Genomic DNA, 41,849 nt, shown 5'->3' on the forward strand with positions numbered 1-41,849 from the left:
ATCCGTTCGGCGCGCTGCGCTGATCCACGGCCAGGCACCAACGTCCCGAACACCCCGACAAACACGACCGGAACAACCGGAGAATCCGCATGGCCAAGAAGGAAAGCGTGCAGAAGCGTCTGCAGAAGGTGCGTCCGCCCCGGGTGCAGCTCACCTATGACGTCGAGAAGGGCGACGCCATCGAGCAGAAGGAATTGCCCTTCGTCGTCGGCGTGGTAGCGGACCTGTCCGGCCAGTCGGAAGTCGCGTTGCCCAAGCTGCGCGACCGCAAGTTCGTCAATATCGATCGGGACAACTTCGACGACGTGATGTCGGCGGTCGAGCCGCGCGCGGCTTTTCAGGTCCCCAACAAGCTGTCCGAGGATGGCGGCAAGTTCGGCGTCGACCTGAAATTCCGCTCGCTCGACGATTTCAGCCCGGAAGCCGTGGTCGACCAGATCGAGCCGCTGCGCAAGCTGCTCGAGGCCCGCTCGAAGCTGGCCGACCTGCGCAACAAGCTCGCCGGCAACGACAAGCTCGAAGATCTGCTTAGCGAAGTGCTGACCAATACCGAGAAGCTGCAGCAGCTCGGCCATGGCGGCAAGGAACCGAAGGGTGGTCAGGATGCCTGAGACGCAAGCCGCAGTCGCCGCGCAGGCGGCGCCCGTTGCCAATGCCAGCCTGCTCGACGAGATCGTCGAGCAAAGCCGTGTTGCCAAGTCCGACGCCGAACACGCGCGTGCCAAGGACATCATCGGCGAGCTGGTCAAGGAAGTGCTGGACGGCACCGTGGTGGTGTCGGACAACCTGTCGGCGACGCTCGATGCCCGCGTGGCCGAGCTGGACCGCCTGATCTCGGCGCAGTTGAGCGCCGTGATGCACGCACCGGAATTCCAGAAGCTGGAAAGCACCTGGCGCGGCATGTCGTACCTGGTCAAGGAAACGCAGACCGGCACGATGATCAAGATCAAGGCGCTGAATGCGACCAAGCGCGACCTGGTGCGCGACTTCAAGACCGCGATCGATTTCGACCAGAGCGCGCTGTTCAAGAAGGTCTACGAGGAAGAGTTCGGCACCTTCGGCGGCGCACCGTTCGGCGCGCTGATCGGCGACTATGAAATCACGCGCCAGCCCGAAGACATCTACTTCATCGAACAGATGTCGCACGTCGCCTCGGCCGCGCACGCACCGTTCATCGCCTCGGCCTCGCCGGAGCTGTTCGGGCTGGAGTCGTTCGCCGACCTGGGCAAGCCGCGTGATCTGGCCAAGGTGTTCGACACCGTCGAATACGCCAAGTGGAAGTCGTTCCGCGAGTCCGAGGATTCGCGCTACGTCGGCCTGACGATGCCGCGCTTCCTGGGCCGCCTGCCGTACAACCCGAAGGACGGCACCACGGTCGAGGGCTTCAACTTCGTCGAGGACGTCGACGGTACCGATCACAGCAAGTACCTGTGGTGCAACGCCGCCTGGGCCTTCGGCGCGCGCCTGACCGCGGCGTTCGAGGACTTCGGCTGGTGCGCGGCGATCCGCGGCGTCGAGGGCGGCGGCCTGGTGGAAGACCTGCCGACCCACACCTTCAAGACCGACGACGGCGAGATCGCGCTCAAGTGCCCGACCGAGATCGCGATCACCGATCGCCGCGAGAAGGAGCTCAGCGACCTGGGCTTCATCCCGCTGGTCCATTGCAAGAATTCCGACTACGCGGCCTTCTTCGCCGCGCAATCGGTGCAGAAGCCGAAGAAGTACAACACCGACAGCGCCAATGCCAACGCGGTGCTGTCCGCCCAGCTGCAGTACATCTTCTCGGTCTCGCGCGTCGCTCATTACCTGAAGGCGATGATGCGCGACAAGATCGGCAGCTTTGCTTCGGCCCAGAACGTTGAAAGCTTCCTGAACCGCTGGATCTCGCAATACGTTCTGCTGGACGACAACGCCAGCCAGGAGCAGAAGGCGCAGTTCCCGCTGCGCGAGGCGTCGATCCAGGTTTCCGAAATCCCGGGCAAGCCCGGCGCTTACCGTTCGGTAGCCTTCCTGCGTCCGCATTTCCAACTCGACGAGCTGTCGATTTCGCTGCGCCTGGTCGCCGACCTGCCGCAGGCCGCCAACTCGTAACCGGTTGCCGTCGGTGCCCGGCATTGTGCCGGCGTCCGACGGCCGAGGCAGCAGTACTTTCTAAGGCGAAACAAAGCCACTATCTCATCGAGGGTCTCATGAAGGATATCTACGTCAAGTTCGGTAATCCCGCCATCAAGGGTGAATCCCAGGACAAGGACCACAAGGACTGGATCGAAGTCCTCAGCTGGGAGCACAACATCAAGCAGCCGCGTTCGGCGACCGCTTCGACCGCTGGCGGTCACACCGCCGAGCGCTGCGAGCACGGCGAAATGATCTTTACCAAGGACATGGACGTGGTGAGCCCGCTGCTGTATCAGCACGCGTCGGGCGGCACGACCTTCGACGAGGTCACGATCGACTTCATGCGCGCGGACGGCGAAGGCAAGCGCGTCAAGTACCTGGAAATCAAGCTGAAGAACGCGATCCTGGGCGCGGTGGATGCGAAGGTCGCCGCCGAAGGCCTGCCGACCGACAAGTTCTCGCTGAAGTACGCCGCGGTGCAGTGGAAGTACACCCAGCAGAAGATCGGCGGCAACCAGGGCGGCAACTCGCAGGGTGCCTGGAGCCTGACCAAGAACGACAAGACCTACTCGGTCTGATGCCGTTCCTTGGGGGCGATGCTGGCCGATGATCGGTTGAAGCGGATGCCGGCATCCTGGCGATTCGGCGCGGCAACGCGCGGCTTGCCGGGGTGCCGGCGCTTGCCATGAAAGGTTTCGAACCGAGTCTGCTCGACAAGCTGTTCGACGACGAGCCCCACGCGCCGCTGCCCACCGCGATGCGGCAGCTGACGCTCGAGGAGCTGAAGTCGACGGTGGCGCGCGACATCGAGGCGTTGCTCAATACGCGCATCGTGATCGACGAAGCGCAGTTGAGCGGCCTGCCGGAGTGCAAGCGTTCGCTGCTGACGTACGGGCTCAATGATTTCGCCGGGCTCAGTCTGGCCAGCTACTACGACCGCAACTACATCTGCCAGTCGCTGACCAAGGCCATCGAGCGCCACGAGCCGCGGCTGCGCAATGTCACCGTGTCGCTGGATGTCAGCGAGCGCAACACCAATGCGTTGTGCTTCGGCATCACCGCCATGCTGCTGGTGGGGCCGGCGCGGGAGCCGGTGAGCTTCGATGCGTTGCTGCAGCCGTCGACGCTGCAGTACTCGGTGACGCGGGGACGAACCTGACAACGCGGGCGCATGGCCCCTGACCCATGAACGGGTCATTGTCCCAAGCCATGCCCGAGCCAATCCGACCCGCCACCGCCACGCACCGACCGCCGAGCAGCCATGGAAGAGCTACTGCCTTACTACGAGCGTGAACTGGCCTATCTGCGCCGGTATTCGCGCGACTTCGCCGAGCGATATCCGAAGATCGCGGGGCGGCTCGCCATGTCGGCCGACGGTTGCGACGATCCGCACGTCGAGCGGATGGTCGAGTCCTTCGCCTTCCTGACGGCGCGCATCAGCAAGAAGCTCGACGACGACTACCCGGAACTGACCGAAGCGCTGCTGGAGGTCATGTATCCGCATTACCTGCGGCCGTTTCCGTCCTGTTCCATCGCGCACTTCGATGTCCGTGGCGCGGCCGCGCAGTTGTCCGCGCCGATGACGGTGCCGCGCGGCACGATGCTGAGCACGCGGCCGGTCAACCGGGTCGAATGCCGCTTTCGTACCGCCTACGACGTGACGTTTGCCCCGGTCCGCATCGCCGAGGCCAGCTATCGGGGCGCGGCGGTGGCGCCGGCCGCCACCGTGCTGCCCAAGGGCGCGACCGGTGCATTGACGGTCTCGCTCGAATACCAGGGCGACCGGGGCGGTTTCGACACGCTGGCGCTCGATACGCTGCGGGTCTATCTGGACGGCGAGCCGTCCTTCGTCGCCGCGCTCGGCGACGCGCTGTTCCTGCATACCGCGGCAGCGTATCTGGAGGGCCCGAGGCCCGGCGTCTGGCAGCGGCTGTCCGCCGTGCCGCTGCGCGAGGTCGGTTTTGCCGCCGACGAGGCGCTGATCGACACGCCGGCGCGCTCGCATCCCGCCTACCGGCTGCTGTCCGAACACTTCGCCTTCGCCGAGAAATTCAACTTCCTCGACATCGACCTGGCGGCACTGCGGCGCGCGCTGGGGCCGGCCGGCGGCAACACCCGGCGCCTGCAGCTGCATCTGGTGATGACCGACATCCGCAGCGACTCGCACACCGCGCGCCTGCTGGAGAGCCTGCAGGCCGAGCATCTGCGGCTGCATTGCACACCGGTGGTCAACCTGTTCGCACAGAAGGCCGACCCGATCCGCATCGAGCATACGGCCAGCGCCTATCCGGTGGTGGCCGACGGCCGCCGCGCGCACGGCTACGACATCTACTCGATCGACCGCGTTCATCTGGTGCGCGAGACCGCCAATGGCAACGACTTGATCGAATTCCGGCCGTTCTATTCGCTGCATCACGCCGACGATCCGAACCGCGCTGGCCATTTCTGGCTGGCGCGGCGCGACGAGCTGGTGGCGCGCCGCAGTCCCGGCTACGAAACCGAGATATCGATCGTCGACCTGGATTTCGATCCGGCGCAGCCGCAGACCGATACGCTGAGCATCGACGTCACCTGCACCAATCGCGATCTGCCGGCCAGCCTGTCGTTCGGCCATGCCGACGGCGATCTGACGATGGAAGGCACGTCGATCGCGCGGCAGATCACGTTCCTGCGCAAGCCGACGCCGTCGCTGCGGCTGCCGGGCGGCCGCGCGGCGCAATGGCGCCTGATCTCGCTGCTGGCGCTGAACCATCTGTCGCTGGTGCAGGACGGCCTGCCGGCGCTCAAGGAGATGCTGCGCCTGCATGACCTGGCCCGCAGCGGCATCTCGGCGCGGCAGATCGAAGGCATCGTCGGACTGGACTATCAGCCCACCACCCAGTGGCTGGCCGGCAAGCCGTTCGCGACGTTCGTGCGCGGCCTGCAAGTCCGCCTGACGCTGGACGAGGAAGCCTTTGTCGGCACCGGCCTGCACCGCTTCATCCGCGTGATGGACCATTTCTTCGGTCTGTACGTCCATCTGAACAGCTTCGTGCAGCTCGTCGCCGTCTCGCGCCGCACCGGCAAGGAATTGATCCAATGCGCTCCCCGAAGCGGCGAATCGATCCTGGTGTGATACGGCGGCTGCTGCGGCAGCCGTATCGCTTCCAGTTCTTCCAGGCGGTGCGGCTGCTGCAGATTCAGTTCGCCCGTCAGGGCCGGGCGCAGGGCGATGCCAATGGCGGCGTGCATGGCGCGGCCAACGGCGTGGCGAATCGCACGGTGAACGGGGCAGTGAACGGGGCAGTGAACGGGGCAGTGAACGGCAATGCCATCGCGCGCGTCGCCGACACTCCCGAGCACCAGCTCGCCACGCGCGTGCGCTTTCCCAACGCGCTGTCGCTGTCATTCCCGGCCAGCGAAATCGTGCAGATCGAGGCGGGTAGCCTCGCCAAGGAGGCGCTCGACAGCGATGCCGGCTTCGCCGAGGCGCTGGCACAACGCCCGCTCGACGACGTGGCCGTGACGCCGGCCTTCTTCGGCATGCTGGGCGGGCAGGGCGCGCTGCCGCTGCACTACACCGAAGTGGTGGCCGAGCGCGAGACAATGCGCCGCGACGGCGCTGCGCGCGCCTTCTTCGATATCTTCTCGAACCGCGCCGCCGCGCTGTTCTATCTGGCGTGGAAGAAATACCGGCTGCCGTTCCAGCACGAGGTCGACCGCACTCGCCACTACCTGTCGCTGCTGCTGTCGCTGGCCGGCGTCGCCGATGCGGGCGTCCGCCGCGGCCTGCACGAGACGCCGGGGGCCATCCACGACGAAGCGGTCGCCGGCTATGCGACGGCAGTGCGGCATCGGCCGATGTCGGCGTCGTATCTGCAGCAGGTGCTGGCCGACTATTTCCGCGTGCCGTTCCGCGTCGAGCAGTTCGTCGGCGGCTGGTATCGGGTGCCGCCGTCGCAGTGGTCGCGGCTGGGCGGCGTCAATAACGTGCTCGGCGCCACCGCGCTGGCGGGCCAGCGGGTCTGGCAGCGCGATCTGCGGGTGCGCGTCTGGATCGGGCCGCTGGCGCGCGAGCAGTACCGCGCCTTCCTGCCCGGCGCCGAGGGCGCGCTGGCGCTTCGCAAGATGCTGACCGTGCTGGGCGGCGCCACGCTCGAATACGAAGTCAAACCGATCCTGCGCCGGCAGGACGTGACCGGGTGCCGGCTCGGCGCCGCAGGCAGCGGCCATGTCGGCTGGGACACCTTCCTCGTTTCGCGACCCGCCACGCAGGATCGCAGCGACGCGCATTACACGCTGTCGCCCATTCATTGATAGACCGGAGCCGAGCCATCATGGCCACCCCCTTGAAGACGCTGATCGCCAAGCTCAATGCCACCAGCCGGCAGGCCGCCGAACGGGCCGCCTCGCTGTGCATGGCGCGCGGCCACTATGAGGTCGACCTGGAGCATCTGTTCCTGGCGTTGCTGGAGAATCCCCGCAGCGACGTGTCGGTCGCGGCCAAGGCGAGCGGTATCGATCCGGCCGCGCTGCAAAGCGATCTGGACAGGGAGCTGGGGCGCTTCCAGACCGGCAATGGGCGCACGCCGGCGTTCTCGCCGTGGCTGCCGAAGCTGTTCGAGCATGCCTGGCTGATCGCCTCGCTCGATTCGCAGACCACGCGCATCCGCTCCGGCCATCTGCTGCTGGCGCTGCTGACCGAGCCGAGCCTGGCGCCGCTGGCCGAGCGCGGCTCCAAACGTTTCGGCCAGTTCCCGGTCGAGCGCCTCAAGCATGAACTGGCCGTCTTGACCAAGGGCTCGGAAGAGGCCGAGCAGGCCGTGGCGTTCGCGGACGCCGGCGCCGCGGCGGCCGACGAGCCCTCGGGGCAGGGCGCGCTGTCGAAGACCCCGGCGCTCGACCAGTACACCGTCGACCTGACTGCGGCGGCACGCGACGGCCGCATCGATCCGGTGATCGGCCGCGACGCCGAGATCCGCCAGATGATCGACATCCTGATGCGCCGCCGGCAGAACAACCCGATCCTGACCGGCGAGGCCGGCGTCGGCAAGACCGCGGTGGTCGAAGGGCTGGCCTTGCGCATCGCCGCCGACGACGTGCCGCCGCCGCTGCGCGGCGTCGCACTGCGTACGCTAGACATGGGCTTGCTGCAGGCCGGCGCCAGCGTCAAGGGCGAATTCGAGAACCGGCTGCGCAACGTGATCGACGAGGTCAAGCGCAGCCCGCAGCCGATCATCCTGTTCATCGACGAGGCGCACACCATCATCGGCGCGGGCGGCCAGGCGGGCCAGAACGACGCCGCCAATCTGCTGAAGCCCGCGCTGGCGCGCGGCGAGCTGCGTACGATCGCGGCCACGACCTGGGCCGAATACAAGAAGTACTTCGAGAAGGATGCCGCGCTGGCGCGGCGCTTCCAGGTCGTCAAGGTCGAGGAACCGGACGAGGCGCTGGCCTCGGCGATGCTGCGCGGCATGGTCGGCCTGATGGAGCGGCACTTCGACGTGCGCGTGCTCGACGAGGCGATCACCGAGGCGGTGCGGCTGTCGCACCGCTATATCAGCGGCCGGCAGTTGCCGGACAAGGCCGTCAGCGTGCTCGACACCGCCTGCGCCAAGGTGGCGCTGGCGCAGAGCGCGACGCCGGCCGAAATCGAGCAGGACCAGAAGGCGCTGGAGCGCCTGACCGTCGAGATCGGCGCGCTGCAACGCGAGCTGTCGACCGGCGGACAGCATCAGGCACGGTTGGCCGAGTTGCAGAAGCAGGAGCAGACGCTGCGCGAGCGCATTGCCGCGGGTAACGAACGGCTCGCACGCGAACGCGAGCTGGTCGAACGGATTGTCGCGCTGCTGCGCTCGAGGGATGCAGGTACGGCGGAGGCCGCTAATGCTGCTGATGCTGCTGATGCCGCTGCGACGGGCCATGACGCCGCCGTCGACGAAGCCGAGCCGGTCGCTGCCAACAGCGATATCGCGCCCGCCGCCGGGCGCCGTCGCAAGGCCGCCGCGCCGGCGGCCCCGGCCGACGAACTGTCGCGCCTGAAGGCTGAACTGCGCGAACTGCAGGGCGAAACGCCGCTGGTGCCGATCCAGGTCGACGGCCAGGTCGTTTCCGAGATCGTCTCGGCCTGGACCGGCATTCCGCTGGGCCGCATGGTCAAGGACGAGCTGCACACGGTGATGAACCTGAAGCCGCTGCTCGAGGAGCGCGTGGTCGGCCAGCCGCACGCGCTCGAAGCGGTGGCGCAGCGCGTGCGTACCGCGGCGGCCAATCTGGAGGACCCGCACAAGCCGCGCGGCGTGTTCCTGTTCGTCGGCCCGTCCGGCGTTGGCAAGACCGAGACCGCTCTGGCGCTGGCCGACATCCTGTACGGGGGCGAGCGCAAGCTGATCACCATCAATATGAGCGAGTACCAGGAGGCCCACAGCGTGTCGGGACTCAAGGGCTCGCCGCCGGGCTATGTTGGCTATGGCGAGGGCGGGGTGCTGACCGAGGCGGTGCGGCGCAACCCGTACAGCGTGGTGCTGCTCGACGAAATCGAGAAGGCGCATCCGGACGTGCTGGAGATGTTCTTCCAGGTCTTCGACAAGGGCTGGATGGAGGACGCCGAGGGCCGGACCATCGACTTCCGCAACACCATCATCATCCTGACCTCCAACGCGGGCTCGGCCTCGATCATGCAGGCCTGCCTCAACAAGTCGGCCGAAGAACTGCCGGACGCCGACGCGCTGACCGAGGCGCTACGCCCGACGCTGTACAAGACCTTCAAGCCGGCGTTTATCGGGCGGACCAAGGTCGTGCCGTACTACCCGATCAGCGACGACACGCTGGTCGAGATCATCGAGCTGAAGCTGCGCCGCATCGGCGAGCGCGTGCAGCAGAACCACCGCGCCGTCTTCGAATGGGATGCCGCCGTGACCGAGGCGGTGCTGCAGCGCTGCACCGAGGTCGATACCGGCGCGCGCGCGGTCGACCATATCCTGAACGGCACGCTGCTGCCCGAGATCGCGCAGTCCGTGCTGGCGAAGATGGCGCAGGGCGAGGCGATCCAGAAGATCAAGGTCGGCGTCAACAAGAACGGCGGCTTCCGCTACAAGGTCAATTGAGTCAATTGAGTCAATTGAGTCGATTGACACCGTAACTCACAGTCGAGGCACCGATGGGCGTACTGACCGATATGGCGCATGAACTGGCGGCGCAACTGCGCGCGGCCTTCCGCCAGCACGACCGGCTGCTGCGGCTAGCGACGCCGCTGGGCGACGACGTGCTGCTGGCCGAGCGTCTGCTCGCGCGCGAACAGCTCGATGGCGGCGGTTTTCGTATCGAGCTGTCGGCGTTGTCGGACGACGCGAAGCTCGATCCGGCCGCCTTGCTGGGCCAGCCGGTGCGCATCGATCTGCTGACGCAGCTCAGCCGCGACAAGCCGCGCGCGTTGCACGGCCATGTGACGGTGTTCGAGCGCGTCGGCGCCAATGGCGGCCTGGCGCGCTACCGGCTCGTGATCGAGCCGTGGCTGGCCTTCCTGCGGCATCGGCGCGACAGCTTCCTGTTCCAGGACATGTCGGTGATCGAGGTCGTCGACAGCGTGCTGGGCGACTACCGCGGGCAGGGCAAGCTGGTGCCGGAATGGCGCTGGGCGGTGGCCGACGCCGCGATCTATCCGAAGCGCAGCGTGGTGACGCAGTACGACGAGTCCGACTTCGACTTCGTGACGCGGTTGCTGGCCGAGGAAGGGCTGTTCTACTACTTCGAGCACGAGGCTACCGATGGCGATGCGCTCGGCCTGCATCGGATGGTGATCGCCGATCGCAACGACGTATTCAAGGACAACACTCAGGCCAGCATCCGCTTCGGCCGTGCCGATGCGACCGCTTCGGAGGACGTGATCACCGAATGGCAGGGCGAGCGCCAGTGGCAGACCAATGCGGTCGAACTGGCGACCTGGGACTATCGCACCGCGTCACTGCGCAGCGCCACGCTGACCACCCACCACGACAACGGCGAGCAGGCCACCGCGCTGACCGACATCGACTATGTCGGCCAGTACGCGTTCGAGGACGCCGAGCAGGCGCAGCGCATCACGCGCATCGCGATGGAATCGCTCGAGGTTCGCAACAAGGCCTTCCATGGCGGCGGGACGGTCCGCACGCTGGCGCCGGCCACCACGTTCTCGCTACTCGATCACTACGAGCACGATGGCGACGAGGACGACGGCCGCCGCTTCGTGCTGCTGTCGGTCACGCACGAGGCTCGCAACAATTTCAACGAGGGATTCGGCCAGGCCTTGCTGGCGATGACGGGCCTGGCCCCGGCCGGGGACAACGAAACGCTGCCGCTGTACCGCAACCGCTTCACCGCCGTGCGCGCGAGCGTGCCATACCGACCGGCGCTGCGCGGCGAGGACGGCCGACTGCTGCATCCGCGTCCCACCGTGCGCGGCAGCCAGACCGCACTGGTCGTCGGCGACGGCGGTCCTGTCCATACCGATCGGGACCATCGCATCAAGGTGCAATTCCATTGGCAGCGCGGCGGGCGTTCATCGAGCCGTCAGTCCCACCCGGCCGGCGACGACAACGCGCGCGCCGAGTCCGCACTGGGCTGCTGGCTGCGCGTTGCCACGCCGGTGGCCGGCGACAACTGGGGCGGCGTCGCGCTGCCGCGCGTTGGCCAGGAAGTCGTGGTCGAGTTCGTCAACGGCGATATCGACCGGCCGGTGGTCGTCGGCGCGGCCTACAACGGCGCCGGCGAGCCCGACGCGCAGATCAACAAGCAACAGGCCGGCGCCGCGAACGCGACCGGCAACGCGCCGGCGTGGTTCGCCGGCGACGGCAAGAACGACAAGGCGCACGCACACAACGCCGTGCTGTCCGGCATCAAGACACAGGCGCTGTCCGCCAGCCAGACCGGCAACGGCGGCTACAACCAGCTGGTGTTCGACGACACCGAGGGCCAGAGCCGCACGCTGCTGTCGACCACGCAGGCCGCGACGTCGCTGACGTTGGGCCATCACCTGTTCCAGCGCGACAACGCCCGCGAGGCGGACCTGGGCCACGGCGCGGCGCTGGCCACCGACGCTTCCGGCAGCGTCCGCGCCGGCTCCGGGCTGCTGATCGCCGCCGAAGATGGCAGCGTCACGCAACCGCTGCTGCAGAGCGAACAGGCCGCGACGCAGGTCGAAGACAGCCTGGAGCTCGCCCGCACGCTGGCGCAGCAGGCCGCCAAGCAGAAGGCCGCGCTGCCCGGCGAGCCTGCTGCCGATGCACTGCCGGCGCTCGAATCGCTGAAGCAAAGCGCCGAAGTGCTGCGCACCGAAGCGAAGGCCGAAGATGGTAGCTCAGCGATCGCCTACGGCAAGCCGCATCTCGTGGTGTCTGGCCCGAAGGGCGTGGCGCTGTCGACGCCGGCCGATGCGGTGCTCGTCGCGGGCACCAATGCCACGCTGGTGGCCGGGGAACATTTCAATCTGGCGGCAGGCGGCAATCTCGCCGTCGCGGTGGCCGATGGTCTTAGCCTGTTTACCGATGGGCAGGGGGGCTCGGGCTCCGGCTCAAGCTCTGGTTCCACCGGCCAAGGTACGCAGACCGGGCAAAAGGGCGGCGACGCGAAAGGCATGGCCTTGCACGCCGCCGCCGGCAAGGTCGAAGTCGCCAGCCTGACCGGCGCCAGCCGCTACGCCGCCGAGCGCACGGTGACGATCGCCTCGACGCAGGCCAACGTTACGGTCGAGAGCAAGCAGCACGTGCTGCTGAACGCCGCCGGCGCGCAGATCCGCGTGCTGGGCGGCAAGATTGAACTGCACGCGCCCGGGAAGGTGGAGTTCAAGGGGGCGGGGCATCGGTTTGTGGGGCCGGGCGGTGCCGAGGCGAACAATTCGCTGGCCAAGGGCGACCTGGGGCTGTGCGAATTCAAGACGCGCGGCGCCGAAGCCGCGGGCGACGCGCTGGTGCCGTTGGGCTGATGGCGATGTTCGATCTGCATCATCGCTTCCTGGACGATTTCACGCACGTCGTGCTGAGCCCGCTGCAGCTGGGGCGGCAGGCCGTGGCCGCGTATCCGGTGACGCCGCTCGTGCCTCGGGGCGTCGACGTTCAGCCGCATCTGATGCCGGCACTGCTTGCGTTGGCCGAGCTCGATCGCCAGCAGAAGATCGGCCTGATCGAAGCCGCGTCGCGCTGGCAGCAGGACTATCTGCGCCCATATTTCAGCGCCTGCCTGGTCAGCGAGCACGCGACCGAACGGATTGCCCACCATCTCGGTACGGCGCAGCTGCTAAGCGCGCCCGCCAGCGGCCGCTTTCTGCTGCGCTTCAGCGATCCGCGCGTGATGACGCAATTGCTGGGCATCCTCGACGAGGCGCAACTCGACGCTCTGATGGGGCCTGTCGCGCAATGGCATTGGGTCGACTCCATCGGGCAGCAGCGCCAGCGCATCTCCAGCGGCGATCCCCATCTGCCGCTGCGGGTCCGGACCGGCCAGATCGGGCCCCTGCGGCGTGTGGGGCTGGTCAACGGTTGCCTGCAAACGCTGGTCAGAGGCGGTTGGCCCTGCGCCGACGCGGTCGCGCTGGGCCGGCAGCTGGACGAAGCGCTGGTCGAAGCCACGCAACGGCACAACCTGCGCGATGACGCGGACCGCCGGCTATACGCCGTCCAATGCGTGGCGATGCAAGGCCGCCCGGACGCCCATCCCGCGCTGAAGGCGGCGCTGCAAAAGGCCGAGGCCGGCGAACTGAGCTACGTCGGCGCCTGTGCCGAACTGACCGACGACCCGCTGGGCGTTCCGCCTGCAACCGGAACGGACCACAATCGACTACTGGAAAAAGCGACATGAACGCAGCCGCCATCGAGGAAGCGTCCAAATGCCCCTTCTGCGACAAGGAAGGGCTGCCCATCCTGCCCGTACGATACGCGATCGGCCGCACCGGAAAGAACAGGAGCGGACGGCAATTGGCCCCGGTACCGCCGGCGCTCGATCCGCAGTTCGGCGACAAGGTGACGGCCATCTCGTTGCCGGAGGACGTGGCCCGTTACACCCTGCGCCTGCTGCGCGGCGGCTACCTCTACGTCTTCAACGAGAAGCGCGGCCTGTGGTCCGCTTACGTCGTGACCGAGGCCGGCTACCTGTATGAGTTCGATTTCAATGACCCGGCACCCCCGCTGCCGGAAGACATCGAATTCAGCTGCAGCAACAAGCAGGATGCGGTGATCGCGCGCTGCATCACGGTCAAGGACGCCCATGTCGCCGGTCCGGTCTGGATCGGCTTCTCCGATGTGATGTGGACCGAGGAGGTCAAGAAGCGGCACAAGCGCCAGGCCTGGCGCGAGAAGCATATGCGCCGGATCGATATCGACAAGTGGCGCGGTGGCGGTGCGGCCTTGCCTCATATGGCCCCGCTGACCGACGCCAGCAAGCTGGTGGCCGAGTTCCGTGCCGAGGGCGCGACGGTCGAGGACACGCCCGCGCAACCGATGCCGGAAAGCCATCCGGACGCGCATACGCTGCCGACCATCGTGATCAAGGCATACCCGGCTTTCAGCTTCTCGCCGCACGACTTCAATGCCTGCAAGGAGCAAGAGGCCGATCTTCTGAAGTGGGCCGAGACCGCCGCCGCCCCGTATCGGCCGGCCTTGGCGGCACTGTGGGACCCGGTCGGCATCGCGTCGGAACTCGATCCGCTGATGCGGGAGTGCTACGAGGACTTCCTGTACGAAGATCCCGACCGCGCCCGCAAGCTGGCCGTGTCGCAGGCGATCATGTCGATCCGCGAGTCGATCGGCAACCATGCCGAACTCGAAGTCATGCGTACGGCCGAGGAGAGCGCCCAGAACGTCGAGATCTACGGCACCGCGGATCCGCATGCGATGCCGATTCCGGGCGGCGCGGGCGCGGAGACCCTGGCGGCCGGCAAGATGCTGGCCGAATGGCTGCTCGGCGAACCCGAGAAGGCCCGCAATCGCAGTATTGCGGAGGCCTATCGCAATGTGCCCAAGGCCCGCCTTCACCAGGCGCGCAGCAGCTCGTGGACCAAGTACGAGACGCGCATGGTGACCGGCGCGAAGCGCTATGACGAGAAGGCCCGCGACGATTTCCAGAAGGCATTCGACCGCGCGCTCGACGGGTTCAACAAGAAGACGATCGATCCGCTGGCCAAGGCGCATCGTGCGTGGCTCGAGAGCGAGGCGATGGCCAACGTGTTCGCCTGCAACTACGACGAGACCAATATGCGCAGCGGCGAGGCCTATACCGGCGCCGTGATGCTGTGTATCGGCAATACGCAGGACAAGCCGATCTGCTTCGATCTGTACAAGAAGTGGCTCGACGGAAGTCCCGACGACCAGAAGAACCTGTTGCTGCGCGCGCTGGGCTTCAATCAGCAGGACGTGCTTGCGGCTGCCGCGAAGGCGTCATCGAGCGGCGTGGATCCGTGGAACCTGTCCTGGCCTTCGCTGATCAAGGTCTACGACTTCGCCTTCCAGCGCGTGTCGAACCCGGCCACGGCGTCGTGCCTGATTGCCAATTTCATTCTCGGCATCAACGGTCCTTTGGCATGGGCGCTGAGCAAGGCGACCACCGATGGGCCGATCAAGGGCATCGCCGTTCTGTTCGGCATGTTGTCCAGGAAGGCCATGGTGCCGCTGCAGGTCGAGGGCGACTACCGGACGTTCCGCCGCGAACTGATCCGCAAGATCCGCAATTTGAGTGCGGAGGCGGGGCAGGATGTGCCGTCGCGCCGAGCCCTGTACGACCCGGTCGAGCTGGAGCTGCGGCGCCTCGAGGTGCATGGACTGCCGATGGAGGGAACGACCAACAAGTCCTTCCTGGTGCTGGTCGATCCCGTTCATCTGAAAGGCATGCCCTCCGGCCTGACCAAGGCACAGCGTACCGCGTGGTTGGCCCGCTCGTTGCGGCTACCAAACAACTATGCGCTGATGCGCCTGCCCGGTGCATGGAAAGGCGTCATCAATACCGATGTGCGCGTCGGCGCGGCGTCGTCCGTTCTCGATATCGTGCTGCTGATCAAGCTGTGGAGCGACAGCGACGACTCGATGAATCACAAGGTCGGCGATACATGGGGGCGCATTCTCGGCGGGGTGGTTGGCGTCGCGGGCGGCATCATCGAACTGGTGTCGAAGGTCGCCAAGGCCCGCGTCACATTCGGCCTGCAGTTCGGGCGCGCACTGGACGCGTCGCTGGCCAAGATGCTGGAGAGTGTGGGGCGCCGCGCGACCGCGGTCGGCGGTGTCATCATCGCGGTGCTCGATCTGAACCAGGCACGGCTCGAATTCTCGGAGGGCAACGTGATCGTCGGCGGGCTCTACGTGCTGTCGGCGGCGGTGGGGCTGCTGATGGTCTGGGCCGTGTACGTCGGCATGACTGGCTGGGGCATCGTGATTGCCATCGTGATGTTCGTAATCGCGGGGCTGATCGCCTGGCTTGCCGACGACAAGATCCAGGATTGGCTCGAGCGCTGCTATTGGGGCAGCCTCAGCGACGAGCGCTATGGGGACGTCGAAGAGGAGATGGAACAGCTGAAGCTGGCCACGAAGGACTGATATGGATTTCACGGGACTGGTGCGCAAGTACCGCGTCAACCGGCCAATCGACGACGACGAGCGCGCTCACCGCCTGCGTCAGGGGCAGCGTCTGCAGGTCGAGCCGCACGATCAGCTCTGCGTGATCAAGATCAATTCCAGCTATCTGGATTCGGTCGACCGCTACTACGACTCCCGGGGCGCGCTGACGCTGATGGCGCTGGTCGTGATCATGGTCTGCGTCGGCGGTTTCGTCGCCATGAGCCTGGCCGCGCAGCGGCCGCTGGCGCTGGGGCTGTACACGCCGGGTACCGTCGCCGTCTTCCTCGGCTTCGTGGCATTCGTGATGGCGCCCATCGTGGCGCTGTCGGTATGGATGGCACGCCGGGAGCTCGGGCGCTACACGCACTATCCGATCCGGCTGGATCGGCGCAACCGGATGCTGCATGTGTTCCGGCTGGATGGCAGCATCCTGAGCGTGCGCTGGGACGATGTGTTCTTCACGCTCGGGCGCTGTTCCGGATCGGTTCAGCCGGTGCGCGATATTCGCGGCCTGGTGCTGGATCGCGACGGCGTCACGGTACGCGAGCAGTTCGCGTTTTCGCTGTGGGAAGTCGACCCACAGCGCTTGAAGGCGCATTGGGAATTCCTGCGGCGGTATATGGAAGAGGGGCCGAAGGACCTGATCGACCGGATCCGGTACTGCGTGCCGATCGACGGGCGGCGCGAGCGCTTCCGCGTCGGCCTGGAACGTGTCTTCGCCAATGACGCCGGTTCCGCGCCGATCTATTGGCTGATGTGGCCATTCAACCTTCTGCTGGCGTGCACGCGCGCGCTGGTGATGAGAACTTGCCGGGTGCCGGTCTGGCCGAAGGACATCGAAGACGCCGCGCCGGTTTCGAAGGACGATCCCTATGTCAAGGATGCAAGCAGCAACCCGCCAAATCTACGCTGAGCGCCGAATGACGTGCGATGCCGCATCGTTCCTGCGAGCCGGATGGACTGGCTCGCTGACGGCCGCCGTGGCGCTGATGGTCGTTGCAGGCGCGGCCGTCGCCGCCGATGCCGGCAATGCAGACGGCGCCGCTGCGCTGGAACGCGCCGCAAAACGCGTCTCCGAAGCCGTCGCCACCGGCGAAGTGATCGCCGCCGCAAAAGGCACGCTGAAGCAGCAAGGCGACAAGGTCCCGCCTCAACGCGCCGCCTGCCTGTCGGCGATGGAACCGCGCACCGTCGCCAACCGGATCGGCTATCCGCTCGCAGAGGATTTCTCCAGGGACGAGTTCCTTGCTCTGACGCGCTTCCTCGATACCCCGGAAGGCAAGCGCATCCAGCAGGCGCGAGCCGAACGGCTGGCGTCGGGCAATCTCGTTTTCCGGCTGACGCCCGAGGAATCTGCCGTTGTCGGCAAGGCCTTGCCGGCGCCGCTGGCGGCCAAGTGGTCGTCCGGCGCGGCCACGCAGCCAAACACGTTGCAGGCGATGCGCAAGGTGTTCGAGGAACAGCAGGCGATCTGCCGCAATGAAGAAACCTCACCGCGTCCCACGGCGCCCGCGCCGGTCAGCTATCGGGAAGGGCTGCCGCCCAATGTCGGCTGCTCGCAGCCGCGCCTGAGCCTGGTCAGCGAGCTGCCCGACAAGCCGGTATCGGTGACGGTGCGCGTCTGGATCGGCGAGGATGGTTCGGTGGCCCGCACTGCGGTGGAGAAACCGTCGGGCTTTCAGCCGGTCGACAACGCGGCGCGCCGAGCGATGAACGGCATGCGTTGTTCAGCTCGGGGTAGCGGTGCCTTGGTGCCGTTCACGACGACACAGTCGTTTGTCGTTCGCGCCGGCGGCTAACGTCGGGTAGGGCTGGGTAGCGCGGATTGCGGGTAGTGCAGAGGCGGGGTATGCGCGTGTCGCACTGCCAATGACGACGCCAACCTACAACGTCGTCCTCTTCCCCTCCCGATCCACTTCATACACCTTGTGCTCGCCAAGCCGGCGCTTCAACCACAACCCGGCCTTGCCGAGCACATGCGCCTTCGCCCAGATCAGATCCACACCGACCAGCCAGTCGGTGTACGGATAAGCGGTCAGTGGCAGTTCCACCAGTTCGCCTGACGCCAATTCGGACAGGATCAGTTGCCGCGGCAGCGTGGTCCATCCTAGGCCCGTGCGCGCCAGTTCCAGCAGCGCCGCGTAGCTCTCCGCCTGCCAGCATCGCGTCGCATCGAGGTATTCGCTGCTGGGCAGCTTGTGGTTGTGGCCGCTGAACACCAGCCGCCGGTGCGCGCGCAGGTCGGCGAAATCGACGCGCTTCAATTGCGACAGCGGGTGGTCGCGGTGGGCGACATGCGACAGGATCAGCTTGCCCATCTGGGCAAAGCCGAGATCGCGCGGGTAGGCCGGCTGCGAGAACGCGATGCCCAGGTCCGCTTCGCCGCGCGCCAGCAGTTCGGCCACATCGCCATGCAGCGGATGCCGGATCTGCAGGTCGACATGCGGAAACCGTTCGGCAAAGTCGCGTAGCGGCGGCATCAGGGTGGAGTAAGGGACTTCGATCGCCAGCGTCAGCGCCGGCTCGACGCGTTCGCCCAGCTCGTTGGCATGCGCCTCCAGTTGCAGGCAGCGCTCCAGCACCAGTTCGGCCTCGTTGCGCAGCTTTTCTCCGGCCGGCGTCAGCGTCGACGCCTTGCCGCCGCGTTCGAAGAGCACCAGGCCGAGGTCGGCCTCCAGATTGGCGATGGCGGTGCTGACCGCGGACTGCGTCTTGCGCAACTGCCGGGCCGCGGCCGAGAACGAGCCGGTGCTGGCCACCAGGGTGAACATTTCCAGCTGATCGAGCGAATAGCGCATCGCTGCCTGACTCCTGCCCGTCAAAAAACTGCCTATCAAAAAAATCGATGGCTGCCGATTTGGCCCGCCGCCCAAACCCGCCGGATTATGGCGCACCGATCCGGCCGGCGCAAAAGCGCGGGACCACAGACCAGACGGAGGAGACCACGATGCATTCGCAGCAGCAGGCGGGACCAGAACCGATGCCGCAGGAGCCGGCCGCTCATTCGGCCGGTGACTCGGCCTATCAATCGGCCTATCAATCGGCCAACCACCCGGACGTCCGCCCGGCCGTCCACCCCGTCGACCAACGATTGCCGGTGCGGCAGCTGGCCAGCTTCGGCCTGCAGCACGTGCTGGTGATGTACGCGGGCGCCGTCGCGGTGCCGCTGATTCTTGGCAGCGCGCTGGGCTTGACCCAGCAGCAGATGGTCACGCTGATCAATGCCAATCTGTTGACCTCGGGCATCGCGACGCTGATCCAGACACTGGGCTTCTGGCGCTTTGGCGCACGTCTGCCGCTGATCCAGGGTTGTTCGTTTATCGCGATCGCGCCGATGATCCTGATCGGCCAGCAATACGGGCTCAGCCATGTGTTCGGTGCCGTCATTGCCGCCGGCGCGCTGACCATCGCGATTGCTCCACTGTTCAGCCGGCTGCTGCGCTGGTTTCCGCCGGTGGTGATCGGCAGTCTGATCGTGATCATCGGCGTCACGCTGATGCCCGCGGCGGCGATCTGGCTGGGCGGCGGCAATCCCGCGGCACCGGACTTTGGCGCGACGCCGAACCTGCTGCTCGGCCTGGCGACGATCGCCATCACGCTGTTCGTCTATGCGCGCTTCTCCGGCTTTATCGGCAATCTATCGGTGCTGATCGGCCTGCTGGCGGGCACCGCGATCGCGATGGCCTGCGGCATGACCAGCTTCGACGCGGTCGGGCGTGCCGCCTGGTTCGAGATCAGCCCGCCGTTCGCGTTCGGCGCGCCGTCGTTCGCCCCGATGCCGACGCTGGTGATGCTGCTGGCGATGCTGGTGATCATGGCCGAGACCACCGGCAATGTGCTGGCGATCGGCACCATCGTCGGCCGGCCGTCGACGCAGCGCACGCTGGGCGACGCGTTCCGCGCCGATGGGTTGTCGACGATGCTGGGCGGCGTCTTCAACAGCTTTCCCTATAACGCGTTCACGCAGAACACCGGGCTGATCGCGCTTTCGAACGTCAAGAGCCGCTATGTCGTCGCCTCGGCGGGCGCGATCATGGTGCTGATGGGCCTGTTCCCGAAGCTTGCCGCGCTGATTGCGTCGGTACCGCGGCCGGTGCTGGGCGGCTGCGCGATCGTGATGTTCGGCATGACGACGGTCGCCGGTATCCAGGAGCTGTCGCGCGTGAAGTTCGACGGCACGCGCAACGCGATCATCGTCGCGGTGTCGGTCAGCGTGGGCGTATTGCCGATGTCGCTGCCGGCGCTGTTCGAGCGCGTCGAAGGGCCGCTGAAGCTGGTGCTCGACAGCGGCATTTTCCTCGGCGCGATCACGGCCGTGCTGCTGAACCTGTTGCTCAATCGTGGGACATCGCAGGCCGCGGTGACCGACAGCGAGCATGCCGTCGCCTCGGGCCAGTCCTGATCTCAAGGGGCCATGCCGGCCGCAATCTATTTGGATCGAATCGAATCGCGCCATCACGCGCATCTTTGCCAGGAGAATCGTCCGATGCCAGCCATCGACACCCAGACCCGTACCACCACCTCCACGCTGTCCGAACTGGACCTGCGGCTGCTGCGCGAGTCGATCGCGCTGGCCGAGCAATCGAAGCAGAACGGCCGCCATCCCTTTGCCGCGATCGTGGCGGACGAGCACGGCAATATCGTCGCGTCGGCCGGCAACAACTCGATGCCGCCGCAGGGTGATCCGACCCAGCATGCGGAGCTGGCCGCGGCGGCGCTGGCCGCCAAGCGCCTGAGTCCGGAACAGTTGGCACGCTGCACGCTGTACACCAGCGCCGAACCCTGCTGCATGTGCGCCGGCGCGATCTACTGGTGCAATATCGGCCGCGTGGTCTATGCGCTGTCGGAGCACACCTTGCTGGGGCTGACCGGCGACCATCCGGAGAATCCGACTTTCTCGCTGCCTTGCCGCGAAGTCTTCGCGCGGGGACAGCGCCAGATCGAGGTGCACGGTCCGATGCTGGAAGACGAGGCGGCCCAGTCCCATACTGGGTTCTGGAAGTAAGGCGGGGCAGGGGCCTCGCGCTTGCGACGCGTTTCGTCGCCGATGTCAGCGGGAGGCACCATGCCGGAACAACTGACCAAGCATCCCGACGTCACCCTGCAGGTGCTCAAGAGCGCCGGCGCACGGTGCGGCACGGGAGAAACCCAACAGATCCTGAAGGCTTGCCCGGCCGAGCGCTTCTGCCAGTTGCCGGGCGGCGAGATCTGCGTGTTCGGGCTGCCCGATGCGGCCCGCATGACGCAGATCACGAAAGCCGATTGGCAGGCGCTGACCGCGACGATGGCCGGCGTGACGCCAACCGCCGCCCCCGGGTCGCCGACGGCGCCCGCTACGGCGCCACCGACGGCCGCGTCATGGCTGTGGATCGTGGTCGCCCTGGTGGTCGGCCTGATCCTGGGCGCGGTGCTGGCCCGCCGGCGCCGGCCGCCGCCCTGAGCAGTGGCGGCCGGCGGAGCGACGTCGCACGGACCCATCAAGCGCCGGGCTTGTTCCGAAACACCAGCGCCAGCCCGAGCAGGATCGTAACCATGCCGGCCAATGCCAGCGGCGCGAGCCGGTTGCCGAGGATCAGATAGTCGAGCACCGCGGTGCCGGCGGGCACCAGGTAGAACAGGCTGGTCACGTTGACCAGATTGCCGCCCTGGATCATCCGGTACAGCAGCAGCGTTGCGCCGATCGAGATCACCAGCGCCATCCAGCCGAGCGGCAGCAGCAGCGCGGGCGTCCACGAGACGTGGATCGGCTCGAACGGCAGCAGCGCCAGGCACATCAGCAGCGCGATGCCGTATTGCAGCGGCATCACGTCGATCGGCGCCTGCCGGATGCCTTTCTGCACGATGGTGCCGGCCGTCATCGTGGCCAGCGCGGTCAGCGCATAGAGCATGCCGGCCACCGGGGTGCCGGCAATGCCGATGCCCTGGTAGACGACCATCACGAGCCCCGCCAGCGCCAGCACCAGCCCGACCAGCCGCAACGCCGAGAAGCGGCGCTCGGTCAGCAGCAGCGTCAGGATCGGCTGGGCGCCGAGCAGCGTGGCCAGCATGCCGGGCGTGACGCCGCGGTCCAGGGCCAGCAGGTAGCAGATCGAATAGCAGCCGGTCAGCAGCAGCCCGACCATTGCGACCCGCGCCCGCTGTCCGGGCTCGGGCAGCCAGCGGCGGCGCCATGCGGCGATCGCCAGCAGCACGCCGAACGCCAGCACGAAGCGCAGCGTCAGGAAGGCAAAGGCGGAGGCATAGGCCAGGCCCCATTTGGCGACGATCGCGCCGCTGCTCCACAGCAGCACGAACAGCGCCGTGGAGCCGTGGGCGGCCCAGGTATCCGGCAACGACGGAAACAGCCGGGAAGAGAAGGTCGAGAAGGACGAGAGCGACAGCAAGGACAACGTCGATCGCGCCGCATGCGCGAATCTTTGGAAGTTCATCGGTTTCACCTGTCATTGGTGTGACGGGCTTCGGTCGACCGTGAGCGAACGCCGGCTGCGAATGCGAGCCGGCATCGGCGCGATGCGCGGCATCGAGCAGGCGGCAATGGCGTTCGCGCGCGCCGGGCGCGCACGGTCAGACGGAAGAGTGGGGGTCGGCTGGGGTCAGCCGAGGACGGCCGCGGGCGGCGGGGCGACCGCTGCGACGACGGCGCGCGGCGGCGGTGCAACACCGGCCACGACAGCGCGCGGCGGTGCTACGCCTGCCACGACGACGGCGACGTCAGCCGGGGGCGAGCAGACAGCGGCCGGCGGCGACCAGACAGGAGAAACGCGGGGAGGCGCCGACGCGCGCGCGCCACCGGTCGGCAGGACCGGATCGGCAATCGAAGAAGCGCGGCGTACAGGCGTCATGGAACCCAAGCGGAACCGAAAGGGGTGGAAAACCGTCACACGACCGTCATGGGACGGCCGGTGCGTCGGCGGGGGCGATCTATCGGAATCAGACCGAAATCGAATGCTCTCCGCGGCACGACTCGCGCAAGCGTACACGCTCTATGATGTGCTGACAACCCCGTCCGCGGTGGCCCGGGCCGGGGCGCCGGTCCGGTACAATGCGCGCCCCGCGGGCGCATGCCCGCCCGTATGTCTGACATCTGGCATTGGAGGACCTCATGGAATCGCGAATCACCGAGCTGGAGGTCAAGCTGGCCTTCCAGGAAGACCTGCTGGAAACGCTGAACCTGACCGTCGCGAAGCAGCAGCGGCAGATCGAATTGCTGCAGGAGCAAATGCAGGCGCTGTACCAGCAATTGCCCGCCGCCACGGGCACCGCGGCCGACGGGTCGGTGCACGAAATACCGCCGCACTATTGAGCCATTGCCGCCCTGGACCGCCGATGGTGGAACGCCGGGACGCCGCCCGGGTCTGACCGAGGTGACCACTCCAGCATCGCGCATGTCTTCGATCCCTTCGCATGGCCGCCGCCGGGGCCTCCGGCGGCCCCTGGCGGCCACGGCAACCGCCGCGGCGCTTGGCCTCGGTGCCGGCCTCGCCGTGCTCTCGGGCGCCGCCATCGCCGGCTACAACATCTGGACCGGCGAATACACCTTCACCAGACAGGAACTGCAGCGCGCCGTCGAAGGCCGCTTTCCGGCGACGCTGCGCTATGCGCAAGTGCTCGACGTCCGGCTGACCCGGCCGCGGCTGACGCTCGATGCGGCGGGCAACCGCATCACCACGCAGGTCGATGCGCAGTTGACCAACAGCCTGCTGCCGGCGCCGCCGATCAACGGCACGCTGGCGCTGAACAGCGGCCTGCGCTACGACCCGGTCAAGCGCGCGGTGCTGCTCGACAACCCGACCGTCGAGCAGGTGCAGGTCGACGGCGTGCCGGGCCAATACAGCGCGCAGCTCAATGCGGTGGGCAACCTCGTGGCGCAGGAACTGCTGAAGGACTATCCGCTGCACACGTTCAAGCCCGAGGAACTGCAGGTCAACGGCAAGCAGGTCGAACCCGGCGCGATCACCGTGACCGAGGATGGTATCGCGGTGAAGATCGACACGAAGTAGGGCGGGCCAAGGTCTCGCCGCCCCAAAGAAAAACCGGCGCCTAAAGCGCCGGTTTTTCTTTGTCGTCCCCGCGCAGGCGGGGACCCAGTGGCCTGCCAAAGACGCTGGATTCCCGCGTGCGCGGGAATGACGGGATGGCTTACTGGATCTTGGCCTTGTCCCGCAGCGACTTCATCATCGACTGGAACTGCTCGCGCTGCCAGTTCTGGTCGCTCATCAGCATCTGCTGCAGCTGGGGCTTGGCTTCCTCGAAGGTCGGGATCTTGGTCTCGCGCTCGTCCTCGAGCAGGATCACGTGCCAGCCGAACTGGGTCTTGACCGGGGTCTCGGTCATCTGGCCCTTCTTCAGGCCGGCCATCGCGGCCGAGAACTCCGGCACATAGCTGTTGCCGCTGGCCCAGTCGAGATCGCCACCGTTGGCGGCCGAGCCCGGGTCCTTCGACGAGGCCTTGGCCACGTCGGCGAACTTGGCGCCGCCCTTGATCTTGGCGATGATCGCGACCGCTTCCGATTCCTTCTCGACCAGGATATGGCGGGCGCGGTATTCCTTGCCGTTGCCGAACTGGGCCTTGATCTTGTCGTATTGTTTGCGCAGCTCGGCATCGCTGGTGCCGTGGGTGCGCACATAGTCTTCGAACACCGCGCCGGCGAGCACGTTCAGGCGCGCCTGTTCCAGCTGCTCCTGCACGTCCGGGTTCTGCGTGACGCCGCGCTTGGTGGCTTCCTGCACCAGCAGTTCGCGGTCGATCAGCATATTGCGCGCGCGATCCCGCAGCTCCGGGGAATCCGGCTGGCCGGTGCCGGCGATCAGCTTGTCGAGCTTGGCCGACGGAATGCCCTTGCCATTGACGACGGCGGCATTCTGGGCGAGTGCGGGCAAGCTGCCAGCGGCAAGCACAGCCGCCAGGCTGAACGAGAGGACAGTGGTCTTCATGGAATCAGTGTTGGGAAGTCTGGGGAAGGCTGGACGATTATGCAGATACTTGCGCAGAGGCTTGTGCAGACACCGCGCGGATGATGGTCACTGCGCGGAATACTCTTGCTCGGTGAATGCGGACACTGCCAGGGCATGGATCCGCATGGGGAAGAGACTGCGCAGCGCATCATACACCATGCGATGCCGGGCAACCCGGCTCGCGCCGGCGAAGCGCTCGCTGACGATGGTGACATGATAGTGTCCGCCGCCCGAGGCCGCGCCCGGATGACCCGCGTGCAGCGCGCTGTCGTCGCGCACCGTCAGTTGCGACGGGGCCAGTTCGGCGCGCAGCAGCGCATCGATCTGCGCGGCGGTATCGCCGGCGGGGCTTTCGGGGCTTCCGGAGTTTTCGGGGGGCAACGAAGAAGAGACGTGGTTCATGGTTGCGATGCCCACGCTCAATGGCGGGCGCTTTCCTGCGCTTTTTCGGGCGCGTTTTCGTTCATATGGCGCGACAGCCAGAGGCTTTGGGCGACGATGAAGACCAGCATCAGGCCCATGCTGCCGAACAGCTTGAAGTTGACCCAGATGTCGGTCGAGAACTGGTAGGCCACCCACAGGTTCAGCACGCCCATCACGGCGAAGAAGCCGGCCCAGGCGGTATTGAGGCGGCCCCAGACCGGGTCGGGAAGCTTGACGGACTTTTCCATCATGGCGCGGATCAGGTTCTTGCGCCAGATCGCGGCGGAGGCGAGCAGCGCGACCGCGAACAGCCAGTACAGCACGGTCGGCTTCCACTTGATGAAGGTCTCGTTGTGCAGCAGCAGCGTGGCGCCGCCGAACACCACGATGATCAGCAGGCTGATCCACTGCATCGGTTCGACCTTGCGGTGGCGCAGCCAGACCCAGCCGATCTGCACGATGGTGGCCGCGATGGCGACCGCGGTGGCGGCAAAGATGCCCGCCAGCTTGAAGGTGACGAAAAACAGGATGACCGGGAACAGGTCGAACAGAAATTTCATGCGGGTCCGTCGGGGAAGGCGATGCCGGCGGGCGGCATCGCGGAATCGTTATCGTGGGGTCTGGCCGCGGCGGGTCAGCGTGCGTTGGTCGGCGTGCGTTGGTCAGCGCTGCGGCTCAGCCAGGCGTGCCGGACTTGCCGGCGTGGCCGGCATCCTCGCCGGAGCCCGGTTCTGGTTCGCGGTCGTCGAATTTTAGCGCAGCCGAATTGATGCAATAGCGCAGGCCGGTCGGCGCCGGGCCATCCTCGAACACATGGCCCAGATGGCTGCCGCATTCCTTGCAGCGCACCTCGATGCGGACCATGCCGTGGCTGTGGTCGACGTGTTCGTCGATCACCTCACCGTTGATGGGCCGGAAATAGCTGGGCCAGCCGCAGCCGGCATCGAACTTGGTGGTGGACTCGAACAGCGGCGTGCCGCAGCCCACGCAGCGGTAGATGCCGGGCTCCCAGTGGTCCCAGTAGCGGCCGGTGAAGGCGCGTTCGGTGGCGGCCTCGCGCGCGACCCGGTATTCGATGTCGGACAGTTGCGCGCGCCATTCGGCTTCGGTCTTGTTGACGGGCATGATGCGGATCCTTGTGGGGGCGATCGGTGTTGGGTTCGATGGATCGGTTCGAGATGGGGACCGATATCAGGACGAACAGCTTACCTCGATACCGGACGCCCAGTCCGGCGGCAGCGCGGCATACGACTCGGCCTCGGGCTGCTCGTCGAATGGCCGCGACAGCACCGCCAGCAGCCGCTGCACCTCGCTGAAGTCCTTCTCCTTGGCGCGCTGGATCGCCACCTCGGCCAGATGGTTGCGCAGCACGTACTTCGGGTTGACGGCCAGCATCGATGCCGCGCGGCCCGCGTCGTCCGAGTTCTCGGCACGCAGGCGGGCGCGGTAGCGTTCGGCCCACGCGTCCCAGCCGGCCCGGTCCATGAACAGGTCGCGCACCGGCGCGTCGCGGCTGCCGTCCGCCGAGGAGATGCGGGCGAGGTTGCGCCAGAACAAGGTGTAGTCGACCCGCTGGGTATGCAGCAGGCGGAACAGGTCGGTCAGCAGCGCCTCGTCGGCCGCGTGGTCGATATCGGCGCTGGCCAGGCCCAGCTTGGCGCGGTACAGCTGGAAGAAGCGCTGCGCATAGCGGTCACGGAAGGGATCGAGGCCGGCGTGCGCGGCCTCGATCGCGGCCTCCTTGGCCGCTTCGGTCGGCGCCTGGCCGTCCTCCCGCTCGATCCACAGCGGCAGCAGCGCCTGCGCCAGGCAATGCAGGTTCCAGAAGCCGACCTGCGGCTGCTGGCTGTAGGCGTAGCGGCCCTGGGTGTCCGAGTGGTTGCAGATATGGTTGGCGTCGAAGGCGTCAAGAAAGCCGAAGGGACCGTAGTCGATGGTCAGGCCGAGGATCGACATGTTGTCGGTGTTCATCACGCCATGACAGAAGCCCACGGCCTGCCACTGGGCCATCAGGTCGGCGGTGCGCAGCGACACCTCGCGCAGCAGCGCCTGGTAGGGGCTGATGGTCTCGCCGCCGGCGCTGTCGCGGCATTCCGGCATGAAGCGGTCGATGACGAAGTCGGCCAGCTGGCGCAGCGCCGCCACGTCGTCGTGCGCGGCGAAATGCTCGAAATGGCCGAAGCGGATGAAGGTGGGCGCCAGGCGCGTGACCACCGCGGCGGTCTCGATGGTCTCGCGGCGTACCGGCGCGTCGGAGCCGACGATGCACAGCGCGCGCGTGGTCGGGATGCCCAACGCGGCCATGGCCTCCGAGCACAGGTATTCGCGGATCGACGAGCGCAGCACAGCGCGGCCGTCGCCCATCCGCGAATACGGCGTCTTGCCCGAGCCCTTCAGCTGGATTTCCCACGGGCCGTTGGCGGTCTGCGCCTCGGCGATGCGAATCGCGCGGCCGTCGCCGAGCTGACCGGCCCAGACGCCGAACTGATGGCCCGAGTAGACGGTGGCCAGCGGATCGGCCCAGTCCGGCACGCGGTTGCCGATGAAGATCTCGGCGAAGTCCGGCGGGAGCGCGTTGCCGGCACTGGCGCCGTCGCTCCATTGCCAGCCCAGCAGTTCAGCCGCGGCGGGCGCCACGGCCACCACATACGGCGCGGGCAGCGGCGTGGGGCGCAGGCGCGTGAAGAAACGCTCGCCGAGCGCGGCAAACCCCGGCGCCACGGAGAAGGGCGGTTGCATGGTGGTTGCAGGCGACGACGGGGCCGGTGCGGGGGAGACAGCTGGGGTCGGATCAGAGGACATGAGGTCGGGGCCTTGGCATCACGCGCCGGGCGCGAATGGTCGCGGAGGGTGGCTGGGGACCGGCGCGGTGCAACAGCCTGCAATCGGAGGCCTGCCTGGAAGTGCGCTTGCAGGCTAGGGAAAACGACATGTTGAGGTGCAACATGGCTGGCAGTATTGTACTTGCACGCCGCATTTTCCCTGGTCTGACCGCGGCGCCGCGGCCGGTGTTCCCGCTTGTTCACGCTTGCTCCTGCTTGTACCCATCGCGCGGCGCGGCCATCACCGGCAGTCTTCCCGTCATGCCGCCCGCTTGCACGCCCGCAGTGCACCGGCGTAGTGCATCGATGGAAAGTGCGAGCGTGTCTGCCGACGCCTTCCGCTGGAAGGTTTTTGTCGGCCTAAAAAAAGAACGATTGTTCGCTTCTCGGCGTTGCCAGGGCGGACATCGCCACCGATAAAGGAGACCATTCCCATGGCATTGATGGGACAAATGATGGGCGCGCCGTTGCTCATTTCCTCCATCATCACCCACGCCGCACGCCATTACGGCAGCACCGAAATCGTTTCGCGGCGCACCGAAGGGGACCTCCACCGCTATACCTACCGCGATTGCGAGCTGCGCGCCCGCAAGCTGGCGCAGGCGCTGGGCAAGCTGGGCGTGCAGCCCGGCGAGCGGGTCGGCACGCTGGCGTGGAACGGCTACCGCCACCTCGAGATCTACTACGCGGTATCGGGCATGGGTTCGGTCTGCCACACGATCAACCCGCGGCTGTTCCCCGAGCAGCTGGCCTATATCGTCAATCACGCCGAAGACCGCTATGTATTCTTCGACCTGACCTTCCTGCCGCTGGTCGAGGGCCTGGCGCCGCATTGCCCGCAGGTCAAGGGCTGGGTGCTGATGAGCGACCGCGCGCACCTGCCGGCCGAATCGAAGTTGCCGCTGCTGTGCTACGAGGACCTGATCGAGGGCCAGGACGGCGACTACAGCTGGCCGAGCTTCGACGAGAACACCGCGTCGAGCCTTTGCTACACGTCCGGCACCACCGGCAATCCGAAGGGCGCCCTTTATTCGCATCGCTCGACGGTGCTGCATTCGTATGCGTCGGCGTTGCCGGACGCGCTGGGCTGCTCGGCCAAGGACGTGATCCTGCCGGTCGTGCCGATGTTCCACGTCAATGCCTGGGGCCTGCCGTACTCGGTGCCGCTGGTCGGCGCCAAGCTGGTATTCCCCGGCGCGAAGCTCGACGGCGCCTCGCTGTACGAGCTGTTCGAGCAGGAGCAGGTCACCTTCTCGGCGGGCGTGCCGACGGTCTGGCTCGGCCTGCTGCAGCATGTGCAGGCCAACAAGCTGCGCTTCTCCAGCTTCAAGCGCACGGTGATCGGGGGCTCGGCCGCGCCGCCGGCGATGATCAAGGCGCTGAACGCGCTCGATGTCGAGGTGATCCATGCCTGGGGCATGACCGAGATGTCGCCGCTGGGCACCACCTGCAAGCTGCTGAACAAGCATCTGTCGCTGCCGCCGGAGCAGCAGCAGGCCATCCTGGAGAAGCAGGGCCGCGTCATCTACGGCGTCGACATGAAGATCGTCGACGGCGAGGGGCGCGAGCTGCCGTGGGACGGCAAGGCCTTCGGCGACCTGATGGTGCGCGGCCCCTGGATCATCGACCGCTATTACCGCAGCGACAGCTCGCCGCTGGCCGACGGCTGGTTCCCGACCGGCGATGTCGCCACCATCGATGCCGACGGCTATATGCAGATCACCGACCGCAGCAAGGACGTGATCAAGTCCGGCGGCGAATGGATTTCGTCGATCGACGTGGAGAACGTCGCCGCGGCGCATCCGGCGGTACATATGGCCGCCTGCATTTCGGTCCACCATCCCAAGTGGGACGAACGGCCGCTGCTGGTGGTGATGAAGAAGCCTGGCTCCGAGCTGACCCGCGAGGAGCTGCTGAGCTTCTTCGAGGGCAAGGTCGCCAAATGGTGGATCCCCGACGATGTGGCCTTTGTCGACGAGATCCCGCTGACGGCCACCGGCAAGATGCAGAAGCTGAAGCTGCGCGAGCAGTTCAAGGACTATCGGCTGCCGACGGCCTGAACCAGGGCCGTCGCAGGGCACGTGCAGCAGCGGCGGCGTCTTCCCGGCGCCGCGGTAGAAGCAAACGGGACCATCGGGCAAGCCGCGAGACAGCATAAAAGCGGCAGCCCCGAGCGCCCGCTCATCACGATAGCCAACGAGAGAAAGAGAGAAGGAGACAAACCATGATCAGATTGCGTCCGCTCGTCGCCGGCGTGGCATTGATGGCTGCGCTCGGTTCGGGAGCCGCCGCGGCCGATACGGTGAAGATCGCGTTCATCGATCCGCTGTCTGGCCTGATGGCGCCGGTCGGCCAGAACCAGCTCAAGAGCTGGCAGTACGTCGCCGAGCTGGCCAATCAGAAGAACTGGGCCGGCGGGCACAAGTTCGAGGTCGTGGGATTCGACAACAAGCTGTCGCCGCAGGAAAGCCTGACGATCCTGAAGCAGGCCGTCGATCAGGGCATCCGCTACGTGGTGCAGGGCAACGGCTCGTCGGTCGGCCTGGCGCTGCAGGACGCGGTGGCCAAGCACAACGAGCGCAACCCGGGCAAGGAGATCATCTATCTGAACTATGCCGCGGTCGATCCGGACATGACCAACTCGAAATGCAACTACTGGCATTTCCGTCTGGACGCCAACTCCGACATGAAGATGGAGGCGCTGACCACCTATCTGGCGCAGGACCAGAACGTCAAGAAGGTCTATCTGATCAACCAGAACTACTCGTTCGGCCACCAGGTCGCGCGCGCCGCCAAGGAATACCTGAAGCGCAAACGCCCGGACATCCAGGTCGTCGGCGAGGACCTGCACCCGCTGGCGCAGGTCAAGGACTTCTCGCCCTACGTGGCCAAGATCAAGGCCGCCGGCGCCGATACCGTGATCACCGGCAACTGGGGCAGCGACCTCGCGCTGCTGATCAAGGCGGCCAAGGACGCCGGGCTGACCGCCAATTTCTACACCTATTACGCGGCCACCACCGGGGTGCCGACCGCGATGGGCGCGGCGGGAGCCGAGCGCGTGCGCTATGTCGGCTACTACAACCCGAACAACAAGGGCTTCCGCGGCTCGGAAGTGATCGAGGGCTACGAGAAGAAGTACAACGACGACTTCTACGTGATGGCCTCGTATACCGGCATCGCGATGCTCAGCCAGGCCTTCAAGAACGCCAAGTCGACCGATCCGGTCAAGGTGGCCAAGGCGCTCGAGGGCATGAAGGTCGAGAGCATGAACGGCACCGTCGAGATGCGCGCGACCGACCACCAGGCCCAGCAGCCGCTGACCATCGCCACCTGGACCAAGGTCGACGGCAAGGAAGTCAAGTACGACCAGGAAAACACCGGCTACGGCTGGAAGACCAACGCGGTGCTGGACGCGCATGTCGCCGCCCAGCCCACCTCCTGCCAGATGAAGCGTCCAGGCTGATCCCGGACGCGCCACACGCGGCGCGCCCGCGCGGCCTCTGACCGCCAGCGCCGGTGGTATGCTGCCGGCCCCTGGGGGCGCAGACACGGCCGCCGCGCCCGCCCTCGCTTCGCCTTCGCCGGACGGCGGCACTTGCCGCCGGCCCGGCGCCAGATGGAAGGACTGGCTGTGGAATTCTTCATCATCTCGCTGTTGAACGGCATCAGCTATGGGCTGCTGCTGTTCATGCTGTCGTCGGGCCTGACGCTGATCTTCAGCATGATGGGCGTGCTGAACTTCGCGCATGCGAGCTTCTACATGCTCGGCGCCTATTTCGCATACTCGATCTCGACCAAGATCGGCTTCTGGCCGGCGCTGATCGCCGCGCCGCTGCTGGTGGCGTTCGCGGGCGCGCTGGTCGAGCGCTTCGGCCTGCGGGCGGTGCACAAGTACGGCCACGTCGCCGAGTTGCTGTTCACCTTCGGCCTGGCCTACCTGATCGAGGAGGGCGTCAAGCTGGTCTGGGGCCTGGCGGCGGTGCCGTACCGGATTCCGGCCGAGCTCGACGGGCCGCTGTTTACCGTGTTCACCTCGGCCTTCCCCAAGTACCGCGCCTTCATGATGCTGGTGTCGCTGGCGATGCTGGTGGCGATCTACCTGGTGCTGACGCGAACCCGCATCGGGCTGGTGATCCAGGCCGCGCTGACGCATCCGGAGATGGCCGAGGCGCTGGGGCACAACGTGCCGCGCGTGTTCATGATGGTGTTCGGCGGCGGCGCCGCGCTGGCGGGCCTGGCCGGCGTGATCGGCGGCAATGCCTTTGTCACCGAGCCGTCGATGGCCGCCGCGGTCGGCTCGATCGTGTTCGTGGTGGCGGTGGTCGGCGGCATGGGCTCGCTGGTCGGGGCGTTCATCGCGTCGATCCTGATCGGGCTGCTGCAGACCTTCGCGGTCACCATCGACGCGTCGCTCGCCGGCATGTTCAATTCGCTGGGGCTGAACGTGACCAGCGAAACGCCGTTCTATTCGCTGTGGCGGCTGACGGTGGCGCAGGTCGCGCCGGTGCTGCCGTATCTGCTGCTGGTCGTGATGCTGATCTTCCGCCCGCGCGGCCTGATGGGAACCCGGGAGAGCTGACGCGATGGAATCGACGATGCAACGCACGCAAGACACCACGGTCACCGGCCGCACGATGCGCTACCGGCCGCTGAACCTCGGCCGCTGGGTGCTGTGGGGCACCACCGCGCTGCTGATGCTGGTGCTGCCGCTGATCTTCACCGGCGGGTTTGCGATCACGCTGATGTCGCAGATGGGCATCATGATCGTGTTCGCGCTGTCCTACAACATGCTGCTCGGCCAGACCGGCATGCTGTCGTTCGGGCACGCCGTCTATTCGGGCCTGGGCGCCTTCATCGCGGTCCATGTGCTGAACATGGCCGGCGCCGGCACCGTGTGGATGCCGGTGTCGCTGCTGCCGCTGGTCGGAGGACTCGCCGGTGCCTTCTTCGGCGTCATCTTTGGTTACGTGACGACCAAGAAGTCCGGCACCACCTTCGCGATGATCACGCTGGGCATCGGCGAGATGGTGTTTGCCAGCTCGCTGATGTTCCCGGAATTCTTCGGCGGGGAGGGCGGCATCTCGACCAACCGCGTGGTCGGCGAGCCGTTCCTCGGCATCACCTTCGGCCCCGGCCGGCAGGTCTACTACCTGATCGCGATCTGGTGCCTGCTGTCGATGGCGGCGATGTATGCGTGGACGCAGACGCCGCTCGGCCGCATCGCCAACGCGGTGCGGGACAACCCCGAGCGGGCCGAGTTCATCGGTTACAACACGCAGCGCGTGCGCTATCTGGTGCTGATCCTGTCGGCGTTCTTCGCCGGCATCTCGGGCGCGCTGGCGGCGATCAACTTCGAGATCGTGTCGGCGGAGAACGTCAGCGCGGTGCGCTCCGGCGGCGTGCTGCTGGCCGCCTTCATCGGCGGCGCCGGCTTCTTCTTCGGGCCGATCGTCGGCGCGGTGGTGTTCGTGCTGTTCGCGGTCGCGCTGTCGGACCTGACCAAGGCATGGCTGCTGTACCTGGGCCTGTTCTTCGTGCTGATGGTGATGTTCGTGCCGGGCGGGCTGGCCAGCCTGCTGATGATGCAGCTGCCGCTGGTGGCGCGCGGCAAGTTCCGTCAGATGCTGCCGTCCTACGGGCTGTGCGCGCTGGCCGGGGTGGTGCTGCTGGCGGCGATCATCCTGACGGTCGAGCTGGTCTACAAGGTGCAGGTCGATAGCGCCAATGGCACCGCGATGTCGCTGTTCGGCATCGCGTTCGATGCCGGCACGCTGGCGCCGTGGGGCGTGGCGGCGGCGCTGTGGCTGGTCGGACTGGCCGCATGGCGCTTCACGGTGGGGCAGGCGCGGCTGCGGTGGGACAAGGTGCAGGCGGAAATCGCGGGAGGAGCGGCATGAGGCGGGATACCACGGCGGCGCTGGAGCTGACCGATGTGCGCAAGCGCTTCGGCCAGACCGAGATCATCCGCGGCGTGACGCTGAACATTGCGCGCGGCGAGCGCCATGCGCTGATCGGCCCCAACGGCGCGGGCAAGTCGACCACCTTCAACCTGATCTCCGGCCGGTTCGCGCCGACCTCGGGATCGGTGCGGCTCAATGGCGAGGAGATCGGCGGGCTGCAGCCGTTCGTGATCAATCGCAAGGGGCTGTCGCGCAGCTTCCAGATCACCAATATCTTCCATCGGCTGACGGTGTTCGAGAACCTGCGCTGCGCGGTGCTGTGGGCGCTCGGCTACAAGTATTCGTTCTGGCACCGGCTGTCCGAATTGCGCGACGCGCGCGAACGGGCCGAGGAGGTGCTGGAGCTGATCGGCCTGCAGCACCGGCGCCATACGCAGTCGGGCCTGCTGACCTATGCCGAGCAGCGCGCGCTGGAGATCGGCATCACGATCGCGGGCGGCGCCGACGTGATCCTGCTGGACGAGCCGACCGCCGGCATGAGCCGCTCGGAATCCGACCATGCGGTCGAGCTGATCCGCAAGGTCACCGTGGGCAAGACGCTGGTGATGGTCGAGCACGACATGAGCGTGGTGTTCGGGCTGGCCGACCGCATCTCGGTGCTGGTCTACGGCGAGGTGATCGCGACCGGTACGCCCGAGGCCATCCGTAACGATCGCCGCGTCAAGGAAGCCTATCTGGGCACGACGCTCGACGAGGGCGAAGGCGAGGGCGCGGTGGGCGCAAGCGCAAGCGAGGGGGCGCACTGATGGGCAAGCGCATGCTGGAGGTGCAGGGGCTGCACGCCTACTACGGCAAGAGCCATATCCTGCATGGCGTCGATCTGCATATCGACGAGGGCGAGATCGTCGCGCTGCTGGGACGCAACGGGGTGGGGCGCTCGACCATGGCGAAGGCGATCCTCGGCATGGTCAAGGCCGAGGGCTCGGTACGCTTTCGCGGCGACGAGATCCTGGGGCGGCGTACCTTCGAGATCGCGCACCTCGGCGTCGGTTACGTGCCCGAGAATCGCGACATCTTTCCGACGCTGACGGTGCGCCAGAACCTGCTGCTGGGCGAGAAGCCGAACCCGCGCCAGAGCCGGCCGCGCTGGAGCACCGACGACATGTTCGCGCTGTTCCCGCGCCTGAAGGAGCGCGAGAACACGCCGGCCGGCGTGCTGTCCGGCGGCGAGCAGCAGATGCTGACGCTGTGCCGCACGCTGATGGGCGACCCCGACCTGGTGCTGATCGACGAGCCGACCGAGGGGCTCGCGCCGATGATCGTCGCCCAGGTCGCCGACTACCTGAAGGTGTTGAAGGAGCGCGGCGTGTCGGTGCTGCTGATCGAGCAGAAGCTGGCGATCGCGCTGGACATCTCGCAGCGCGTCTACGTGATGGGCCACGGGCACATCGTTTTCGAAGGGACGCCGGCCGAGCTGAAGGGCAATGCGCAGGTGCGCAAGGAGTGGTTGGAGGTTTGAGGGCCGGAACAGGCTGTTGAAGAGGCCGCTAAAGAGACTGCCAAAGAGGCTGTTAAGCAGGGTGTTATCGACCGCTTCCGTTTCGACCATGCATCCCATGAAGGCGTGCCATGCAGCCCCCGCATGGCGCGCTTTTTTTGTGCCTGCGGCGGCGAATTTCTCCTCCAAAATAGAAATTGAACGACCGTTCTATTTTGTGTATGCTTGTTTCGCTCGCCTCCCCGGACGGCCGGCTCGCGCCTACTATTCCCGAGGCGCACCGCGATGCCGATGGCGCAGCCGAAGTAAAACAATATTCGAGAATTCGAATCCCGAGACAATCAAGACACCAAAGGAACCAGCATGACAGCGCAGTATCAGGTTCAGGACGGCATCGCCGTCATCACGCTCGACAATCCCCCTGTCAACGGCCTGGGTCACAGCACCCGGCTTGGCATCGTCGAAGGCATGACCCGTGCGCTGGACGATGCCGCGGTCAAGGCGGTCGTCATCACCGGCGCCGGCAAGGCGTTCTCGGGCGGCGCCGACATCCGCGAGTTCAATACGCCGAAGGCGACGCAGGAGCCGACGCTGCATTCGGTGATCAAGGTGATCGAGAATTCGACCAAGCCGGTCGTCGCCGCGGTGCATTCGGTGGCGATGGGCGGCGGTCTGGAGCTGGCGCTGGGTTGCAACTACCGCGTCGCATCCAAGGGCGCGCAGATCGCACTGCCCGAAGTCAAGCTGGGCATCCTGCCGGGCGCCGGCGGCACGCAGCGCCTGCCGCGCGTGATCGGCCTGGAGGCCGCGCTCAACATGATCGTCACCGGCAACCCGGTGCTGTCGGAGAAGTTCGCCGGCACCAAGCTGTTCGACGAGATCGTCGATGGCGACGTGCTGCCCGCGGCGATCGCCTTCGCCCGCAATGTCGGCGCCGCGTCGGGCCCGCACCCCAAGGTGCGCGACCTGAAGGTGCGCCATGAAAACGCCGAGGGCTTCCTCGCCTTCGCCAAGAACACCGTCGCCGCCGTGGCGAAGAACTTCCCGGCGCCGGGCAAGTGCGTCGAGGCGGTGGCCGCTTCGCTGAAGCCCTTCGACGAGGGCCTGCGCCTGGAGCGCGAAGGCTTCATGTTCCTGGTCAATACGCCGGAATCGCGCGCGCTGCGCCATGCCTTCTTCGGCGAGCGCGCCGCCAGCAAGATCCCCGACGTGCCGTCGGACACGCCCACCCGCAAGATCGAGAAAGTTGCCGTGATCGGCGCCGGCACCATGGGCGGCGGCATCTCGATGAACTTCCTGAACGCGGGCATCCCCGTCACCGTTCTGGAGACCAAGCAGGAAGCGCTGGACCGCGGCGTGGCGACGATCCGCCGCAACTACGAGAACAGCGCGAAGAAGGGCAAGCTGACGCAGGAGAAGGTCGAGCAGCGCATGGGCCTGCTGTCGACCACGCTGTCCTATGACGACATCAAGGACGCCGACCTGATCATCGAGGCGGTGTTCGAGGAAATGGGCGTCAAGGAAACCGTGTTCAAGAAGCTGGACGAGGTTGCCAAGCCCGGCGCGATCCTGGCCTCGAACACCTCGACGCTCGACGTCAACAAGATCGCCTCGTTCACCAGGCGTCCGCAGGACGTGGTCGGCATGCACTTCTTCAGCCCGGCCAACGTGATGAAGCTGCTGGAAGTGGTGCGCGGCGACAAGACCGGCAAGGACGTGCTGGCCACGGTCATGCAGGTCGCCAAGAAGATCAAGAAGACCGCGGTGGTGTCGGGCGTCTGCGACGGCTTCATCGGCAACCGGATGATCGAGCAGTACAGCCGCCAGGCCGGCTACCTGCTCGACGAGGGCGCGCTGCCCGAGCAGGTCGACAAGGCGATCGAGAAGTTCGGCTTCGCGATGGGCCCGTTCCGCATGGGCGACCTGGCCGGCAACGACATCGGCTGGGCGATCCGCAAGCGCCGCGCGGTCGAGAAGCCGGACATCCAGTATTCGAAGACCGCCGATCTGCTGTGCGAGATGGGACGCTTCGGCCAGAAGACCGGCGCGGGCTGGTACGACTACAAGCCGGGCGACCGCAAGCCGTACCCGAACCAGCAGGTCAACGAGATGATCGTCCAGCATTCCAAGGATCTCGGCATCACGCGCCGCAAGATCTCGGACGAGGAGATCGTCGAGCGTCTGGTGTACGCGCTGGTCAATGAAGGCGCGAAGATTCTCGAGGAAGGCATTGCCTCGAAGGCCTCGGACATCGACATGGTCTACCTGACCGGCTACGGCTTCCCGCTGCATCGCGGCGGCCCGATGCTGTATGCGGACCAGGTCGGCCTGTACAACGTGCTGCTGTCGATGCAGCGCTATGCCAAGGGCTACCACGGCGAAGCGTGGGAGCCGGCGCCGCTGCTCAAGAAGCTGGCGGCCGAGGGCAAGGGCTTCAACGGCTGAGCGGCGAACGGCACGGCACCGACGCAATGGACGCGACCATGCAACGACGCTTCGGCAACAGCGATTGCCTGCTGGTGATCGATGTGCAGAACGACTTCATGCCCGGCGGCGCGCTCGCCGTGCCCGAAGGCGACCAGGTCGTGCCGGTGATCAACCGGCTGGCCGAGGCGTTCACGCATGTGGTGCTGACGCAGGACTGGCACCCGGCCGACCACGTGTCGTTCGCGGCCAACCATGCCGGCGCGGCGCCGTTCCAGACCACCACGCTGCCGTATGGCCAGCAGGTGCTCTGGCCCGCGCACTGCGTGCAGGGGCAACCGGGGGCCGAGCTGCATCCGCAACTGGCGGTGCCGCACGCGCGGCTGGTGATCCGCAAGGGTCATCAGCGCGAGGTCGACAGCTATTCCGCCTTTGTCGAGGCGGATCGCACGACCCCGACCGGGCTGGCCGGCTATCTGCGCGAGCATGGCGTGCGCCGCGTGATTTGCGTCGGCCTGGCGACCGACTACTGCGTGGCCTGGAGCGCGCTGGACGCGCGCGCGGCGGGCTTCGATGCGGTGGTGGTCGAGGACGCCTGCCGCGCGATCGACCTGAACGGATCGCTGGACGCCGCCTGGGCGAGCCTCGCCGAGGCGGGCGTCGGCAGGGTGCGTGCCGCCGAGCTGCTGAGCTGAGATGGCTCGTGCGACAGCGCATGGGCACCGAGACATCGAGACATCGATACACCAGACACCGAGAATACTGAGGAGCAACAAATGAACGAGGCAGTGATCGTATCGACCGCACGGACCGGTCTGGCCAAGAGCTGGAAGGGCGGCTTCAACATGACGCACGGCGCCACCCTCGGCGGCCATGTGGTCCAGCACGCGATCGCGCGGGCCAACATCGAGCCGGACGAGGTCGAGGACGTGCTGATGGGCTGTGCCAATCCCGAAGGCGCGACCGGTGCCAACATCGCACGCCAGATCGCGCTGCGCGCCGGCTGCCCGGTGACGGTGCCGGGCGCCACGGTGAACCGCTTCTGCTCGTCGGGCCTGCAGACCATCGCGATGGCCGCGCAGCGCGTGATCGCGGACGAGGGCGATATCTTCGTCGCCGGCGGCGTCGAGAGCATCTCCTGCGTGCAGCAAGAGATGAACCGCCACATGATCCAGGAAGGCTGGCTGGTCAAGAACAAGCCCGAGATCTACTGGAGCATGCTGCAGACCGCGGAAAACGTCGCCAAGCGCTACAACATCCCGCGCGAGCGCCAGGACGAGTACGGCGTGCAGAGCCAGATGCGCGCGGCGGCGGCCCAGGAGGCCGGCAAGTTCAACGACGAGATCGTGCCGCTGACGGTGCTGGCCGGCGTGGCAGACAAGGCCACCGGGCAGCTGGTGACGCGCGAGGTCACGGTCTCGGCCGACGAGGGCATCCGTCCGGATACCACCTACGAAGGCGTGTCGAAGATCCGCACGGCGATGCCGGGCGGCGTGATCGCGGCCGGCAATGCGTCGCAGTTCTCGGACGGCGCCTCGGCGGCGGTGGTGATGAGCGCCAAGCTGGCGGAGCAGCGCGGCCTGAAGCCGCTGGGCGCCTTCCGCGGCTTCGCGGTGGCCGGCTGCGAGCCCGATGAAATGGGCATCGGCCCGGTGTTCGCCGTGCCCAAGCTGCTGAAGAAGGCCGGCCTGAAGGTCGAGGACATCGGCCTGTGGGAGCTGAACGAGGCGTTCGCCGTGCAGGTGCTGTACTGCGCCGACACGCTGGGCATCCCGATGGACCGCCTGAACGTCAACGGCGGGGCGATCGCGGTGGGCCACCCGTACGGCGTGTCCGGCGCCCGCCTGGTCGGCCATGCGCTGATCGAAGGCAAGCGCCGCGGCGTCAAGTACGTGGTCGTCACCATGTGCATCGGCGGCGGCCAGGGCGCGGCAGGCCTGTTCGAGGTGCTGTAAGCGCAGGCCGCGGTGTCTTCCACCTCGTCCACCGCACCGTCGGCCGCACCGTCCGCCGGCTCCGCCGAGGCATCGTCCGAGCGCGGGCAGCCGCGTGACCTGGGCCAGCCGGGCGACCTGCTGGCCCACGGCCGCGCGATCCTGGCCGAGCAGCCGTTCTCGGTGCTGCTCGGCGCGGAGCTGACCCTGCTGACGCCGCAGCGTGCCGAGCTGCAACTGCCGCTGCGGCAGCCGTTGCAGCAGCAGCATGGCTTCGCCCACGGCGGCGTGGTCAGCTATCTGGCCGACAACGCGCTGACCTATGCCGGCGGCGCCGCGATGGCGGCGCCGGTGGTGACCTCGGAATACAAGATCAACTACGTTCGCCCGGCATTGGGCGAGCGCCTGATCGCGCGCGCCGAGTGCGTCAGCCGCGGGCGGCAGCAGGCCGTGGTCCGTTGCGATGTCTTCGCCGTCCGGGACGGCGAGGAAAGGCTGTGCGCGGTCGCGCAGGGCACCATTGCACGGATGGGCGAGGCGGGCTGAGCGGTTTTTTTTTGGGATGGGGCGGCTTGCCCTCTCCCCGGCCCTCTCCCGCAGGCGGGAGAGGGAGAACACCGGCGGGCTTTGACATGCCATCGGTCTGCTCCCCTCTCCCGCTCGCGGGAGAGGGGCCGGGGGAGAGGGCAACCCACGCCCGCATCCCCAATCCATTCCCATCCCAAGGAGCGGCAATCGCCATGTCGTTGATCCTTTCCCGCCGCGACCTCGATTTTCTGCTCTACGAGTGGCTCGATGTCGAATCGCTGACGCGCATCCCGCGCTATGCCGACCACTCGCGCGAAACCTTCGATGCCGCGCTCGATACCTGCGAGAAGATCGCCACCGATCTGTTCGCGCCGCACAACAAGAAGAACGACCAGCAGGAACCGCATTTCGACGGCGACACCGTCACCATCATTCCCGAGGTCAAGACCGCGCTGAAGGCGTTCTGCGAGGCCGGCCTGATGGCGGCCGGGCAGGATTACGAACTGGGCGGCATGCAGCTGCCGGTGGTCGTCGAGAAGGCCGGCTTCGCGTATTTCAAGGGCGCCAACGTCGGCACCAGCTCCTATCCGTTCCTGACCATCGGCAACGCCAATCTGCTGCTGACGCACGGTACGCCGGCGCAGATCGAGACATTCGTCAAGCCGGAACTGGAAGGGCGCTTCTTCGGCACCATGTGCCTGTCCGAGCCGCAGGCCGGCTCGTCGCTGTCGGACATCACCACGCGCGCCGAGTACGAGGGCGAATCGCCGCTGGGCGCGCAATACCGGCTGCGCGGCAACAAGATGTGGATCTCGGCCGGCGAGCACGAGCTGTCGGACAACATCGTGCATCTGGTGCTGGCCAAGATCCCCGGCCCGGACGGCAAGCTGATTCCCGGCGTCAAGGGCATCTCGCTGTTCATCGTGCCCAAGTTCCTGGTCAATGCCGACGGCTCGCTGGGCGAGCGCAACGACGTGGTGCTGGCCGGCCTGAACCACAAGATGGGCTATCGCGGCACCACCAACTGCCTGCTGAACTTCGGCGAGGGCACGCGCTACCGGCCGGGCGGCAAGGCCGGGGCGATCGGCTATCTGGTCGGCGAGCCGCACCAGGGCCTGGCCTGCATGTTCCACATGATGAACGAGGCCCGCATCGGCGTCGGCCTCGGCGCGGTGATGCTCGGCTATACCGGCTATCTGCACGCGCTGGACTACGCGCGCAACCGGCCGCAGGGCCGGCCGGTCGGCCCCGGCGGCAAGGACCCGTCGAGCCCGCAGGTCAGGCTGGTCGAGCATGCGGACGTGCGCCGCATGTTGCTGGCGCAGAAGAGCTACGTCGAGGGCGGGCTCGCGCTGAACCTGTACTGCGCGCGGCTGGTCGACGAGGAGCGCGCCGCCGCCACGGCTGGCGATACGGCGGAACATCAGCGCCTCGCCTTGCTGCTCGACATCCTGACCCCGATCGCCAAGAGCTGGCCGTCGCAATGGTGCCTGGAGGCCAACAGCCTGGCGATCCAGGTGCACGGCGGCTACGGCTATACGCGGGAGTACAACGTCGAGCAGTTCTATCGCGACAACCGGCTGAACCCGATCCACGAAGGCACGCACGGCATCCAGGGACTGGACCTGCTCGGGCGCAAGGTCGTGATGAAGGACGGCGCCGCGTTCAAGGCGCTGGGGCAGGTGGTGCAGGGCACG

At 66.8% G+C, this 41,849-nt stretch carries 35 protein-coding genes; 28 read left to right on the plus strand and 7 right to left on the minus strand.

Going from position 1 to position 41,849, the window contains the following annotated elements; translation table 11 throughout:
• The first annotated feature begins 89 nt into the window (after positions 1-89).
• The 12 genes from tssB to B551_RS05645 all read left to right on the plus strand — a co-directional run bounded on the left by tssB (position 90) and on the right by B551_RS05645 (position 17,467).
• Complete coding sequence (tssB, locus tag B551_RS05590; RefSeq protein WP_006577976.1) at positions 90-611, plus strand: type VI secretion system contractile sheath small subunit; 522 nt, start codon at positions 90-92, stop codon at positions 609-611.
• Positions 604-2,091 carry a type VI secretion system contractile sheath large subunit gene (tssC, locus tag B551_RS05595; protein WP_006577977.1) on the plus strand — a complete coding sequence of 496 codons (1,488 nt, stop codon included), beginning with the start codon at positions 604-606 and terminating at the stop codon, positions 2,089-2,091. Before tssB ends, tssC begins: the two co-directional genes overlap by 8 nt.
• A 98-nt stretch (positions 2,092-2,189) precedes the next feature.
• Positions 2,190-2,693, plus strand: a complete 504-nt coding sequence (locus B551_RS05600; RefSeq protein WP_006577978.1) for an Hcp family type VI secretion system effector — start codon at positions 2,190-2,192, stop codon at positions 2,691-2,693.
• Between the two features lie 107 nt (positions 2,694-2,800).
• Positions 2,801-3,274, plus strand: a complete 474-nt coding sequence (gene tssE / locus B551_RS05605) for a type VI secretion system baseplate subunit TssE (protein ID WP_023263644.1) — start codon at positions 2,801-2,803, stop codon at positions 3,272-3,274.
• A 102-nt stretch (positions 3,275-3,376) separates the two neighbouring features.
• Positions 3,377-5,230 (plus strand): type VI secretion system baseplate subunit TssF, encoded by a 1,854-nt coding sequence (gene tssF, locus B551_RS05610; protein ID WP_006577979.1) that lies wholly within the window; start codon positions 3,377-3,379, stop codon positions 5,228-5,230.
• Positions 5,194-6,411, plus strand: coding sequence for a type VI secretion system baseplate subunit TssG (tssG, locus tag B551_RS05615; protein WP_043437571.1), 1,218 nt, complete (start codon positions 5,194-5,196; stop codon positions 6,409-6,411). Before tssF ends, tssG begins: the two co-directional genes overlap by 37 nt.
• Positions 6,412-6,431: 20 nt before the next feature.
• Positions 6,432-9,200, plus strand: a complete 2,769-nt coding sequence (gene tssH, locus B551_RS05620; protein ID WP_023263645.1) for a type VI secretion system ATPase TssH — start codon at positions 6,432-6,434, stop codon at positions 9,198-9,200.
• Positions 9,201-9,253: 53 nt separating this feature from the next.
• Positions 9,254-12,052: a type VI secretion system Vgr family protein gene (locus tag B551_RS05625; RefSeq protein WP_006577893.1), complete on the plus strand. Its 2,799-nt coding sequence runs from the start codon at positions 9,254-9,256 to the stop codon at positions 12,050-12,052.
• Positions 12,052-12,924, plus strand: a complete 873-nt coding sequence (locus B551_RS05630) for a DUF4123 domain-containing protein (protein WP_006577892.1) — start codon at positions 12,052-12,054, stop codon at positions 12,922-12,924. Before B551_RS05625 ends, B551_RS05630 begins: the two co-directional genes overlap by 1 nt.
• On the plus strand, positions 12,921-15,647 hold the full coding sequence (locus B551_RS05635) for a T6SS effector BTH_I2691 family protein (RefSeq protein WP_023263646.1): 2,727 nt from the start codon (positions 12,921-12,923) through the stop codon (positions 15,645-15,647). Before B551_RS05630 ends, B551_RS05635 begins: the two co-directional genes overlap by 4 nt.
• A gap of 1 nt (position 15,648) precedes the next feature.
• Positions 15,649-16,581 (plus strand): DUF6708 domain-containing protein, encoded by a 933-nt coding sequence (locus tag B551_RS05640; RefSeq protein WP_006577890.1) that lies wholly within the window; start codon positions 15,649-15,651, stop codon positions 16,579-16,581.
• Positions 16,582-16,588: 7 nt separating this feature from the next.
• Positions 16,589-17,467, plus strand: coding sequence for an energy transducer TonB (locus B551_RS05645; protein WP_006577889.1), 879 nt, complete (start codon positions 16,589-16,591; stop codon positions 17,465-17,467).
• 84 nt (positions 17,468-17,551) lie between these two features.
• Here the strand turns inward: B551_RS05645 and B551_RS05650 are convergent, their stop codons facing one another.
• Complete coding sequence (locus B551_RS05650) at positions 17,552-18,466, minus strand: LysR family transcriptional regulator (RefSeq protein ID WP_006577888.1); 915 nt, start codon at positions 18,464-18,466, stop codon at positions 17,552-17,554.
• 149 nt (positions 18,467-18,615) lie between these two features.
• Here B551_RS05650 and B551_RS05655 point away from each other — a divergent pair, with 149 nt between their 5' ends.
• The 3 genes from B551_RS05655 to B551_RS05665 all read left to right on the plus strand — a co-directional run bounded on the left by B551_RS05655 (position 18,616) and on the right by B551_RS05665 (position 21,108).
• A complete protein-coding gene (locus B551_RS05655; RefSeq protein ID WP_006577887.1) occupies positions 18,616-20,070 on the plus strand; it encodes a nucleobase:cation symporter-2 family protein in 1,455 nt (484 codons plus the stop codon).
• An 84-nt stretch (positions 20,071-20,154) separates the two neighbouring features.
• A complete protein-coding gene (locus tag B551_RS05660; RefSeq protein WP_043437575.1) occupies positions 20,155-20,673 on the plus strand; it encodes a nucleoside deaminase in 519 nt (172 codons plus the stop codon).
• A gap of 60 nt (positions 20,674-20,733) precedes the next feature.
• Positions 20,734-21,108, plus strand: coding sequence for a hypothetical protein (locus B551_RS05665; protein ID WP_023263648.1), 375 nt, complete (start codon positions 20,734-20,736; stop codon positions 21,106-21,108).
• A 37-nt stretch (positions 21,109-21,145) separates the two neighbouring features.
• On the opposite strand, the gene B551_RS05670 is transcribed toward B551_RS05665, so the two are convergent.
• Entirely contained in the window at positions 21,146-22,096 is a 951-nt protein-coding gene (locus tag B551_RS05670; RefSeq protein ID WP_006580244.1) for a DMT family transporter, read from the minus strand.
• A 674-nt stretch (positions 22,097-22,770) separates the two neighbouring features.
• Between B551_RS05670 and B551_RS05675 the strand changes: the two genes are divergently transcribed.
• Together B551_RS05675 and B551_RS05680 are read left to right on the plus strand one after the other, a co-directional pair.
• Positions 22,771-22,971: a SlyX family protein gene (locus tag B551_RS05675; RefSeq protein ID WP_006576148.1), complete on the plus strand. Its 201-nt coding sequence runs from the start codon at positions 22,771-22,773 to the stop codon at positions 22,969-22,971.
• An 82-nt stretch (positions 22,972-23,053) separates the two neighbouring features.
• Positions 23,054-23,668: a DUF1439 domain-containing protein gene (locus tag B551_RS05680; protein WP_006576147.1), complete on the plus strand. Its 615-nt coding sequence runs from the start codon at positions 23,054-23,056 to the stop codon at positions 23,666-23,668.
• A gap of 139 nt (positions 23,669-23,807) precedes the next feature.
• Here the strand turns inward: B551_RS05680 and B551_RS05685 are convergent, their stop codons facing one another.
• From B551_RS05685 to B551_RS05705, 5 genes are all read right to left on the minus strand, one after another.
• Complete coding sequence (locus B551_RS05685) at positions 23,808-24,602, minus strand: peptidylprolyl isomerase (RefSeq protein ID WP_006576146.1); 795 nt, start codon at positions 24,600-24,602, stop codon at positions 23,808-23,810.
• Between the two features lie 87 nt (positions 24,603-24,689).
• On the minus strand, positions 24,690-25,025 hold the full coding sequence (locus B551_RS05690) for a BolA family transcriptional regulator (RefSeq protein ID WP_023263649.1): 336 nt from the start codon (positions 25,023-25,025) through the stop codon (positions 24,690-24,692).
• Between the two features lie 17 nt (positions 25,026-25,042).
• Positions 25,043-25,606: a septation protein A gene (locus tag B551_RS05695; RefSeq protein WP_006576144.1), complete on the minus strand. Its 564-nt coding sequence runs from the start codon at positions 25,604-25,606 to the stop codon at positions 25,043-25,045.
• Positions 25,607-25,721: 115 nt separating this feature from the next.
• On the minus strand, positions 25,722-26,171 hold the full coding sequence (gene msrB, locus B551_RS05700) for a peptide-methionine (R)-S-oxide reductase MsrB (RefSeq protein ID WP_006576143.1): 450 nt from the start codon (positions 26,169-26,171) through the stop codon (positions 25,722-25,724).
• Positions 26,172-26,237: 66 nt separating this feature from the next.
• Positions 26,238-27,785: a YdiU family protein gene (locus B551_RS05705; protein WP_006576142.1), complete on the minus strand. Its 1,548-nt coding sequence runs from the start codon at positions 27,783-27,785 to the stop codon at positions 26,238-26,240.
• Between the two features lie 517 nt (positions 27,786-28,302).
• Here B551_RS05705 and B551_RS05710 point away from each other — a divergent pair.
• From B551_RS05710 to B551_RS05760, 11 genes are all read left to right on the plus strand, one after another.
• Positions 28,303-29,928: a 3-(methylthio)propionyl-CoA ligase gene (locus tag B551_RS05710; RefSeq protein ID WP_043437580.1), complete on the plus strand. Its 1,626-nt coding sequence runs from the start codon at positions 28,303-28,305 to the stop codon at positions 29,926-29,928.
• A gap of 164 nt (positions 29,929-30,092) precedes the next feature.
• Complete coding sequence (locus tag B551_RS05715) at positions 30,093-31,331, plus strand: branched-chain amino acid ABC transporter substrate-binding protein (protein ID WP_006576140.1); 1,239 nt, start codon at positions 30,093-30,095, stop codon at positions 31,329-31,331.
• Positions 31,332-31,499: 168 nt separating this feature from the next.
• Complete coding sequence (locus B551_RS05720; RefSeq protein WP_006576139.1) at positions 31,500-32,447, plus strand: branched-chain amino acid ABC transporter permease; 948 nt, start codon at positions 31,500-31,502, stop codon at positions 32,445-32,447.
• A 4-nt stretch (positions 32,448-32,451) separates the two neighbouring features.
• On the plus strand, positions 32,452-33,765 hold the full coding sequence (locus tag B551_RS05725) for a branched-chain amino acid ABC transporter permease (RefSeq protein ID WP_006576138.1): 1,314 nt from the start codon (positions 32,452-32,454) through the stop codon (positions 33,763-33,765).
• On the plus strand, positions 33,762-34,574 hold the full coding sequence (locus B551_RS05730) for an ABC transporter ATP-binding protein (protein WP_006576137.1): 813 nt from the start codon (positions 33,762-33,764) through the stop codon (positions 34,572-34,574). The genes B551_RS05725 and B551_RS05730 overlap by 4 nt, the downstream gene beginning before the upstream one ends.
• Entirely contained in the window at positions 34,574-35,287 is a 714-nt protein-coding gene (locus B551_RS05735) for an ABC transporter ATP-binding protein (RefSeq protein ID WP_023263652.1), read from the plus strand. The genes B551_RS05730 and B551_RS05735 overlap by 1 nt, the downstream gene beginning before the upstream one ends.
• A 342-nt stretch (positions 35,288-35,629) precedes the next feature.
• Positions 35,630-37,711: a 3-hydroxyacyl-CoA dehydrogenase NAD-binding domain-containing protein gene (locus B551_RS05740; RefSeq protein ID WP_006576135.1), complete on the plus strand. Its 2,082-nt coding sequence runs from the start codon at positions 35,630-35,632 to the stop codon at positions 37,709-37,711.
• 38 nt (positions 37,712-37,749) lie between these two features.
• Positions 37,750-38,385: a bifunctional nicotinamidase/pyrazinamidase gene (gene pncA, locus B551_RS05745; RefSeq protein ID WP_043437595.1), complete on the plus strand. Its 636-nt coding sequence runs from the start codon at positions 37,750-37,752 to the stop codon at positions 38,383-38,385.
• Positions 38,386-38,466: 81 nt separating this feature from the next.
• Positions 38,467-39,645 (plus strand): acetyl-CoA C-acyltransferase, encoded by a 1,179-nt coding sequence (locus tag B551_RS05750; RefSeq protein WP_006576133.1) that lies wholly within the window; start codon positions 38,467-38,469, stop codon positions 39,643-39,645.
• A gap of 99 nt (positions 39,646-39,744) precedes the next feature.
• Positions 39,745-40,170 (plus strand): PaaI family thioesterase, encoded by a 426-nt coding sequence (locus B551_RS05755; RefSeq protein ID WP_043437598.1) that lies wholly within the window; start codon positions 39,745-39,747, stop codon positions 40,168-40,170.
• A gap of 194 nt (positions 40,171-40,364) precedes the next feature.
• A partial coding sequence (locus B551_RS05760; RefSeq protein WP_023263653.1) for an acyl-CoA dehydrogenase family protein occupies positions 40,365-41,849 on the plus strand: 1,485 nt, incomplete at its 3' end.

The organism is Cupriavidus sp. HPC(L) (assembly GCF_000307735.3).
GTDB lineage: Bacteria > Pseudomonadota > Gammaproteobacteria > Burkholderiales > Burkholderiaceae > Cupriavidus.

Bases quoted from the DNA above. Each gene is read 5' to 3' on its own strand.
- tssB (WP_006577976.1), top strand. From the start codon at position 90: ATGGCCAAGAAGGAAAGCGTGCAGAAGCGTCTGCAGAAGGTGCGTCCG.
- msrB (WP_006576143.1), bottom strand. From the start codon at position 26,171: ATGCCCGTCAACAAGACCGAAGCCGAATGGCGCGCGCAACTGTCCGAC.
- B551_RS05645 (WP_006577889.1), top strand. From the start codon at position 16,589: ATGACGTGCGATGCCGCATCGTTCCTGCGAGCCGGATGGACTGGCTCG.
- B551_RS05650 (WP_006577888.1), bottom strand. From the start codon at position 18,466: ATGCGCTATTCGCTCGATCAGCTGGAAATGTTCACCCTGGTGGCCAGC.
- B551_RS05625 (WP_006577893.1), top strand. From the start codon at position 9,254: ATGGGCGTACTGACCGATATGGCGCATGAACTGGCGGCGCAACTGCGC.
- tssH (WP_023263645.1), top strand. From the start codon at position 6,432: ATGGCCACCCCCTTGAAGACGCTGATCGCCAAGCTCAATGCCACCAGC.
- tssC (WP_006577977.1), top strand. From the start codon at position 604: ATGCCTGAGACGCAAGCCGCAGTCGCCGCGCAGGCGGCGCCCGTTGCC.
- B551_RS05730 (WP_006576137.1), top strand. From the start codon at position 33,762: ATGAGGCGGGATACCACGGCGGCGCTGGAGCTGACCGATGTGCGCAAG.
- B551_RS05660 (WP_043437575.1), top strand. From the start codon at position 20,155: ATGCCAGCCATCGACACCCAGACCCGTACCACCACCTCCACGCTGTCC.
- B551_RS05600 (WP_006577978.1), top strand. From the start codon at position 2,190: ATGAAGGATATCTACGTCAAGTTCGGTAATCCCGCCATCAAGGGTGAA.
- B551_RS05705 (WP_006576142.1), bottom strand. From the start codon at position 27,785: ATGCAACCGCCCTTCTCCGTGGCGCCGGGGTTTGCCGCGCTCGGCGAG.
- B551_RS05695 (WP_006576144.1), bottom strand. From the start codon at position 25,606: ATGAAATTTCTGTTCGACCTGTTCCCGGTCATCCTGTTTTTCGTCACC.
- B551_RS05685 (WP_006576146.1), bottom strand. From the start codon at position 24,602: ATGAAGACCACTGTCCTCTCGTTCAGCCTGGCGGCTGTGCTTGCCGCT.
- B551_RS05725 (WP_006576138.1), top strand. From the start codon at position 32,452: ATGGAATCGACGATGCAACGCACGCAAGACACCACGGTCACCGGCCGC.
- B551_RS05680 (WP_006576147.1), top strand. From the start codon at position 23,054: ATGTCTTCGATCCCTTCGCATGGCCGCCGCCGGGGCCTCCGGCGGCCC.
- tssG (WP_043437571.1), top strand. From the start codon at position 5,194: ATGCGCTCCCCGAAGCGGCGAATCGATCCTGGTGTGATACGGCGGCTG.
- tssF (WP_006577979.1), top strand. From the start codon at position 3,377: ATGGAAGAGCTACTGCCTTACTACGAGCGTGAACTGGCCTATCTGCGC.
- B551_RS05640 (WP_006577890.1), top strand. From the start codon at position 15,649: ATGGATTTCACGGGACTGGTGCGCAAGTACCGCGTCAACCGGCCAATC.
- B551_RS05670 (WP_006580244.1), bottom strand. From the start codon at position 22,096: ATGAACTTCCAAAGATTCGCGCATGCGGCGCGATCGACGTTGTCCTTG.
- B551_RS05740 (WP_006576135.1), top strand. From the start codon at position 35,630: ATGACAGCGCAGTATCAGGTTCAGGACGGCATCGCCGTCATCACGCTC.
- B551_RS05750 (WP_006576133.1), top strand. From the start codon at position 38,467: ATGAACGAGGCAGTGATCGTATCGACCGCACGGACCGGTCTGGCCAAG.
- B551_RS05665 (WP_023263648.1), top strand. From the start codon at position 20,734: ATGCCGGAACAACTGACCAAGCATCCCGACGTCACCCTGCAGGTGCTC.
- pncA (WP_043437595.1), top strand. From the start codon at position 37,750: ATGCAACGACGCTTCGGCAACAGCGATTGCCTGCTGGTGATCGATGTG.
- B551_RS05710 (WP_043437580.1), top strand. From the start codon at position 28,303: ATGGCATTGATGGGACAAATGATGGGCGCGCCGTTGCTCATTTCCTCC.
- B551_RS05655 (WP_006577887.1), top strand. From the start codon at position 18,616: ATGCATTCGCAGCAGCAGGCGGGACCAGAACCGATGCCGCAGGAGCCG.
- B551_RS05735 (WP_023263652.1), top strand. From the start codon at position 34,574: ATGGGCAAGCGCATGCTGGAGGTGCAGGGGCTGCACGCCTACTACGGC.
- B551_RS05675 (WP_006576148.1), top strand. From the start codon at position 22,771: ATGGAATCGCGAATCACCGAGCTGGAGGTCAAGCTGGCCTTCCAGGAA.
- B551_RS05635 (WP_023263646.1), top strand. From the start codon at position 12,921: ATGAACGCAGCCGCCATCGAGGAAGCGTCCAAATGCCCCTTCTGCGAC.
- B551_RS05630 (WP_006577892.1), top strand. From the start codon at position 12,052: ATGGCGATGTTCGATCTGCATCATCGCTTCCTGGACGATTTCACGCAC.
- B551_RS05715 (WP_006576140.1), top strand. From the start codon at position 30,093: ATGATCAGATTGCGTCCGCTCGTCGCCGGCGTGGCATTGATGGCTGCG.
- tssE (WP_023263644.1), top strand. From the start codon at position 2,801: ATGAAAGGTTTCGAACCGAGTCTGCTCGACAAGCTGTTCGACGACGAG.
- B551_RS05690 (WP_023263649.1), bottom strand. From the start codon at position 25,025: ATGAACCACGTCTCTTCTTCGTTGCCCCCCGAAAACTCCGGAAGCCCC.